The sequence below is a fragment of the Streptomyces angustmyceticus genome (assembly GCF_019933235.1).
In the GTDB taxonomy this organism is placed as follows: domain Bacteria; phylum Actinomycetota; class Actinomycetes; order Streptomycetales; family Streptomycetaceae; genus Streptomyces; species Streptomyces angustmyceticus.
Window position 1 is genome coordinate 3,021,587 of the sequence record NZ_CP082945.1, and the last position, 56,951, is coordinate 3,078,537.

Consider the following 56,951-nt stretch of genomic DNA (forward strand, 5'->3'; position numbering starts at 1 on the left):
CAGGTGGGTGAGGACCGCCTCCGCGGTGGCCTCGCGCCACTTCCGCATCTCCTCTGGCGGCAGCGGGCGGCCGTCGAAGCTGCTGACCCAACCCGTGACATTCCCCGTGGAAGCGGTGTACTCGGCCTCGTAGTAGTCGGCCCAACCTCTGACGTGCTGCTCGGCGGCCGCGTCGTCCCGCCCTTGCCGTGCGACCGCGGCCGGCCCGTCGCAGACGACGTACGAGACGAGACGCTTGTCGCCCGGCTGGTCCTCACGCACCACGGTGACCGCCTGGGTCACTTCCGGGTGCGCGAGAACAGCGGCGTCGATCTCGCCGAGCTCGACCCGGAATCCGCGGAGTTTCAGCTGGTGGTCCATCCGCCCGAGGAATTCGATGTTCCCGTCCGGGAGCCATCGGACGAGGTCGCCGGTGCGGTAGACGCGGGCGTCCGGGTCGTCGGAGAACGGGTGGGGCACGAAGCGTTCGGCGGTAAGTTCCGGGCGGTTGAGATAGCCGCGGGCGACGCCCGCTCCGCCGATCCACAGCTCTCCCGGCACGCCGACGGGAGCCGGGCGCCCGTGCCCGTCCATCACGTACAGCTGGGTGTTCGCCATCGGCCGACCGATGGGCAGGGTGGTACCGGACGCGGGCGCCTCGGGGCCGAATTCGAAGAGGGTTGCTCCCACGGTCGTCTCGGTGGGTCCGTATTCGTTGAGCACGACGGTGTACGAGGCGCAGCGCGCGGCCGCCGCCTTCGCGAGGTCTGCGGTGAACGGCTCACCCGCCACGACCAGGGTGCCCACGTCTAGGAGGGTGTCGCTCCCGTCGAGCGCCTCCAGGAGCAGCTCGAGGTGGGAGGGGGTGAGCTTGACCGTGCTGAAGTGCTCGCCCCGGGCGAAAGCCGCTGCGAGCATGCCGACGCCTGCAGGGCCCGACTCCTCCATGACGACCACCGACTCCCCCTGGACCAGGGGCAGAAAGAGCGAGGGGATCGGCAAGTCGAAGGCGATGGACGACAGCAGGACCGATCCTTGACCGCGTCCGGTGCGCGGGAACGCCGCGTCGGCGCTCATCAGGAAGTCCGCGAAGTTGCGGTGACCGACCTGGACGCCCTTGGGCGTTCCCGTAGATCCGGATGTGTAGATGACGTACGCGAGATCGTCAGGACCTGCGGCGAAAGGCACGTCGTCGGCGGGCAGCTCCGCGATGGCCGGCCCGTCGCTGTCCACGCACACGACCGCGGGCCCCGGGGAGGGCAGCCTGCCGCGAAGCGCCTCCTGGCTGACGACGACCGACGCCCCGGTGTCGTCGAGGAGGAACGCGAGTCGCTCCGCCGGGTGGTCCGGATCCAGGGGGACGTACGCGCCGCCGGACTTCAGTACGCCCAGCAGCGCCGGTACCAGCTCGATGCCGGGGCGCAGGCAGACCGCCACCAGGCTGCCGGGGCGCACACCCAAGTTCCTGAGGTGCCGGGCCAGCTGGTTCGCCCGGGCGTCCAGTTCCGCGTACGAGAGGGTCCGCTCGCCGGCGATCACGGCGGTCGCCTGCGGGGTGCGCGCCGCCTGCTGGGAGATCATCCGATGCGCCGACGCGGCAGCCGGGTGACACGTTTCGGTGTCGTTCCAATCGACCAGGATCTGCCGCCGCTCGGCTTCGGTCAGCAGGTCCAGTGCGCCGACGGGTGCCGTGGGGTCCGAGACGAGGGCGGCGAGCAATGTCCTGAAGTGGCCTGCCGCCCGGTCTGCGACCCGATCGAGGAGCTCGTAGGGTGCGGCGACGAGGCGGACAGAGCGGCCGTCGGCGGCCAGGGACGCAGGGGACGTGACGCCACCGCTCCCCACCGTGCCATACGTCGTCGGATCCAGCAGCCACTCACCGACGGGGGTGTCGGCTTCCGGAAGCGTGGGCGCCCCGTCGTCTTGGCCGCCGTATCGCGCCACGAGCAGGTGCCCGGTCTTCTCGACCACCACCTCCGGTGCCACGCCACTGTTCCTTGCCCACTCGCTTATGGAGTCGAGGAGTTGAGTGTCCAGGGGAAACACAGTCGATCCGGCGAAGTCGTCGCTGCCCACAGCCATCGCTCAGCAAGCCCTTTCTGCGCATAGATCAGCCCCCTCCCCGCTTGCGCGCACGGGTTTCACCGCAACGCCTCCACGGAGGGGCGCGGGGCCGCACAACGAGCAGGTTTCACTGAGGATGGAGCCAGCAAATTCAGAAATCGAAACTTGACGGGTCACACCCCGGGGAATATCCGCCGGGTAACTCACCTGACGCTTTTCAGCCCCTGGCGACGGCACCCTCGGGGTCCTCAGGAGCCGCGTCGTTCTCGTCCGACAAAGAGGGGAACTTGCGCATCCCACGCAAGGGCGACAGGAGAATCGGAAGGAAGGCCAAACACCCGGCGGCCGCGCACACGAGGAGTGCCTCCCGCGACCCGAGCCAGCCCGCTACCGCGCCGCCCAGCATGGAACCAGCCGGCATCACGCTCCATGTCAGGAATCGCATCGTCGCATTGACGCGCCCGAGATATTCATCGGGCGTGAGAGCCTGTGTGCAACTGACCTGAGTGACGTTGTAAACGACCGTCATGAATGCAGTGAAGCCATTCGCGCACGCCGCGACCCAAAGGGACCAGCCTGAATCGACGAACGGAAGAACAAGCGCGAAGGGGGACCCGATCAGCAGGATCAGCCACATGGCCGGGCCGGGCCCAAATTTCTCCGATATGCGCTTGGAGAAAAAAGAACCGAGGAGCCCGCCCACGCCGGACACGCTCAGAAAAAGGCCGATCAAAGCGGGTGAAAGGTCCAGTGTCCTCGCCAGGAAGAGCATGGTCACCGTGTAGACGGCATAGGACGTCACGTTCAGCCAGGCCGTCGAGCCCGCGATGGCGAGAATCCGGGCATTTCTCCACACTAGACGCAGTCCGGCCGCGACATCCTTGAGCATCCGGGACTCCGGCCTGCGGACGGGCGCCTTCTCTACGGTACGAATCCGGAAGATGGAGATCGAAGCCACGGCGAGACCCACACTGGTCACCACAAAGGAGACCGGAGCGGTGAGCAGCGCCACCACCTGACCGCCGAGCGATGGACCACCTACGGCGAACACCTGTTGGACGCCAACAAGCTTCGCGTTCCCTTCCAGAACCTTGTCCCGCCCTACGAGGCTCGGCAGATAACTCTGATATGCAACGTCAAAGAACACGTTGCAGGAACCGAAGAGAAGAACGGTGGCATAGAGCTGCCAGATCGAAAGGAGATCCGCCCACCAGCACAAAGGGATAGAGATCAAGATGACAGACCGAGCCAGCTGGCAGAATGCCAGGATTCTGCGGCGCCTCAGCCTGTCCACCCACACACCGGCCGGCAGGCCGATCAAGAGAAAGGGAAGGGTCAAAAAAGTGGATACAAGTCCGACCTCGAACTCGCCGACATCCAGTGCTAGAACCGCGACCAAAGGGATAGCAATCCTTGCGATGCTCACACTTGCGGCGCTAGCCGCTGTCGCAACGAATAGATTCCTAAATCCCTGATCCCCGAATAACCCCCGACACCCCGTCATGAGGTTCAACGTACCAGCCGCGTTCATCGACCCGCAAGCAAATTCGATCATGTACGGGAATTTTGCGTGTCGGTAAAGCGCACACAGAACATTGACCGCCAGGCGGGATATTAACGGACGCTCTCTCCCTAAGGGTCATGATTTCGATCATCTCGGATTCGAGCAGGTGGAGGGTGCTCGCGCGGGCAACGAGGCAGGGCCCTGGTCTACGCCGGAGACCTTGCGGATCTGTGGTGACCGGATCGACTGTCAGCCGACGGCTCCATCCCGTTCAGACTCTGAGCTTTTCCCGGCCTCGCCCAGCTCCGTGCTGGTGCTCCTCGGAAACATCCCAGGTCACAGCTACCTGGCTGGCTTCTTCTACCGGCACCAACGGCACCAACGGCACCAGCTGCAGCCCACGCCGAGCAGGACCGGCGCACCGCGCCGCAGCGCTTCCTCGAAGGCGTCGGACGACCACGGCCACCAGTCGACCGGGCTGTCGACGTGCTGGAGCAGATGGGGCGAAGTCTCATGGGCGGCTGGGCGGTTCGGCATGGGGTCATCCCCTCCCAGGGGGGAGCCGGGAGCCGAGGGAGTTGTCCACAGGCCTGACGGAATGTGCGCGGACGCGGAACACTGTGCGTGGGGCGGCGATCACCGCTGGACACTGCTGGAACTGCTGGAACTGCTGGAGGGGGATGGCATGCCGGGCTCACTGGCTGTGCTGCGCGACGGCCACCGGGCGGAAGCGGAAGCGCTGTTGACCAGGGCCGTCGAGGAGGAGGTGCGGCGCTCGGGCGGGCGGCTCGACGGAGAGGCGCTGCTCGGCCGTGCGCGGGCGGCGCTGGAGGAACTGGCGGGCAGCGCCGCCGAGGAGTACGGCGCGTACGTCCGTGCGCTGGACGAGGCCGCCGACGACCGGCCGTCGTTGTCCCGGCGGCTGCCGCGCAAGGAGCTGGGCACCCCCGCGGTGGCGACGGCCGTGGCGGCGGTGGCGGCGTTCGGCGTGGACCTCGCGTACGGCACGGGCGCGGGACCGGCGCTGGGTGCGGGGGCCGCCGTGGTGGTGGCGGGCGCGGCGGCCACGGTCCTGAAGCTGACCGCGGGGCACTGGCCGGCGGCGCACCGGGAGGCCGGGATGCGCGGCCGGCCCGGTGGCGCGCAGCAGTTGCGGCTGCAGTGGCTGACGGCGCTGGAGGTGCGCGGCATCCGCCCGTTCCTGGACCAGCAGCGGATGCTGACCGCGGCGGCCCGCGGGAGCGGCGCGGCGGCCAAGCCCGCCGCCAGGAGCGGCCGCGGACCGCAGTTGCGCGGCGCGGACCGCAGCGCGGCGGCCCGGCAGCGGTCCCTGCTGGAGCACTCCTTCTCCCAACTTCCGCAGCCGGAGGGCACGTTCGCCGGGCGCCGGTCGGAGCTGGCACAGATCGCGCAGTGGGTGCACGCGGCCCGCGCGAGCACGGAGACCAAGCCGACGGTGGTGGTGCTCCACGGCGAGCCGGGCTCGGGGCGTACGTCGCTGGCGGTGCGGGCCACCCATCAGCTGCGCGACCAGTTCCGCGGTGCGTGCGTGGTGGATCTGCGCAGTGACACCCCCGGCGAGGTGCCGTTGCCGACCCGGGACGCGCTGCTGCATCTGCTCAACCGGCTGGGCGCACCACGCGAGCAGCTGCTGTTCCGCGAGCGGCCCTCGCAAGAGCAGCACGTCAAGCGGCTCACCGACCTCTACCACCAGCATCTGGCGGGCCTTCCGGTGACGGTGCTGCTGGACGACGCCGCGGACCCGGAGCAGGTGCGCACCCTGGTGCCGGAGCGGTCCGACAGCCTGGTGCTGGTCACTTCCCGTACGCCGCTGGAGCTGCCCGAGGACGTCGACGCCTGGGTGCACCAGCTGCCGGTGGGCCCGCTGGACGCCGCGGGCACCGAGGAGCTGCTGCGCGCCTCCGCGGCGGGCGGCAGCGAGGCCCCGGCCGGGACGGGCCCGTACGACGCGCGGGCCCTCGACGAGATCTCCGGGCTGTGCGCGGGCCTGCCCCTGGCGCTGCGGGTGGCGGGCTCCGCGCTCGGCTCGCGCACCGCCACCGCGCTGGCCGCGGACCTGGCGGCGCGCGGCGAGGCGTCACCGGTGGAGCGTGCCCTGTGGCTGCGCTACGCCGACCAGTCGGAAACCGCCCGGCGGCTGCTGCGCCGGCTGGCGCTGGTGGGCCGGGCGAGCCTGGGGGCGGCGGCCTCGGCGGCGCTCCTGGGCGTCGAGCAGGCGGAGGCGGAGCGGGAGCTGACGACGCTGACCCGGGCGGGGCTGATCGAGCACGTCCGCGGCCGGCGCTACCGTCTGCACGCCCTGGTGCACCGCTTCGCGCACGACCGGCTGATGGACGAGGAGGAGCCGGCCGAGCGCGGCGCGGCCCAGGAACGCCTGATCCGCGGCTACGCGGAGCTGGCCGACTCGGTCATCCGGCTGGTCGACGGCCGGACGTCCACCCGCGCCGACCGCTTCGGGTCGCACGGTTTCACCTCCCTGGACGCGGCCCTGCAGTGGCTGGACGATGAGACCAGCTTCATCACCGCCGCGCTGCGCCACGCCGACCAGGGCGTGGACCAGGCCGCGGTCTCCCATCTGCTGGGCGCGCTGGCCGACTACTGCCTGCTGCGCGGCGACCTCTACCGCCTCGGCGAGCTGAGCGAGCTGACCCGGGCCGTGGGGCAGGGGCTGCTGGTGCGCTCGGTCCAGTGGCGCACGGGTGTGGCGGCCCGGCAGCTGGGCGAGCTGGACAAGGCGCGGACCACCCTGTCGTCGGTGGTCGACCTGTACTTCGAGGCGCAGCATCCGGCGGGCGCCGCCCGCGCGCTGCGCGACCTGGGCATCACGCTCCAGCAGCAGGGCAACCTCACGGAGGCCGCGGCCAAGCTGCGGGAGGCGCTGGAGCTGCAGTCCGGCGCGGACATGCACGGCGACCGGGCCTGGACGCTGCACGCCCTGGCGGCGGTGGAGCGGGACCGCGCGCAGCTCGCCGACGCCCTCGCCATGCTGCGGGAGGCGCTGGAGCTGCACGAGGAGAGCGAGAGCATCCACGGCCAGGCGTGGGCGCACTTCCAGCTCGGCCAGCTGCATCTGCGCCGGGGCGATGTGCCGGCCGCGGAGAGCGCGCTGCACGCGGCGATGGGGCTCTACGGCCGTACGCACGACGAGCGCGGCGAGGCGTGGGCGATGACGCAGCTGGCGCGGGCCCGGCTGGTGGACGGCGACCCGGGCCCCGCGGTGGACCAGCTCCGCCAGGCCCTGCCGCTGCACCACCAGCACGAGGACGCGCGCGGCGAGGCGTGGACGATGTACTACCTGGGCCAGGCGCTGGAGGAGCGCGGCGAGCAGGACGCGGCGCTGCGGCAGCTGGAGCGGTCGCGGACGATGTTCAGCCGGATGCAGGACGGCTACGGCCTGGCGTGCGCCCGCCACCACTCGGGGCGGGTCACCCGTGATCTGCGGGCGGAGCAGACCGGTTCGCTGCGCAACAGCGGCTTCGCCCGGCAGCTGCTGCAGGACGCCCGCAAGGACTTCCAGCGGATAGGGGTGCCGCACGGGGAGGCGTGGTCCTGCCTGGAGCTGCTGATCATCGACGCCGGCAACGGCAAGGCGGCGCAGGCGCTGGAGTTCGCCGACGAGGCGGCGCGCCTCTTCGCCGGCTACGGCGACCGGCGCGGCGAGGACTGGGCGCGGTTCCTGCGCTGCACGCTGCTGCCGCTGGCCTCGCCGGGCGGCAGCGTGGTGGGCGCGGCCGTCGCCCAGGAGGAGCTGGCACAGCTGATCCGCGAGAAGCATCCGACCCGCGATTCCCAGCTGGAGGACTGCGCGGAGGCGTTCGCCCTGCTGCTGGAGCGCGGGGTGGAGCCGGAGACGGGCTGGCAGGCATGGCGGCTCGGCATGGTGCCCAACCGCCATGCACGCGAGGTCATGGGCGTGCGGATCGCCCCGGCCGGCACGGAGTGACGATCGGGCCCGGCTCGCCGGCCGCTCGGGCCGACGAGCCGCCGGGCCGGTCAGCCGGCCGTGTCCATCGGCCGGCCGTCGACCGCCACCCGGTCCGAGGGGACCGGCCGGACCTGCCCGCGGCCGGTCCTCAGGCGCTCCTCAGCCGTGGGTCAGCTGGTCTTCGGCTCGGGCGCCTTCGCGGAGGCGGCGGCGGTGCTGCCCGCGTCGCCGTCCTCCGGCTGCTCCTCGAAGTCCACCTTCTTCATCTGCTTGTTCATGGACTTCATCAGCAGCCACACGGCGCCGCCGATGACCGCGAAGACGATGAAGCCGAGGACGCCGGGGGTCACCTTGTCCTTGTCGAAGCTGTCGGCAAGGGTGACGAAGTGCGTCAGGGCGAGGGTGCTGGTCGCGCTCATCATGGGCTCAATTGTTGCGGATGCCCGCGAAGAGGTCGTCCTCGGGGAGGGAAGTGTCCACGCGCGACTTCGCGAGCTCGTACTCCTCCGTCGGCCAGACCTCGCGCTGGAGGTCCATCGGCACCCGGAACCAGCCGCCGTCGGGGTCGATCTGGGTGGCGTGGGCGATCAGCGCCTTGTCGCGGATCTCGAAGAAGTCGGCGCACGGCACGTACGTGGTCAGCGTGCGCTCCCGCCGCTCGAACTGCTTCCAGCGCTCCAGCCACTCGCCGTAGGGCGACTCCATGCCGCGCTCCAGCAGCGCCTCGTGCAGCGCGACGGTGCGCGGCCGGTTGAAGCCCTGGTTGTAGTAGAGCTTCTGGGGCTGCCAAGGCTCGCCGGCCTCCGGGTACTTCTCCGGGTCGCCGGCCGCTTCGAAGGCCACCATCGTGATCTTGTGGGTCATGATGTGGTCCGGGTGCGGATAGCCGCCGTTCTCGTCGTAGGTCGTGATGACCTGCGGCTTGAAGTCGCGGATCAGCTTGACCAGCCGTCCGGCCGCCTCGTCGACGTCCTGCAGCGCGAAGCAGCCGTCGGGCAGCGGCGGCAGCGGGTCGCCCTCGGGCAGCCCGGAGTCGACGAAGCCGAGCCACTCCTGCCTGACGCCCAGGATCTCCCGGGCCTCGTCCATCTCCTTCTTCCGCACCTCGTGGATGTGCTCCTCGATGTACGGGTCTCCCTGGAGCTTGGGGTTGAGGATGGAACCTCGCTCACCGCCTGTGCAGGTGGCGACCAGCACGTCCACCCCCTCGGACACGTACTTGGCCATGGTGGCCGCACCCTTGCTCGACTCGTCGTCGGGGTGGGCGTGGACCGCCATCAATCGCAGCTGCTCAGTCAAGACTCGATCCTCAGTGAAGGGCCGGAGAAGATGCCTCCTATAGTGACCGAAGCGAGGGGGCGCTGTATTCCCTGGGGCGGGGACCCCCCGGGGGTTCGCAGCTCAGGTCCCGGTACCCAGGAGGATGGATCATGACCGCGGTGCGCGAGGGGCTCCCCGACGGACGCTACGGCCGCTCCGCGGACCAGCGCGCGGACCGCAAGCTCAAGATCATCGGCGCGGTGCTCGGCGCCGCCCTGCTGGGCGTCATCGGCTGGTCCGGCATCTCGTACATCTCGGGGCAGGAGCTCAGTGCCCGGGTGATCGCCTGGGACGCGGTCTCCGATCACGCGGTCAAGGTCCACCTCGAAGTGGTCAAGGACGCGGACGACAAGGGCGTGTGCACGCTGCGCTCACAGGCCGAGGACGGTTCCGAGGTCGGCCGCAAGGACGTCACCGTCGACCAGCGCTCGGGCCAGGTGGACACCGAGGTCACCCTGCGGACGACGAAGCGGGCCACCAATGCCGTCCTCGTCGGCTGCCGGGCCTCGGGCAACGGCTGACCTGCGCGTTCGGCGCGGGGCGGCGCCGGCGCACCGCCGCGGACCGCCCCCGTGCGGCCCGTACCGCGCCCGGCTCGCCCTCCGCACCGCCCGCACCACCGCGCGCCAGGGCACCGCTCACCGGCGGGGCGTGTCGTGACCGCCTCTGATCAGCGATGATGCGGTGCTGTGCGGCCGCTGTGAATTTCCTCTTCCCCGTTTTGTGCCGGAATTGTTAGGCTCGTGGTTTCGCCCACCTGTGAAGGCGCAAACCTTCCTGGTAGGGCGTTTGATTTATCCCCAGTACCGACGAGGAGCACCTGTGACCCAGACCAGCGAAAACGTCACCTGGCTTACCCAGGAGGCGTATGACCAGCTCAAGGCAGAGCTGGAGCACCTGTCTGGTCCCGCACGCGCCGAGATCACCGAGAAGATCGCGGCGGCCCGCGAGGAAGGTGACCTGAAGGAGAACGCCGGGTACCACGCGGCCAAGGAAGAGCAGGGCAAGCAGGAACTGCGTGTCCGCCAGCTCACCCAGCTGCTGCAGACGGCCAAGGTCGGCGAAGCGCCTGCCGCCACCGGCGTCGTCGCACCCGGCATGGTCGTCACCATCGCGTTCGACGGGGACCCGGACGACACGCTGACGTTCCTCCTGGCGTCCCGGGAGTACGCGAGCTCGGACATCGAGACCTACTCCCCCCAGTCGCCGCTGGGCACCGGCGTGAACGGCAAGAAGGTCGGCGCCGAGGCGGAGTACGAGCTCCCCAACGGCAAGAAGGCGGCCGTGAAGATCCTCGACGCGAAGCCGTACACCGGCTGACTCCCGAGGCACCCCAGCACGGCGAAGCGGCCCGGAGCACGATGCTCCGGGCCGCTTCCCTTGTCCGCGGCGTTGTCGGCGGGGTCCTGCGGCGTCCGGCGAGCGGCGCCCCGGGAGCTTCACCGGGGCGGACCCCCTCGGGCCCGCCCCGGGCCGCCCGCCTCCTCAGGCCGTGGCCGACCGGTACTTGCGGACCGCCAGCGTCCGGAAGACCGCGATGATCAGGACGGACCAGATCGCCGAGGCCAGCACCGGATGCTCCATCGGCCAGGCCCCGGTCACCGACTTGGGCATCGTGCCGATGGTGTTGCCGAACAGCTGCCGGGCCGCGGCCACCGTCGCGCTGAACGGGTTCCACTCCGCGACGTGCTGCAGGAACGTCGGCATGCCGTTGACCGGGACGAACGCGTTCGAGATGAAGGTCAGCGGGAAGAGCCAGATCAGCCCGCCGGAGGTGGCCGCCTCGGGCGTCCGCACCGTCAGCCCGATGAGCGCGCCGATCCAGGAGAAGGCGTAGCCCAGCAGGAGCAGCAGCGCGAACCCGGCCAGCACCTCGACGAGGCTCTCGTGCGCCCGCCAGCCGATCAGCAGCGCGACGACCGCCAGCACCACCAGCGTCAGCGCCGTCTGCACGAGGTCGGCGAGGGTGCGGCCGGTGAGCACCGCCCCGCGGGACATCGGCAGCGACCGGAACCGGTCGATGAGGCCCTTGTGCATGTCGTCGGCGATCCCCGCGCCGGCGCCCGCCGTGGCGAAGGTGACGGTCTGCGCGAAGATCCCGGCCATCAGGAACTCGCGGTACGCCTGGGCGTCGCCCACCGGGGCGCCGGGGACGTTGATGGAGCCGCCGAAGACGTAGGTGAACAGCACCACGAACATGATCGGCTGAATGAGCCCGAAGATCACCACTTCGGGGATCCGGAGCATCCTGATCAGATTGCGCTTCGCCACGACCAGGGAGTCGCGTACGGATCTGCTCAGCGTGCCGCGGGACGGCGGCGTACGGAGCGGGGCGTTGCCGGCCGTTTCGGTCACCGTGGTCACTTCACGCCCTCCTTGTCGGCCGTCGCGCCGGCGTCCGCGCCGACCGCGTCGGCCACCGCCCCCGGCCCGCCCGGACCCGTGGTCCCGGCGCCCCTGGCGCCCTTCTTCTGCCGCCCGACGGCGCCCTTGCCGCCCGTGCCGTTCTCCTCCGCCTCCGCGGCGTGCCCGGTCAGCGAGATGAACACATCGTCGAGGGTCGGGCGGCGCAGCCCGATGTCGTCGATCTCCACCCCGCGCGCGTCCAGTTCGCGGATGACCTCGGCGAGCAGCTTGGCGCCGCCCGACACGGGGACCGTGAGCTTGCGGGTGTGCGGTTCGACGGTGCCCTCGCCCTTGCCGAAGCCGCGCAGGACCTCGTCGGCGACGGTGAGGTGCTCGGCGGCGTGCACCACGACCTCGACGCGCTCCCCGCCGGTGCGGGCCTTGAGCTGGTCGGAGGTGCCGCGGGCGATGACCTTGCCGTGGTCGACGACGCAGATGTCGTGCGCCAGGCGGTCGGCCTCCTCCAGGTACTGCGTGGTGAGCAGCAGGGTCGTGCCGCCCGCGACCAGTTCCTGGATGACGTCCCAGAGGGCTTGGCGGTTACGGGGGTCCAGGCCGGTGGTCGGCTCGTCCATGAACATCACGGGCGGGCTGACGACCAGTGCGGCCGCCAGGTCGAGACGGCGGCGCATACCGCCGGAGTAGGTCTTGGCGGGGCGGTCGGCCGCGTCGCCGAGGTGGAAGCGCTCCAGGAGTTCGGCGGCCCGCCGCTTCGCGTCGCGGCCGCTCATCTGGTAGAGCTGGCCGACCATCGTCAGGTTCTCGCGGCCGGTCAAGTACTCGTCCACGGCGGCGAATTGGCCGGACAGACCTATCGAGCGCCGGACCTTGTCGGGTTGCGCGAGGACGTCGATCCCGGCGACCCGCGCCGTCCCGCGGTCGGGCTGGAGCAGGGTCGTGAGGACGCGTACCGCGGTGGTCTTGCCGGCACCGTTGGGGCCGAGCATTCCGAGGACGGTTCCTTTGGGAACGTCGAGGTCGACGCCGTCCAGTGCCCTCACGTCGCCGAACGTCTTCACCAGACCTTCGGCGTAAATGGCGCCTGGCATGTGGGTACTCCCATGGCTTGGGTGAAGTTCCAGGTCGAATATTACGAGTGGCGACCTATGCCTGCTCTGCGGCATATGTCCGCAACGGAGCGCCACGACTCCCCGGCCCCCCGTAACCACGATGCTAGGCCCAAACGCGATACATCGCGATACGAATTTCGATTTTCCGCGCACGCGGGGCAGGGGAACGCGCGTTCGTCGACGCGTGTGGGGAGGGCGCCACGCTATACCCGCGACGCCCCCGCGACCCATCCCTTTTATGGCAGTCCCTCGTACGGGATCCCCGTACGGCGGCCGCCCCCTCGGTCGTACCCGGCGCGCTCAGTCCGCGACGACGTACCCGGCCGCGTGCAGCGCCGCGCGCAACTCGTCGCAGTGCGCAGGACCCTGCGTCTCCAGATGCAGCTCCACCTCGACCTCGGTCAGCCCGAGGCTGGGATCGGTGCGCACATGGCCGACGTCGAGCACGTTCGCGTCGGCCGCCGACAGCACCCCGAGCAGCGTCGCCAGCGCCCCCGGCCGGTCCGTCAGCCGCAGCCGCAGCGAGAGGTAGCGCCCGCCGGCGGCCATGCCGTGCCGCAGGATGCGCTGGAGCAGCAGCGGGTCGACGTTGCCGCCGGACAGCACCGCCACCACCGGCCCCTCGAAGGACTCCGGATCGGCGAGCAGCGCCGCCACCGGGCTCGCCCCGGCCGGCTCCACCACCTGCTTCGCCCGCTCCAGGCACAGCAGCAGCGCGCTGGAGAGCTGGGCCTCGGTGACCGTGCGGACCTCGTCCACCAGCCGCTCGACCATCGCGAACGTCACCTCGCCGGGGCGCCCCACCTTGATGCCGTCCGCCATCGTCGACAGCCCCTCGATCGCCACCGGGCGACCGGCCGCCAGCGACGGCGGATAGCAGGCCGCCCCCGCCGCCTGCACCCCGACGACCTTCACGTCCGGCCGCAGCGCCTTGACCGCGAGCGCGACCCCGGCCGCGAGCCCGCCGCCGCCGATCCCGACGACGATGGTCCGCACCTCGGGGCACTGTTCGAGGATCTCCAGGCCGACGGTGCCCTGGCCGGCGATGATGTCGGGGTGGTCGAAGGGGTGGATGAAGACCGCGCCGGTCTCGCGCGCGTACTCCTGGGCGGCGGCCAGCGTCTCGTCCACGACCTGGCCGTGCAGCCGCACCTCGGCGCCGTATTCGCGGGTGGCGGCGACCTTCGGCAACGGGGCGCCGACCGGCATGAACACCGTCGAGCGCACCCCCAGCAGGGACGCCGCGAGCGCCACGCCCTGGGCGTGGTTGCCGGCGCTGGCGGCCACCACACCGGCCGTCCGCTCCTGCGCCGAGAGCCCGGCGATGCGGACGTAGGCGCCGCGGATCTTGAAGGAGCCGGTGCGCTGGAGGTTCTCGCACTTGAGGTGGACGGGCGAGCCGACGAGCCCGGACAGGTAGCGGCTGCCCTCCATGGTGGTGGCCCGGGAGACGCCGGAGAGCATCTTGTGCGCCGCGCGTACGTCATCGACCGTAATCGCCGTCATCGGGTCCTCGGCGGGGTGCGCGGATACGGAGGACCCGGGCGTCGTACGCGGCGTGTGGTCGGCCATGTCGCCAGTCTTGCAGTTCACCCGCGGTGGAGCCTTTTCTGCCCAAATGGTGATCAGGCGCGCCGCGGGCGCGGGGTGTCCCCGGCCCGGCGCGCCGCGCGTCCGCGGGGGTGTTACGGGGCGTTATCGGAATGGACAGCCCAGGTACGCCCCGCGCCCGGTCCGCGTACGCTGTCCTCCCATCCATACGCACTTCCATCGAAGCGAGCTCCCGGCCATGCCCACCTCTTCGGACATGACGACCCACACCGACTCCGCTCTCCTCGACGCGCTGCAGCACCAAGTGGCCGTCTTCGCCCGCCGCGCAGAACAGAGCCGGCTCGGCGGCGTCGGGCAGGCGCGCAACTCCATGGACCGCGCCGCCTACCTGCTGCTCAACCGCCTCGACCAGGAGGGCCCGATGGGCGTCAAGGCCCTGGCCGCCGGCATGGGCATCGACTCCTCGACGGTCACCCGGCAGGTCGCCCCGCTGGTCGACTCCGGACTGGTCAGCCGCGCCACCCACCCGGAGGACGGCCGGGCCGTGGTGCTCCAGCTGTCCGAGCGCGGCCGCACCCGCCTGGAGGAGGTGCGCACGTCCCGCCGTGCGCTGATGGCCCTGGTGACGGAGCAGTGGAGCGAGGAGGAGCGCACGGCGTTCACCACGCTCCTGACGCGCTTCAACGCCTCCCTCTCCGACATCACCGCGTCCTTGACGCCGATGGGCCCGACGTCCTGACGACCGGGCACCCCGCCGGGCCGTGAACACCCGGGGGCGACCGCCGGGGTCCCCCCCCCGGGATGACCGCCAGGAGTGAGAGCCGCCCCCCGACCGCCGCGCCCCGACCGCCCGCCCGCGGCCCGCGCGTCCGCGCGGCCTGCCGCGCCCGCCGCACCGTGACCACCCGCCGGCCCGCGGACTGCCGCCCCCGTCACGCCTCTTGACCGCACGGCCGCCCTGCCGTGCCATAGGAGCCCAGGGGCGGGTGTACGTCATCCGGGAGGCACGGTGCGAGAGCCGCGACCGGCGCAGGAGAGCCGCCGCGCCCGGGAGTTCACGCTGTTCGTGGCGGGCGCCGCGGGCCGGCTGCTGCACACCGCCGCGCTGCTGACCGGCGAGCCCGTCTCCCGGCCCGCCCCGGCCGCCGAGGAGTTGCTGACCTGCGCGCTCTCGCGCACGTACGCCGCCTGGGACCGGCTGCGCGGCGACGATCCGTACGAGCGGGCCCGCCGGGAGATGGCCCTCCGCTTCGCGCACACCGCCCGGCGGCACCGCCGGCCACGCGGCGGCCCCCTGGACCGGCTGTCGCCCCGGGAGCGTCTGGTCCTCGTCCTGCGGCTGTACGAGGGCATGCCCGAGGAACAGACCGCGGCCCAACTCGGGCTCCCCGCCGAGCGGGTGCACGCCCTGTGTCTGCACGCGGTCGCGGAGCTGCGCAGCCACCGCCCCCGGCCGGCGCCGTCACGCCGCCCGGGCGGGCCGCAGCACCCCTCGGCGGCACGGCAATCCGGCCCGCCCCAAGAACCCCCGGCGGCACCGGAACCCGGCCCGCCCCCGCACTCCGCCCCGACATCCCCGGCCCCATGAGCGGCCTCCCCGACCGCAAGGAGGCCGAGGTGCGGCGGATGCTGTCCGGGCCGCATCCGCTCGTGCCGCCCGACCTCGCCGACCGGGCCCTCGCCCGCGGCCGCCGCCTCCTGGCACGGCGCAGGCTGCTGCGCCGCCTCGGCCGGCTCTGCGCGCTGCTGGCGCTGGCGGCCCTGGCCTGGGCGGTCCTGGCCCACGGCGGACCGGCCCCGCCAGCCCGCACCACCCCTCCCGCGGAGGGGTGGTGAAGGGCCGGGCCGGAGCGTGGTGCGTCAGCCCAACGCCTGCGTGAGGTCGGCCAGCAGGTCGTCGACCGACTCGATACCGACCGAGAGGCGCACGAGGTCGTTGGGGACCTCCAGCAGCGAACCGGCCGTCGAGGCGTGCGTCATCAGACCCGGGTGCTCGATCAGCGACTCGACGCCGCCCAGCGACTCGCCGAGGGTGAACAGCTTGGCCCGGTTGCAGACCTCCACCGCCGCCTGCTCGCCGCCCGCGACCTGGAACGACACCATGCCGCCGAAGGACCGCATCTGCTTGGCGGCGATCTCGTGGCCCGGGTGCTCGGCCAGACCCGGGTAGAAGACGCGGGTCACCTTCTTGTGGGAGGCGAGCAGGTCCGCGACGCGTGCCGCGTTGGCGCTGTGCCGGTCCATGCGGACGGCCAGCGTCTTGATGCCGCGCATCACGAGCCAGGCGTCGAAGGGTCCGGCGACCGCGCCCATCGCGTTCTGGTGGTAGGCCAGCTCCTCGCCGAGGGCGTCGTCGTTGACGACGAGCGCGCCGCCGACCACGTCCGAGTGGCCGCCCATGTACTTGGTCGTGGAGTAGACCACCACGTCCGCGCCCAGGGCGAGCGGCTGCTGGAGGTAGGGGCTGGCGAAGGTGTTGTCGACGACGAGCTTGATCCCGGCGTCGTGGGCGACCGCGGCCAGCGCCGAGATGTCGCTGATGCCGAGCAGCGGGTTGCTGGGCGTCTCCACCCAGATCGCCTTCGTACGGGGCCGCAGGGCGTCGCGCACGGCCTTCGGGTCGGAGGTGTCGGCCACCGACCACTCGACGCCCCAGCGCTCGACGACCTTCGAGATGAGACGGAAGGTGCCGCCGTAGGCGTCGTTGGGGATGACGACGTGGTCGCCGGGCACGAGCAGGGTGCGCAGCAGGCAGTCCTCGGCGGCGAGGCCGGAGGCGAAGGCGAGGCCGCGGCGGCCGCCGTCGAGGGCCGCGAGGTTCTCCTCCAGGGCGGTACGGGTCGGGTTGGCGCTGCGGCTGTACTCGTAGCCGCCACGGAGCCCGCCGACCCCGTCCTGCTTGTACGTGGATACCTGGTAGATGGGCGGTACCACCGCGCCGGTCGCCTCGTCGGGCTCCTGACCTGCGTGGATGGCAACGGTTTCGAAATGCTGGTGGCGTGGTTCGCGCTGATCGCTCATGTCGCCGAGGGTAGTCGGCCCCGCGACCGAACTTTTCGGAACTTTCTGGTTGGCTGGATAGTGGATACATGTGGGGGACCGCACACCGGCCCCCTCCGCGCCACCCCGCCCGCCCGCCGTCGCCTCACCACCCCCACCGCTCCCGTCGCACCCCCGGGCCGCACCGCCCCGCCGGTGGCCGCCGCCTCCGCCCGCCGAGACAGGTACAGGACACACCCCCCATGGATGCTCTGCTGGTTCTCCTCGCCGCGCTCGCGCTCGGCGGCTTCGTCTTCCTGCCCTGGATGCGGCGCCGGCGGGCCGTGCAGCACACCCGGCAGGGCCTGGTGGTGGCCTCCGACCCGATGGCCGGCTACGGCTTCGTCCCGCTGGAGGAACTCGACGTACGGCTGCCCGGCCCTGACCGGGAACTGGCGGACGCGCTGGCCGAGATGCGCCGCACCCACGACTGGCGCCCGGCCGCCGCGCTATTGAAGGCCACCGGTGACGATTGGGAGCGCCGCTGGCAGCGGGTGCAGACCCTGGCCGGCGCCGCCGCGTTCGAGCTGGCCGCGGAGGAGGCGACGGAGCAGCAGCGGCGCGGCACCCCACCGGGGTACGGCGACGGCGGGCGCACCGGCGGCATCTGGCTGCGCACCTGGCGCGCGGAGGCCCCCAAGGACCCCGGCGGCGCCCAGACCCACGCCCAGTTCCTGGTCGTCCAGGCGCTGCGCGACCCGGGCTCGCCGGACTTCCGCATGATCCTCGAAGAGGCCCGAACGGTCTGCCGCGAGGCGGCGCTGCTGGCCCCCGGCAGCCCCATCCCGTACATCACGGAGCTGGCGGTCGCCCGCGGCCTGCACGACCGCCCCGCCGACTACGAAGAGCTCTGGTCCGAGGTCGCCCGGCGCGCCCCGCAGCACATGGGCGCCCACCTCGCCGCCCTCCCGTACTGGTCGCAGAAGTGGCACGGCTCACGCAAGGAGGCCGAGTCCTTCGCCGAGCGCACTGCGGCCGCCGCCCCCGCGGGCACCCTCCTCCCGGCCCTCCCGCTCTTCGCGGTGTACGAGCACCTCCCCGAGGCCAACATGGTCCGCAGCCTCTTCCAGAGCGCGGTCGTCGAGCGCGCCATCGAGGGCGCCCACTTCGCCCTTCGCGAGGCCCCCGACGACCACCCCATGGCCCCGCACGTCCGCCACCTCCTGGTCTGGTTCCTGGTCCGCGCCGAGCGCTGGCCCGAGGCCATGGAACAGCTCCGCCTCGTCGACGGCCACGTCGGCGCCGTCCCCTGGTCCTACGGCCACAGCCCCGCCGCCGAGTACGCCGCCTACCGCGCCCTGGCCATCGCCGGCTGGGAACAGCTGGGCGGCAACGGGGCGGGGTATCCGCCGGCGGGGGCGTAGCCGGGGCCGGGCGTGACCGGGCAGAGGCGGAGCCGGGCGTTGCCGGGCGGGCCTAGCCGGGGGGGCGTAGCCGGGGCGGGGCCATGCAGGGCCGGGCAGGGCAGGGCCGGGCGGCGGCATCGGAATACCCCCCACCCCCACAGCGTTCCCGCCAGTGCCAGGCCGACCGTCACCCCACCACCCGCGACCAGCAGCCCACGACCAGCAGCCCCGCAGCCCGGACCACCGAGCCCAGCCCGAGCGTCAGCCCCAGCCCAGGAGCCTGATCCCATGCTCTTCTCCCGCTTCAAGAACCACCTCCCCACGCCGGACGAAGCGCTCGAAGGGCGCCCCGAGCGGGCCTTCAGCGTCCCCGACCGGCACACCGTCCTCGGCAACCCCCTGCTCGGCCCGTACCCGGACGGCCTGGAGATCGCCGACTTCGGCCTGGGCTGCTTCTGGGGCGCCGAGCGGAAGTTCTGGCAGACCAAGGGCGTCTGGACCACCCTCGTCGGCTACCAGGGCGGCCACACCCCGAACCCCACCTACGAAGAGGTCTGCAGCGGCCACACCGGCCACACCGAGGCCGTCCGCGTCGTCTACGACCCCAAGACCGTCTCCTACGACCAGCTGCTGAAGCTCTTCTGGGAGTCCCACGACCCCACCCAGGGCTTCCGCCAGGGCAACGACGTCGGCACCCAGTACCGCTCCGCCATCTACACCCACTCCCCCGCCCAGCAACAGACCGCCGAAGCCTCCCGCGACGCCTATCGCACCACCCTCCGCAACGCCGGCTACACCGACATCACCACCGAAATCCTCCCCGCCGCCCCCACCCGCCCCTTCTACCCGGCAGAGGGCTACCACCAGCAGTACCTTTCAAGCAGCAAAAACCCGAACGGGTACTGCGGGATCGGTGGGACGGGCGTGTCCTGCCCGGTCGGTGTCGCGAAGACAGATGGCTGAGCCCCTCTCCGACGAGGTCACGATCACGCTTCAAGCCCTGCTGACCGGTGCACATCCAGTCAGCGGGGCTTTGCGCGCACAGATGCCGTACACGCGCGTGACGGGCAGGTGCGGCTGCGGCTGCGTGACAGTCGATCTCACGGTAGAACGCAACCAGGTGCCGCCGGCTCCGGCTCACGGCAACCCGGCGGCGGATGCCTGGTACGTCGTCCCGGAAGATGCCGGCGTCATGGTGTTCACGAAGGACGGATACCTCTCGCTCCTGGAGATCTACTCGGCCTCCAGCGAACCGATCACCAACTGGCCGGAACCACGCTTCGTCGAACGCTGAGCCCCTCCCCGGCGACCGGGCCCGACGACGTCAACGACTCGGTTCGCTCAGCACGCAGCCCATTGTCAGTACCACGCGTCACACTCATGCCCGTGAATGTGAGGTCTGACTTTGCGTTGCAGTTGCAGTTGCAGCACGTCGCCGCGCGTGCGGTGGATCCCCGGGTCAAAGACACCCTCGGAGCGGTGTTCAAACACATGGCCGGTGGCCGGAGCGGTCACCGCAGGGGCGGCAGAACACTCATCACTCTGCTGGAGAAAGTGCGTTCAACCGCAGGAACGGCGGATGAGTGGCAGGTCGTGCGACTGGTGCAAGACTCGCTGGACTATGCCGAGGGACGAATCCTCCGGCCGGACTTCGAGGAGCGGTACCAGCTGTTTCAGCGAACAACAGCGCCATTGAGTTCTCACCAGGACTACTTAGCACGGACGCTCTCCGCGAGTTTGAACTTCTTCGCGCAACTCGCCAACGACTACCTGGATCAGCATCCCGAGGCGAACCCGAGCGAGGTACTTGCTCATGTGGACTCCGTCGGCCGGGACGCCCGGTACATGCAGCAGTCGCAAGAGCGGCCTGGTCGCTATCGGATCCTTCGCGGCAGTGCCGAGGTAGCCGCGTGGCTTGAGCAAGTTTTCCACGAGCGGGTCGACGTGGAAGATCCGGAACGCACTGCTCGCCGCATCGTTATGTCCCCTGACTCGCTCGCAATTTTGGCAGCGGACAGGGAAGGGCAACTGCTTCTACGAGCCGCAGCGGTCCAGCGGCGCCGGCGAGGCCTCAAGGTACTACGCAAGACGGCAGAAGACCCCGAAGCGAGCGAGAGGGATCTACAGCGCGCCCTGGACGGTCAGCACTGGATCTTCGGCGGACAGTTCGTAAGCCAAGCAGTGCAGCGCAGACTGGTTCCGGGCGACGAGGTCGACATCCCACTGATACGTGGGGACGGTGCACTACACATTGTCGAGTTGAAGCGCTCCATGAGCCTCCACGGTTCCCTCGTCAAAAGACACCGAGGATGTTGGGTACCGACGGCTGAAGTACACGACGCGGTGAGCCAAGCGGTGAACTACCTCGTGGGCTTGGACGAACATCGGCTCCGGATTCGAGACGAACTGGGCATCGAAACTCGCCGGGCAAGCGCCCTCGTACTGATCGGACACCCATCCGTACAGCCGGACGTAGCCGAGGAAGACATCAATGAAGCCCTGCGCACGCTCAACACTCACATGAGCCGCGTCGAGGTCGTGACCTACAAGGAGTTGGTAGATAACGCAGAGCGTGCACTGAGCGGCTGGCAGTAGGGCATGTTGACCTCTGAATGCTCCCTAGAGCGGGAGCACCAGCAGTACCTGGACAAGAACCCGACGGGCTACTGCGGCATCGGCGGCACGGGCGTCAGCTGCCCGGTGGGGGTGGCTCCGGCACCGGAAGGGGACAAGTAGCTGCCCGACCGCCCCCAGTGCTCCAGTCACCTCTGTGGCCGTGGCTGCCCGCCCTGGCCACAGACGGTTGTCCGAATCAATCACCGGCCGCCTTCAGGCCCTTTTCGGTCAGGAAGCCAGGACGAGCCACGAGGTCGCGCACGTCTCGTCACCATGGAGACATGGTGACTTCGGGGGCGAGAAGCGGTCGGCTCGGCGGCTTGGGGCAATGGTGGGGCATCATCGCAGCGGCATTGCTGATCGCCGCGTGGATCAACAAGGCAGCGGGGCCGGCGATTGTTGCCACCCTGTCAGCTCTGGTCCTGATCTGGTCTCTCTTCCAAGCGCCAGTGACATGCGGCGCCCCCATCAGAGGGCGGGAAGATGGTTGCCGTAACAACGCAACCGGACTCCTTATGGGCTGCCACATCCGCCAGCATCGTTGGCAGAAACTCAAGATGCTGATCCTTCGGCGCCAGGTCCGCACCTTCTGCTCAGGGCTGTTCACGGACGGCAAGGCCACCCTCGTGACGCTGGCTGCGATCGGCAGCTTTCTCTCCGGCCTCGTGGCCTTCATCCCCGGCGTGGCTCTCAACTGACCACTCTTGTGGCCGCCCAACAACAACTGGCGCTGCACAGCGGGTCACATGGCACCACAGGCTCGCTGGGACGGGGGCCTGCCCGCTCCCCCCCTCGGCGTGGCGCCGGCCGAAGGCTGATCAGGTAGCCTGCGGTCCCGCGCCTGTACTGCGCGCCAGTTGATGCCACTCGTGCCCGCACCCTCCGGCGCAGTAGCGCTCACGTCGGCGGGTGTCGGCGGTGGCCAGCAGCGCGATCAACAGCCGAAACGCCCTGGGAAGGTCGTATGGCGGAAGTGCGGACATGTGGAGCCGCCATCGGGTCAGCATCACAGCCGGTGTGTACGTCGGGCGTATGCCGGAGCGCGCGATGGCCTCCTGGACGTCTTCCTCCGTCGCACGTGCCTGGATGCAGAAAAGCCCCAGCTCCCTGACAACCAGACGTTGCTCGGCCTCCGGACTACCGGCGAACCATGCCATGCCCTCCGCCATAGAACGAAGCCCTTGGGCAAGCTCGTTAACGACTACCGCACGCTCGTGCACGCCCCCGTCCCCTTCCGGCCAGGCAGCCGTCAACTCCCCGCTCCTGCAATTCAAGCAGGGCCAGTCCTAACACCTCAGCAATGACGAATTCCTCCAGGACCGCGATGCGAAGCCTGACGGTCTCCGGGGGGGGCTTCCCGCCACTACTTCGCTGAGTGATCCTGCGAGGTGCCGAGTCTCCTCTGGCGACGCACCAGCTCACCTCCACCATGCCTCAGCGTCCCCGCGGATCAACCAAGCAGCGAGGCGACGCAACGGCATCGCCCGGCAGAGGAACAAGCCACGGGCAGCCGCATCCAAGCTACATTCGTACCCATGAGCCCTTCCACAAGTGCACTGATCGTCGCTGTGGTCGGAGTCGCCGGCACTCTCTTGTCCGGTGTCTTGGCGCATCGCAGCACCCTGCGCTCCAAATCGATGGAACTCGGTCACGAGGAACAGCAGCGGTGCGAAGAGCGATTGGCGGAGGAGCGTCGTGAGGCCCTCAACGAACGGAGGGCCTCTTACGCGGCGCTCAACCAGCACTTGCGGCATTTTCACCAGGCGCTGTCACGCCACTTCCTCGTACTTGAGGCAGGACACGCCAGTGCCCAGCAGACACAGGCACGCGAGGAGTCTCGACGAAATCTGCGCGAGGTATACGCAGAAGCACAGATGACGGTTCCTGACGATGTGCTGACCAGTGGCGGCAACCTCGTGCATCAGCTCCATCGCATCCATGTCCTGCTCTCTCAGCATGAGCAGGAGGCAACTACCGACGAACCGCTGAGCGACATCAAGGAGCGGTTGGAACGCGCATCGGAGAGCCTGTACGAAGTGAGGCAGACGATGCGGCGGGATCTCGGTATCACCGAGCTGCCGATCCGCAGGCCTGACGGCTATGGCGCGACGTGACCCGTTCCAGTCCCATAGCGCCTCACTCCGCAGGTGATCAGATTCGGGGCATAAACCCGCCGTCCTTACGGCGGTACCAAGTCCATAGTTGACGGAGAGCCAATGAACACACGCCAATGGATCAGGTCCAGCTACTGCGATTCGGCTGGGCTCGACTGCATCGAAGTCGCCACGTGCGCCTACCCCTTGCCCTCTGTCTGGGTACGAGACAGCAAGATCCAGGCGGGTCCGCCGATCGTGGTGCCACCGAGCGCATGGTCCAGATTCATCGACGCCATCGAACACCTGGACCGGACCAGCTCAACATGATCGGCACCATCGCCCCAGACCGATGGGCGTGAATCAGCCTTCCCTCGGATCACGACAGAAGTCCGGGCGAGTGGGGTTCGCCTGGCATCACGCCCCCGGCCAGGACGGGAGGCACATTCGATCGCGACTCCCCTTACGTGCCCCATCTGCACCCCAGCGGGCACGACGCGTGGCCCTCTACGGGAATAGTCGATCGGCACACGGGATGGCCGGATAGGCTGCGGCAATAAACGAGAGGGGCTGGAACATGCCACACCAGACGAACATTCGATATCACGTCAGGGGCGCAAGACTCGGCCGCCCCGCCCTCGAGAGAATGTTAGCCATCGCCACAGCAGAGATGAACGAAGCCGCCGTCGAAATCAGAGCAAGTGTCGACGACGCAGAGTTCGGAGGTCACAGTCTCGATGAAGTGACACGAAACATCTCCCAACCACCCGCCGAGAAAAATCCGGACGATTGCAGCGATATAGACTTTCGCATTTCTGACGAAACTTCAGAAATTAAAATTTCCATCAGCCCGACCCATGCATCCGTGTACATCAGCAGCCCCGTCCCAAGCTGGGCACACGGTCACGCCACCCAAATTCTGACGGTTCTTGAGGCGGCAGGGGGATGCCGTTTCACCACCGTGACTTCAGACGAAACGTGGAAGCAGGTCACTCGCAGCGCCAAGATTTCGCTACTGGTACTCGGCACCTGGCTCTCATCCGCAATCATCACTGATAGAAGGTTTCAATTCAGTGACCTGCAAACCACCGTCATCGCTGCGGTTGTTGTGTACATCACCACATACGTGAAAACAATACTGTCCGAAATCCGGTCGCCGAAATTGAGTCTCACATCTGACATCAAGACGCATTCCTGGTGGGAAGATTCCTCCCTCGCGAACAAGATAGCAATGGGATCGCTGATCGCGGCACTGCTGTCTGCCGTGGCGGCATTTGCCGCACTGAAAGGCTGAGGTAGCGGGCCCGGCGATTGGCGCTGCGCGGCCAACCTCGTCCTGGTCTCACCCTCTTTCAAGACGCCAGTGGCATGCAACACCCTCATCAGAGGGCGGGAGGATGGTTGCCGTAACAACGCAACCGGGCTCCTCCTGAGTCGCCACATCCGCCAGCATCGTTGGCAGAAGCTCAACATGCTGATCCTGCGACGCCAGGTCCGTCCCTTCTGCTCAGGGCTGTTCACGGACGACAAGGTCGCCCTCGGGGCTCCGGCTGTGACCGGAGGTTTCTCTCCGGTCACAAAGGCCAGGTGGTGAGCGTCCCGGGACCCCGGATCCCGGCCTGCTCACGTCGGGAGCACAGGGGGCTCGTTGACCGGCATGGCCCTGGGCCGCTGTTGAACTCGCTGAAGCCGCGACCTCAAATCCATTGAACGAAACGGTACGTCTCGTCTAGCTTGTGGGCATGACGAAACCGGACTGTCGGGGGCGGGCGCATATCGCCATGTTCTCCATTGCTGCGCATGGGCATGTGAATCCGAGTCTTGAAGTGATGCGGGAGCTTGTGGCGCGTGGGCATCGCGTCACGTATGCGATCCCGGAGGTGTTTGCGGAGAAGGTGGCCGAGACCGGTGTGGAGCCGGTGCCGTACCGGACGACGTTGCCGTCGCCCGAGGACGACCCGTCGGCGTGGGGGACCACGCTCCTCGACAACGTCGAGCCCTTCCTGGACGACGCGATCCAGGTGTTGCCGCAGCTCATCGAGGCTTATGAAGGGGATGAGCCGGATCTGGTGCTGCACGACATCACCGCGTACCCGGCGCGGGTCCTCGCTCACCGCTGGGGTGTGCCGGCGATCTCCCTCTCGCCGAACCTCGTCGCGTGGGAGGGGTACGAGGAGGAGGTCGCCGAGCCGATGTGGGCGGAGGCCAAGGCGAGCGAGCGCGGCAGGGCGTACTACGAGAAGTTCACCGACTGGCTTGCCGGGAACGGGATCACTCAGCATCCCGACCCGTTCCTCGGGCGCCCCGCCCGTTCGATCGTGCTCATCCCGAGGGCGCTGCAGCCGAACGCCGACCGGGTCGACGAGACGGTGCACTCCTTCGTCGGCGCCTGCCAGGGCGACCGGGCCGCGCAGGGCGACTGGGAGCGGCCCGCGGGCGCCGAGCGGGTGCTGCTGGTCTCGCTCGGCTCGTCGTTCACCAAGCAGCCCGGGTTCTACCGCGAGTGCCTCAAGGCGTTCGGCGACCTGCCGGGCTGGCATGTCGTGCTCCAGGTGGGCAAGCATGTCACCGCCGACGACCTCGGGGAGATCCCAGGGAATGTGGAAGTGCGCGACTGGGTACCGCAGTTGGCGGTTCTGAAGAAGGCGGATGCGTTCATCACGCACGCCGGTGCGGGTGGCAGTCAGGAGGGGCTGGCCACGGCCACGCCGATGGTGGCCGTCCCGCAGGCCGCCGACCAGTTCGGCAACGCGGACGTGCTCCAGGGGCTCGGTGTCGCCCGGCACGTTCCGATGGAGGAGGCGGACGCGGCCGCTCTCCGCGCGGCGGTGCTCGCGCTCGTCGACGACCCGGAGGTGCGGCGCCGTCTCGCGGCCATCCAGCGGGAGATGGCCGCGGAGGGCGGCACCCGGCGCGCGGCCGATCTGATCGAGGCGGAGCTGCCCGGTGAGGGGGAACCGCCCGCTCGGTGAGGCCCCCGGCCCCTTGTTCGGTGAGGCCCCCGGCCCATTTGTTCGGTGATGCCCCGGCCCATTGTCTGGAGAGACTCGCCGAGGAAGGCGGCGTTGTCGGCGTCCTGTCCGGTATATCGCATACGTTTCCCGTGGTGCTGTTCCTCGGTCGATGGTGTTCTTTCCCGGTCGGCGCCGGTTCGGTTTCGGTTTCCTCCCGGGGGGCGCATTGGCCGCCCGGGGCGCTGCGTGGGTACCGGCGGATTCCCTGTCCGGAATTCCTCCGACGGACCGGCGCGGCATGACGACGGAGTGCGCATGAGTCGAGCCGGCATGGTCCGCCGCGGTGTTCGTGGTGTGCGGAGGGCGGTTCTCGGGTGGGCCGGGGTGCTGGTCGTGCCGGCCGTGGCCGTTGCGGCGTGTAGTGGACCGCCGAGGAGTGAGGTGCGGTCGGCCAGGGCGACGCCGGATGATTCGACGGCTTTCGGGCGGCTGGTCGATATCGGGCACGGGCGCACGATGTATCTGGAGTGTCAGGGCAGCGGGTCTCCGACGGTTGTTCTGGTGCCGGGGCTGATCGCGGCGGCGGATACCTGGAGTGCTGTGACCGGTCCCGGCGGCAGGATGAAGGCGAGCAGTTCTGCCGTATATCCCGGGGTGGGACGGTTCACCAGGGTCTGTTCCTACGACCGGCCGGGAACGGCGCGGGAGGGCGGGGAACTCACCACGTCGTCGAAGGTCGCGCAGCCCACGACGGCACGCGGTGACGCCGCGGATCTGCACACGTTGCTGAAAGCGGCGAAGGTGCCCGGCCCCTATGTGCTCGCGGGGTGGTCGGCGGGCGGGCCCATCGCCCGGATCTACGCCGGTGAGTATCCGCATGCCGTGGCGGGGCTCGTTCTCGTGGACGCGGAGTCGGAATTCCTGCAATCGCGGCTCACGCCGGAGCAGTTCGCCGTTTTCCTGGCGACGATCCGTAACGACGACAAGAAGCGCATCGCCCAGTGGAAGGACGTCGAGCGGCAGAATCCGGCGGTTGTCTTCGAGCAGGTGCGTGCCGCTCCGCCGGTGCCGAGGGTTCCGGTGGTGGTGCTGACCGGGGACGAATTCGACGCCGACGCGTTCCGGGCCCGGCTGCCGGCCGGCGCGCCGAAGGATTTCCCGCAGGTCTTCTGGCGGGCGCAACTCGCCTCGCAGCGGGACATGGCGCGGCAGTTCCCCGGTGCGCGGCACCTCACCAGGACGCGGAGTGATCACAACATCCACAACAATCAGCCGCAGTTGGTGATCGATGCGGTGCGTGGGGTGGTCGACGAGGCCCGTCGGCGGGCGGCGGGCACGCCTTCGTCTTCGCCCTAACCCACGGAACGGGGGCAGGTTTCCTGCGGAACGGGGCGCGCTTCCCGCGGAACGGGGCGGGCCTCCCCGCGGAACGGGGGCAGGATTCCCGCAGCCGCACCGGCGCCTAGAGTCGCTTGTCATGGACTGGGTGGAGCGGGTGGGGAATCTTCGGCAGTGGGCGCAGAACGGGGTGCGGGCGCCGCACAAGCCGCTGCTGATGCTCTACGCGTTGGGGTCGTTCCAGCGGGATCCGCTCGGGTCGATGCGCTACTCGGAGATCGAGCACGAGCTGAGCGAGCTGCTGGAGGACTACGGTCCGACGCGCCGGACGTCGCCCTCGTACCCGTTCCACCATCTCGTCAGCGACGGGGTGTGGGAGGTGCGTACCGACAGCGGGGCGGGCAGTCCGGGCACGGGGGTCCGGGTGCTGCGGGAGAGCGGGGCGCGGGGGCAGTTGGCCGGCGGGCTGCGGGCCGCGCTCTCGCACGATCCGGAGCTGCTCGGGCAGTTGGCGCAGATGCTGCTGGACCGGCACTTCCCGCCGTCGGTCCACCCTGACCTCACGGCTGCCGTCGGGCTCGACCTGGAGACCGTGGACGGCGCGAGGGGCGCGGCCGGGCCGGCGTCGCGCCGGCGGCGGGCCGCCGAGCTGCGCAGGGACGTGCTGGTCGCGTACGAGTACCGGTGCGCCTTCTGCGGCTTCGACGGGGCGATCGGCCGGGTGCCGGTCGGGCTGGAGGCGGCCCATGTGCGGTGGTGGGCCTTCCAGGGGCCGGACGATCTCGCCAACTGCCTGTGCCTGTGCTCCCTGCACCACAAGCTGTTCGACCGGGGGGTGCTGGGCCTGGACCCCGGCCGGCGGATCACGGTGTCCCGGGAGTTCGTCGGCCGGAGTCCGGCGGCCCGGCGGCAGGTGCTCGACCTCACCGGCCGGGAGCTGACCGGGCCGCAGCACGGCAGTGCGCGGGTCGCCCCGGCGCACATCACCTGGCACACGGCGCAGGTGTTCCGTGGCGAGCCCCGGATGGCGGAGGGGCGTGCCGCACCCGTACAGCGGAGCGGCACGCCCTGACCGAGCGCGTGGGAGCGCGCGGCGGCTACCGGGGGGATCCCGGCCCGGGGTGGGAGCCGAAGGCCGTGAGGAAGCGGTCGCGGAAGGAGTCCATCCGCCAGACCGGGGCCTGATGGCCGGGGTTGAGGCCGGGGGCCCAGTGCCAGTCGGAGATGCGCTTGAGGACGTCGGGGTCGTGGGCGACGATCGCGACCGGGACGTCCCTGCTGGCGTGGTCGCCGGAGACCTTGGCGACGGGCTGGTGGTCGCCGAGGAAGACGAGCACGGTGTTCTTGTTGCCGTACTTCTCGACGTACGAGATGAGGCTCTTCAGGGAGTACTGGATGGACTTGCCGTACTCGGTGCGCACCTGGTCCGTCTGCTGCCACACGTCCACGGGGTTCTTGCCGGCCTTCTCGATGGAGCGGTAGACGGAGCCGTCGCCGACCTTGTTCCAGGGGAGGGGCTTGGGGAGGGGCGCCCAGGGGTTGTGGCTGGAGGTCAGGATGATCTCCGACATCAGCGGCTTGTCGTGCGGCCTGCCGTGCTCCAGGCGCTCGAAGGCGGCGAGGCTGTACTGGTCGGGCATGGTCGACCAGCTGAACTTGGGGCCCTTGTAGCCGAGTTCCCTGGAGTCGTAGACGTGGTCGAGGCCGTAGTACGTGGCCTCCGGCCAGCCCTTGGTGACGCCGGGCATGATGCCGACGGTGCGCCAGGCGCCGGTGCGCTTGAAGGCGCCGGTGAGGGTCAGGTGGTCGCCCGCGGTCACGGTGCGGTAGCGCTGCTGGTTGTCGATCCACAGGCCGGACAGGAAAGTGGAGTGGCCCAGCCAGCTGCTGCCGCCGTACGTCGCCGAGGTGAGCCAGCCGCTGCGGGACGCGTAGCCGGCCTTGCGCAGCTGCTCGGTGCCCTTCGCCAGCACCGCGTCGACGCCCGGTGCCATCAGCCGGTCCTGGACCGCGCTGCGGCCGTAGCTCTCGATGAAGGTGAAGATGACGTCCTTGCCGCGCAGTCCGGTCAGCAGCCGGTTTCCCGGGGTGTGGTGGTAGGGGTCGCTCGCGGCTTCCTTGGCGAACGCCCGCTCGTCCTTCAGGGTCGCGCTCACGCCGTCCATCCGGGCCTGGACGAGGTCGGAGGTGCTGCGGGAGGCGAGCGGCGCGCCGGCGATCTGCAGGCCGAGGGCCGAGGCGAGGACCCAGGCGGTGCCGAGGACGAGGGTGGTGCCGGCCGCCCGCGCGGCGTGGCGGGCCATGAGGTTGCTGAGCCGGACGAGCGCCAGGGCGGGGAGGACCAGCAGGGCGACGACGAGGAGGGCGGCCGCGATCTCGACGCCTATGGTGCCCGCACGGCCTATGGAGTCCTGGAGGAAGGACGCGCCGTCGCCGAGCAGGACCCAGTCGAAGACGACGTTGAAGCCCCGGCCGAGCACCTCGTTGAAGCCGATGTCGAGGAGGTCCAGGGCGGTCAGGACGCCGAGCGCCACTCCGCCGAGCACCGCGGCCACCCGTCGCGCCGTGGGCGGCAGGAGGAGCAGCAGGGCGGCGCCGGCTATCCCCTCCACCGGGATACGGACGAACTCGGCGGCCGTGAGGCGTTGGGCGTCGTTCGGCAGGAGGAGGGTGACGAGGACGAGCGCGCCGGCCAGGACGGTGGTGGTCCAGGCCGCCGCCCGCGCCGCGACGGGGTGGCGGTCGCGCCAGCCGGTGGACGGGGCGTCGGGGGCGTCGGGGGCGGGGGGATGCGCTTCAGCGTCGGCGGGGGCATGGGGCTGCTCGTCGGCTGGGGCGTCGGTGGGGGCGTCGGTGAGATCGTCGCCGGGCGGGAGGCCGGCCGTGGGCCCGTCTGCGGGCCCGGCCGTGGGCACGGCGGTGGCGTCCGTGGGCCCGGCCGGGAGGTCCTCCGCGGGACCGTCCGGTGGCAGGCTCTCGATCTCGGGTGCCTGCTGCTGGGGCAGCTGGTGAGGGCGCGTGAAGTGCGACAACCCGAAGGTCCTTCCGTGCGAGGCCCGGTGGTGGCGCGGCGGACCGGACTCGGGAGGTCGGCGCCGTCGATATCTGTACGGCCGACTTGTGGCTTGCGTTCAACGGAAAGCTCGTGTTTCGCGAAACGCTCGTCTGCCACGGCGAGTAGTCCGTGCACTGGGGCGGACCGGCCCCCCGACCGGCCCGCCCCGCCTCGCCCCTCCCTCTCCCCCGCGTGGGTCTCAGACGGCGGCCGGCTGTTCCGTGCCCGCCGGCGCTGCGGCCGCACGGCGGATGCGGCGGCGCTTGGTCACCAGGACCGCGGTGCGGGTGAGGACCATGGCAAGGGACATGAAGACAAAGGCATTTGCATAGACGTCGGGTCCGCTGAGTTCGTTTTCGATGCTGAAGCGGATCAGCCCTTGGGTGAACCAGTGCTCGGCACCGTAGGCGAAAAGGACGCGGGCGGAGGAGAGGACGATCCAGACGAGGGCGTATCCCCATCCGCCGAGGGTGTAGATCTGGCCGTCGGGGCCGCGGTGGGCGGGCAGCAGTACGCCGGCGATCAGGCCGCAGATGACGCCCACGCCGAGGCCGATGAGCTGGAACGAGGGCGCGTTTCCCGAGGTCGGGAAGGAGTGCACAAAGATCGCGATGATGATGGCGACCGCGATCACGGAACGCAGCATGCGCATGTTGGTGAGGCGGCGACGGCCCAGATCGGTCGCCAGGATGATGGTGAGGATGGTGGCACTGGCGATGAGTGCAGTGGCGAACTGACTCAGGTGGTCCATGGAATTCGGGGCCTTTCTGCGGTGCTGGGAATTCTTTTTCCGGGGCTTTTTGCGATGCCGCGAGGTGTTCGTCAACGACGTTATGGCGCGGGGGTGTTGCCGCGGGACGACCGACCGGTGGATCCGGCTGTCCACCGGTCGGTGGACAGCGCGGCGCCGGTGGGGAGGGAGGGTGATAGGACTGGGCGCGGCGGCACCGGCTTCTCGGTGCCGCCGCCATGTCCGGGCAGGGGACGTGGCGGTGTCCGGAGGGGCAGGGAGATGTCCGGAGGGACGCAGTGATCCAGGGGGACGTGGTGACATCCAGGGGGACGTGGTGACATCCGGGGGCACTCGGTGACGGCTGGAGCGCGGCGTGGGTCCGAGGGCCGGCGGACATCCGAGGCGCGGGTGCGGTGGTTCGGGCTGTGGGACAGCTACTTCGTGGTGTGTTATCTGGTCACCACGGGGCTGGTGTTCACCTCCGAGGTCCCGCAGGGCGGCCGGGTGACCGCCATCGGCGCGCTGACGCTGGTCGTGCCCTGGTACGCGGGGATCGGGCGGCCGTTGATGTTGCGTCATGGGAGCGGCCGGCGGAACGTCGTGTTCCCCGTCGGCCTCTTCGTGCTGTTCGGCGTCGCCACGGCCGTCGATCTGATGAGCTCGTTCGCACTGTTCGCCCTGGTTCCGATGGTGATGATGAGCCTGGCGACCAGGCCCGCCGTGGTGGTCGGCGTCCTCGGCAACCTCGTTCCCGTGACGATGCTGTGGTTGCGCGGCGGCGCCGAAGGGCCGGCCGTGCTGTTCGTGCTGCTGGCGTCGCTGCTCGGGATCGCCCTGTCCGTGCTGCTCGGGCTGTGGATCAAGCGGGTGGTACGGCAGAACAGGGAGCACGCCGAACTGATCGAGGAGCTGCGGCAGAACCGCGAACAGGTGGCCCGGCTGTCGCACCAGGCCGGAATCTCCGCCGAGCGCGAGCGGCTCGCGCGGGAGATCCATGACACCCTCGCGCAGAGCCTGACCAGCATCATCAGCCTGGTGCAGGCCGCGGATTCGGAGGTGGAGGACGCCCCCGCCCTCGCTCGTCAGCACCTCGCACTGGTCGGGCGGGCGGCCAAGGACAGCCTGGCCGAGGCGCGCGCCTTCGTGGCCGACCGGACGCCCGCCTCCTTGCAGGAGAGTTCGTTGGCGCAGGCACTGCGGCGGCAGGCGGACGGGCTGACCGCACGGACGGGGCTGCTGGTGCGGTTCGCCGTCGAGGGGGAGGAACGGCCGCTGCCGATGGCGGTCAACGTCGTCCTGCTGCGCGCCGCGCAGGAGGCGGGGGCGAATGTGCACAAGCATGCCGGGGCCCGTGCGGTGGACCTGGTGCTCCGGTACGGCGCGGGGCAGGTCGGGCTCCGGGTCGCCGACGACGGCAGGGGGTTCGACGCGTCGGCGTCAGTGGCGGCATCTGCGTCAGCGGCGGCGTCCGCGGCCGGGGAGGACGAGCGGCGCGGTGCGGCGGGGCACGGCCAGGGGGACGGCGGGGGCTTCGGGCTGCGGGGCATGGCGGCGCGGGTGGCGGAGATCGGCGGGGTGATCAGCGTGCTGAGCGAGCCGGGGGCGGGCACCACCGTCGAGGTGAAGGTGCCCTTGGCGGAGACGGCCGAGGCGGCGGAGTCGGTGGAGGCGGCGGATGACGAGCGTTGAGGAGACAGGCGTGGTGCGGGTGCTGCTCGCCGACGATCATCCCGTGGTGCGCGAGGGGTTGTGCGCGATGCTGGAATCCGATCCGGGCATCGACGTCGTGGGGCAGGCGGGCTCCGGCGAGGAGGCCGTGACGCTGGCGGCCCGGCTGACGCCGGACGTCGTACTGCTCGATCTGAGGATGGGCGGGATGGACGGCGTCGCCGCCACGGGGCACGTCCTGCGGCAGTCGCCGGGCAGCAGGGTGGTCATCGTCACCACCTACGAGGACGACGCCGACATTCTGCGCGCCGTGGAGGCGGGCGCGGCGGGGTACCTCCTGAAGGGCAGTTCCCGGGCCGAGCTGATCGGCGCCGTGTACGGGGCGGCGCGCGGCGCGACCGTGCTGACCCCGTCGCTGGCGCCCAAGCTGTTCCGGGCACGGGCGGTGGAGCAGCCGCTGCTGTCCGCCCGGGAATGCGAGGTGCTGCGGCTGGTCGGTCAGGGGCTGACCAATGCCGGGATCGGCCGGGAGCTGTTCATCGGCGAGGCCACCGTGAAGACCCATCTCCTGCGCGCGTTCAAGAAGCTGGACGTATCGGACCGTACGGCGGCCGTGATGGCGGCACTGGAGCGCGGGCTGCTGTCGTAGCCGCCGCGCCCGCCCGTTTCCCCCGCGCCCGCCCCGGGGTCACCCGCGCCGCGGCGTCACTCCTCCCCCAGCCTCGCCCGGTCCGCCGCCGCCCGGCCCTGGTGCCAGCCCTCCGCGTCGCGGACGCCGCGCAGGCGGACCGGGGCGGTGTCGGGGAAGAGGGCGCCGGTGGTCTCCTCCACGGCGAGGGCGCGGGCGGCGAGGACCGGGAGGAGGTCGGGGGCCGCCTCGGCGGACTCGGCGGTGGCGGCGGCCGTGGCGGCCTCGGTGGCCGCGCCGAGCCGGTCGCGGATGCGGTCGGCGTAGGCGACGAGGAAGGTCTGGCGGAAGTCCTTGGTGCGGCGGGAGCGGCCCCGGGGGACGGGGGTGCCGCCGTGCTCCTTGAGCGCTCGGTGGTGGTCGTCACCGGCGCGGTGCATCGCGGCCGTGGCCTGGAGCAGCAGCGAGGTGTAGAGCATTTCGGCCGCCTCCAGGTCGGGGGCGAAGCCGACGAGGGTGGAGAAGCCGACGTCGGCGGCCCAGACGGCCTGGCAGCGGTTGGCGGCCGCCACCGCGTCGAGCAGCAGCGCCTTGGCCTGCTCGTACGGTCCCTCGATGCCGATACGGACCGCGGACGGGCCGCCGCCCTGCCCGCCCGGCGCGGTGTGCGCGCGGTCCAGCAGCGCCTCGTCGATGCTGTGCCGGGCCATCAGCTCCTGCGCCTTGGCGGACAGCGCCTCCGCCTCCTCGGCGTAGTCGGTCGCCTCGGCCTTGGCGAGCAGCCCGCGGATACGGCCGAGGGCGCGTGCCGCGGCGGCGCCGGCCGGGCCGCTCCTGGTCCGGTCGGGCTCCGGCGGGGACGGGAGCGGGGTGATCCGGGGCAGCCGGGCGAGTGCGCGCAGCGCCGCCAGCACGCCGTACGCGGTCTCGAAGCGGGAGGCACGGCGGCGCTCGGCCAGTGCGTCGAGGTAGCCGGTGTCGGAGGGCCACCAGACGTCGGCGCCGAGGGTCCGCAGCTGGTCGGCCCAGCGGGTGTCGCGGGCGTGCCGGTCGGCCGGTGGCCGGGCCGCTTCGGCCGCGACGGCGTCGACGACCACGGCCACCAGGGACGCGTCGGACACCTCGCGCCGGACGATCCGTTCCAGGTCGGCGGGCTGCCAGCCGCCCGCCCAGCACTGCCGCACCGCGGCCGCGGCGGCCGCGACCACCGCCGCGCTCACCGCCTCCCAGCCGGCCTCGGCCGCCGCCAGCATCGAGGCGCCCGCCTCGATGGCGTCCTCGGCCCGCGCCCCGTCCGGCGCGTAGCGGACGCTGCCGAGCACCTGCCCGACCAGCTCACTCGCCGACGGCGACGCTCCGCCGCGGCCCGCGCCGCCCCGCCCGTCGCCGCCGCCCCGCCCGTCGCCGCCGCCCCGCCCGTCGCCGCCGCCGCGGCCCGCGCTTCCCCGGCCGTCGCCGCCGCGTCCGCCGCCTTCGCGGCCCTTGCCTCCGCGGCCCGTGTTTCCGCGCTTCGCCCGCTCACTCACCCGCTCACTGTACGGAGGGCGCCCCTGGACACGGCGGGCTCCCCGGGCCCGATACGGGGAGCAACGACGACGACGCCCGGTGGCCCCCGATTCGGGGCCACCGGGCGTCGGTCACGTCCTGAGGCGAGCGGTCACCCAGCCTGCGCCGGGCTCTCGGCTCTCGGCAGAACGGCGCACAGTCCTCCGTGCGCCGTACCGCCGTCAGCTGCCGCGTGGTGTCACTGCACCGCGCTGCCGGCCACCCACTGCGACCAGCTCATGTTCCAGCCGTTCAGGCCGTTGTCCGGCTTGACGGTCTGGTCGGGGGAATTGACGACCTCGACCACATCGCCGATCTGCGAGTTGTCGAAGAACCAGGCGGCCGGCGTGTTCGGGTCCTTGGCGCCCTTGACGTCCTCCAGACCGATGCAGCCGTGGCTGGTGTTGGCCGCGCCGAAGACACCCTTGCCCCAGTAGTTGCCGTGGATGAAGGTGCCGGAGTCCGACAGGCGCTGGGCGTGCGGGACATCGGGGATGTCGTACTCGCCCTTGCCGTCCTTCTTCTTGAAGCCGACCGTCGAGCCGTCCATACGGGTCTGCTTGAACCGCTCGGAGATGACCATCGCACCGTTGTAGGTCGCGTGGTCGTCACTGCCCGCCGACACCGGGATGGTGTTGACCAGCTGGCCGTCGCGCTCCACGAACATCATGTGCTGCTGGGTGTCGACGGTGCTGACCTGCGAGTGACCGACGTTGAAGCTGACGGTCTTGTTCTGGATGCCCTTGACGCCCGGCGACGCCTCGACGCCGTCCAGGCCGAGCTTCATGGTGACCTTGGAATGGGCCTTCCAGTACTCCTGGGGCCGGAAGTCCAGCCGCTTGTCGCCGAACCAGTGGCCGACGACCCGCTGGTTGCTGCTCGACGACACCTGGATCGCCGACTCGACGGCCGCCTTGTCCTTGACCGGCTTGTCGAAGTTGATCGACACCGGCATGCCGACGCCGACGGTCGAGCCGTTCTCGGGCGTGAAGTTCCCGACGAAGCTGTTCTCGGGGGAGACGGTGGTGAAGCTGGAGTTCTCCACCGCCGCGCGTCCCCTGGAGTCCTCCGCACGCGCGGTGACCTTGTACTTCGTCCCGCGGTCCAGCGGCTTGTCCGGCCGCCAGGAGGTGCCGTCGGCGGACAGGGTCCCCTCGACCTGCTTCTTGGACTCGGCCGCGGTCATGGTGACCCCGGTGAGCTTTCCGCGGCTGACCGTGACCGAGGAGTCACTGTTGAGGCCCGCGCCGCTCGCGCCGTCCTCCGGCAAGATCTTGATCTTGGCCTGGGACACATCCTTCGCGGCCGCCTCGTCCACCTGCTGGGTGTTCTCGTGCCGGGTGCCGTCGCCACCGCCATCGCCATGGTCAGCTGCTGTGCTGCCATTACACGCCGCAAGTGTGAGTACGCCGCCGAGCAGCGTTGCGCTGGCTATAAGCCCCTTCCGGCGCTTGCTGTCCGTTATCACACGCATCTCCATTGCTACCGATTTCGCAGACTTCCCCGAGCGAGCTGCCAACTGAACGCAGGCATATCTGGACGCAGGCATTCCGGCCGACGCCATATGAACGCCTTTTCCGTTTCGCCCGTTCCATGCGTCGAGGAAGTGTGGGGAAGGCCACTTATCCCGCTACGTCGGTTAGGAGGTGCTCACACCCTGTTCATCCCTTTCGCCGGGACCGGGATCTTATCGGCGGCATCGGCGGCTCCCGCCCGCCGCGCCACCGTCACGTAACGGACCCCCCTACAGCGCGTAGCCGTACGGGGGTCCTGGTCGTCGGTGCGGGGTGTCGGTTCCGGTCAGCCCACCCCGTCCGCGTCGTCCGCGAGGTCCCACTCCGCCGCGTTCCACTCGGCGTCCGGGTCGTAGTCGGTCAGCTCCTCACTGCTCCACGAGGCCTGGGCGAGTTCGGTGCCCGGCACCGAGGTGACCAGGTCGAACGGGTCGATCAGGTGGGCCAGCGCCTCCGCCGGGTCCTCCTTGACCGTCTCCACGGACTGTCTGCGCTCCTCGTCCGGCAGCGACGGGTCGCCGCCGATGCGATCGAGGGCGGCGCCGGTCAGCTGCCCGGCGTCGGTGACCTCCATGATCAATTCGACATGAAGGCGCACAAAACGTGATGTCTCACCATTGCTCATAGCACGGAGGTTAGGCATGGACGGGTCCTGACTTCCCCGCGACCCGCGGCGGTCACTAACATCTGAGGTCAACGGCCAATTCGCCGAACCCACAAGGGGGATCGCTTTCGTGACCGCACGACGACCACTGCTGACCGCCGCGGCCGCGGGATCGGTACTGTTCGCCCTGTGGTTCGTCCCCTCCGCGAACGCGAGTGCGGGGGCTGACGGAGTGACAGATTCCGGCCTGCGGGCGGCATCCGCCGCGGCCGGTCCCGGTCTGGCCGACCGGGTGAACGGCGGGGCGCAGGAGACCGGCAGCGGTTCCACGACGACCGCCCCGCAACACCGCGCCACGGGCCCCGGCTCCGGCTCCGGCACGGCCACCGGCACCGAGAGCCGCTCCGCCGTCGCCCGGCCGCACCTCCTCGCCGACACCGGCAGCCCGGACACCACGCCGTACGTGATCGGCGGCGTCGCCTGTCTCGCGCTCGGCGCCGGGCTGGTCAGCTACTCCGTCGGCCGCACCCGCGACGGCCTCCTCTGAACCCACGCGGCGGCACGGGGAACCCGGAGGGCGGGGAACCCAGGAGCCCGGAGCGCGAGGGCGGGGGAAGCGCCGGCGGGGAAGCCCACGGCCCGGCAGGACGGGACGGGCCGTCGCCCCGCCCCTGCCGTGGCGCCCCGGGCCGGCGCGCTACGCCAGCTCGCCCGTGACCGACTCCACCGCCGCCACCAGCTTTCCGGCCCGTACGAACGCGTACGCGCCCTCCAGGTCCGGCGCCAGGAAGCGGTCCCCGCCCGGTCCCTGGACGCCGGCCGCGCGGACCGCGTCCAGGACGGCGCGGGTGGCGGGCGCCGGCGTGAGGCCCTCGCGCATCTCGATGGCGCGGGTCGCGGCGTAGAGCTCGACGGCGATGATCCGGGTCAGGTTGTCGACCGCGGTGCGCAGCTTGCGCGCCGCCGACCAGCCCATCGAGACATGGTCCTCCTGCATCGCGGAGGACGGGATGGAGTCCACCGAGGCGGGTGCGGCGAGCCGCTTCAGCTCGCTGACCAGGGCGGCCTGGGTGTACTGGGCGATCATCAGCCCGGAGTCGACGCCCGGGTCGCCGGCCAGGAAGGCGGGCAGCCCGTGCGAGCGGTTCTTGTCCAGGAGGCGGTCGGTGCGGCGCTCGGCGATCGAGCCGAGGTCGGCCGCGGCGATGGCCAGGAAGTCCAGGACGTAGGCGACCGGGGCGCCGTGGAAGTTGCCGTTCGACTCGACCCGGCCGTCCGGGAGGACCACGGGGTTGTCGACGGCCGCGGCGAGCTCGCGCTCGGCGACCAGGCGGGCGTGGTCGAGGGTGTCCCGGCCGGCGCCGGCGACCTGCGGGGCGCAGCGGATGGAGTAGGCGTCCTGGACGCGCGGGGCGTCGTCCTGGTGGTGGCCGGTGAAACCGGAACCCGCCAGCACCTTGGCCATGTTGGCCGCGGCGGCGGCCTGCCCGGGGTGCGGGCGGATGGCGTGCAGCTCGGGCGCGAGGACCTTGTCCGTGCCGAGCAGCGCCTCCAGGGAGAGGGCGGCGGTGATGTCCGCGGAGGTGAACAGCCGGGCGAGGTCGGCGCAGGCCATCACGAGCATGCCGAGCATGCCGTCGGTGCCGTTGAGGAGGGCCAGGCCCTCCTTCTCGCGCAGTTCGACGGGCTCGATGCCGTGCGCCGCCAGCAGCTCGCCGGCCGGCCGTACGACGCCGTCGGGGCCCTCCGCGTCCCCCTCGCCCATCAGCGCCAGCGCGCAGTGCGAGAGCGGCGCCAGGTCGCCGGAGCAGCCGAGCGAGCCGTATTCGTGCACGACGGGCGTGATGCCGGCGTTGAGTATGGCGGCCATCGTCTCGACGACGAGGGGGCGGACGCCGGTGTGCCCGGAGGCGAGCGTCTTCAGCCGCAGGAACATCAGCGCGCGGACCACCTCGCGCTCGACCCGCGGCCCCATGCCGGCCGCGTGCGAGCGCACGATGTTGCGCTGGAGCTGCACGCGGAGTTCGGGGCTGATGTGGCGGACGGCCAGGGCCCCGAAGCCGGTGGAGACGCCGTAGACGGGGTCGGGCTTGGCGGCGAGTTCGTCGATGAAGGCGCGGGAGGTGGCGACGGCCGCGAGGGCCTCCTCGGACAGCTCGATCCGGGCCGCTCCGCGGGCCACCGCGATGACGTCCTGTGCGGTCGTGCCGGACGTCCCCAGCACCACAGTGTGCATATCCATATTCAGGAACCCTAGAGACTGAATCGCCGGATGTCACCACCGGATTTCGGGAGCACTCCTTACGGTGCGTGCACCGGCACCCGGGGTCCGTGCGGGGACACCATGCCTCACCGCCGGAAGCGGCGGCGCTCCGGCCCCGACCGCCGGTCCGGGGCGTCCGCGAGGCGGACGACCGGGTCCTCCTTGCCGCCGTGCCGCCCGGCGACCACCGGCTCGCCCGACCGCGCCGCCTTCGCCTTGTACTGCGCCGCGTCCGCGAGCCGGAAGAGCCGGCGGGCGCTGCGCACCGGACCGATCGGATCGCCGGTCGAGGCGACCCCGACCGCGACCCCCTCGCCGAGGTCCAGCTCCCCCGCCCGGTCGCACAGCTCGCCGGCCACCTTGACCACCTCGTCGGCCGGCGGACCCACGGCGAGCAGGCAGAACTCGTCGCCGCCGAGCCGCGCGGCCAGCACCCCCGGCAGCATCGCCCCGCACAGGGACAGCACCGAGCCGAAGCGCTCCAGCAGCCGGTCCCCGACCGCATGGCCGCGCGAGTCGTTCACCCGCTTCAGGCCGTTCAGGTCGCACACCACCAGACTGACCACCACCTCGTCCCTGCGGTGCAGCTCCAGCGCCTCGTCCAGCCGCATGTCGACGGCGCGACGGTTGGCCAGGCCCGTCAGGGAGTCGGTGAAGGCGAGCCGGCGGACCTCCGCCAGCCGCTCGGTCTGGGCGATCCCGGCGGCCGTCACCGCGGCCAGCACGCTCGCGAAGTCGGCGTCCGGCCGGCCGAAGACCGGCTCCCCGGCGCGCCGGGCGACATACAGCTCGCCCCACGCCCTGCCGTGCAGCACGATCGGCGCGACCACGCAGCAGCCCCGGCCGCGGCGGCGCAGCGCGGCCACCCGCTGCGGGTTCGCGCCGCCGGCCTCGTCCGCGACCTCGTCCCGCCGCTGGGCCGCGGCCGCGGACACCGGGCCGTCGTGCGGTTCCTCGGCGGTCTCCACCCAGGCGCTGGGCTCGCCGCCGCCCGCCCACTGCTCGTGCAGGAAGCCGACGATCTCCGGGAACTCGTGGACGGGGTAACTCTCGTCGTCCGGAAACTCCTCCTCGTCGGCGGCGAGTTCGCCGACGTTGACCAGCACCCGCAGCTTGCCCAGCTCGCGCTCCCACTTCGAGATCGCCGCGAAGGATCCCCCCAGGGCCTGGCGCACGCCCTGCGCCGCGGCGTGCGCCGAGTCGCGCGGTGTATGCGCGGCCGCCATCGCCTGCGCCAGCTCCACCACGGCTCGCAGCCGCGCATCGCCCTCGCCCGTCACCGGATCCTCGCATTCCGTCACCGTGAGCACGCTCTGTTTACAGCGTAGGAATGTTTAACCCCTTTCGCCCCTTCCGGGGGAGATTGACACCTGGGCGTTATTCGCGTCGTTATCGGCGGCCGGCCTTGGGGCGTTCGCGGGGTCGTCGCTGGTCGGGGGTGGACGGGGTGGGAACCGGGGCGGGGCGATCGCGGGGGTGGGGGTGAGCGGGCAGAGGGGAGCGGTGGCTGTTACGGTGCGTCACCGCTCACCTCGGGAGGTACGGCCCTTCCGTCGTTCACCGCGGGACGTGCGGCCCCTCCGTCGTCCACCGCGGGGCGGCCGCTCCCGGTCCGGTTACTCCCCCGGCCAGTCCGGGTCCCGCTTCTCGTTGAAGGCCGCGACGCCCTCCGCGCGGTCCCCGGAGAAGGCCACGCTGCGCCAGGCGCCGTCCTCCAGCTCCAGGCCGGCGCGCAGGTCCAGCCCGTGGCCCAGGCGCATGGCGCGCTTGGCGGCGCGCAGGCCGACCGGCGAGTTGCGGGCGATCGTGGCCGCCAGCTCCAGCGCCGCGTCCCGGTCCTGCCCGTCCGCCACCAGCCGGTCGACCAGCCCCAGCTGCGCGGCCTCCGCGGCCCGCACCCGGCGCGCGGTGAAGACCAGCTCGGCCGCCCGCGCCGCGCCCACCCGGCGCGGCAGCAGCTGGGTGCCGCCGCCCCCGGGGATGACGCCCACCGACACCTCCGGCAGGCCGACCTCCGCCGTGCCGTCCGCGACGATCAGGTCGCAGGCCAGCGCCAGCTCGAAGCCGCCGCCGAGGGCGAAGCCGTGCACCGCGGCGATGGTGGGCACCGGCAGCTCCAGTACGCCGGTGTACGCGGCGCGGGTGTGCGGGCGCTGGCGCATCAGGTCCGCGTCCGTGAAGGAGTTGCGCTCCTTGAGGTCCGCGCCCACGCAGAACGCCCGCTCGTGGGTGGAGGTGAGGACCACCGCCCGCACGGAGCGGTCCGCGGCCAGCTCGGCGCAGGCCCGCGACAGGCTGTCGGCCATGGCCGTCGAGACGGCGTTCATGGCCTTCGGGCGGTCCAGGACCAGTTCCGCCACGAAGCCGTGGCGCTCGACGGCCACCCAGCCGTCCGCGCCGAACCGTTGCCGTTGTCCCTGCCGTTCCATGGAACCCTCCCTGTTAACGGTCGTTGACCTGACGAGGGGATCATGCCAGGCGGGCGGGGCCGGGGACAGGGATGGGGCGGGTGGGGTGGAGCGGGGGCGACGGGACGCGGGGGCGACGGGGAGCGGGAACCGGGCGTAGGCCGGGGGCCGGTCGGGTGGGCGTACGGGTCGGGTGGCCGTTCAGTGGTCGTTGCGGCGCCCCGGAGGGTGCGGCCTCAGCCGCTGGTGCCCTGGTTGGCGCGGCGGCTCAGCAGCCAGGGCTCGACCACGCCCAGGCCGCGTACGGGGCGCTGCCACATCGGCTGGAGCGCGAAGCGGTACGACGGCGGCGGGGCGCCGGTGCCCTCCTCGGCCGCCTTCTCCGCGGCCGCGGCCTCGGCCTCGGAGACCGGCGCGTCACCGATACGGCCCAGTTCCTCGGCGAACGCCTCGTCCACCAGCACGGTGTCCTTGGGCGCTATCGACGTGAGGCGGCTGGCGAGGTTGACGGTCGTGCCGAAGACATCGCCCATCCGGGTCGTGACCGTGCCGAAGGCGATGCCGACCCGCAGCTCCGGCATCGTCTCGTCGTGGGTCATCGTCTCAATCAGCCGCAGGCCGATCTCGGCGGCGATGCCGGCGTCGTCGGCGGAGAAGAGGACCTCGTCGCCGAGGGTCTTGATGAGCCGGCCGCCGTGCGCGGCCACCAGGTCGGAGCAGGTGGTCTCGAACGCCTCCACCAGCTCGCCCAGCTCCTCCTCCTCCAGGCGGCGGGTCAGCCGGGTGAACCCGACCAGGTCGGCGAAGCCGACGGCGAGCCGGCGGTCGACCATCTCCGCGTCGTCCTGGGCCCGGACGACCCGGCCGGTGGCGGCGGCGAGCTGGCGCCGCCAGACGTAGACGAGGAACTCCTCCAGCTCGGGCAGGAGCAGCTCGACCAGCGGGTACGTGATCTCCGTACGGGTCAGGCCGGAGTCCAGGGGCTCGGTGAGGCCCTCCAGGAACGAGTCGATCTGCCAGTCGGCGAGGCGGGCGGTGGTCTGGCCCGTGGAGCGGGCGACCTGGACGGCCATGGCCTCACTCAGCAGGCCGGCCTCGACGAGGCCGGCGAGGCGGCGCAGGGCCAGCACGTCGGCCTCGGTGAGGGCCTTGACCTGGCCGATGTCGGCGAAGCCCATGGCCCGCCAGAAGCGGGCCGCCAGGTCCATGGAGACGCCGGCGGCGCGGGCGGCCTGGAACGGCGTGTAGCGGCGGTCGGCGCCCAGGATGAGCTGTTCGAGGCGGACGGCGATGTTGTTCTCGTCGCTGTCGGCGGTGGCGTCGGCCCGGCCGGTGGTGCCCTCGCCGCGGGCCCGCGGGGGGTCGTCGGCGGGGACGTCGCGTACGGCGTCGTCGTCGATTGCCCTGTCGCGCGAGGCGGCGCCCGAGTCGTCGGCGGTCACCGGCCGCTCCCTGTCCGATCCGTGCGCACTGCCCTTCCGATCACTGCTCGCCGGTGGTCCGCTCCCTGGCGGACCGCCTCAACGATACGGCAGGTGTGCTCTGGCTCACTCTCACATGTCGGCTGTGGACAAGGAAGTGGTGGGGGTGTGTCGGTGGGGGGTGTGGGCCGAGTGGGTCTGATATCGGGCGGTGGGGGCCGGTGGGGTGCCGCGGGGGCGGCGGCCGGCGGGGCTGGCCTGCCAGTGGGGGCCGAGCGGGATGGCCTCGGCCGGTGGGGGCGGGCGTTTGCGCCCGTTCGCCGTGGGTGGGGGGCCGGAGGGGACGCCCGGTACCCCTCCCCCAGCCTTCGGCCGGGAGGTGCCCCCACGGCGCGGGCGCATCTGGTACGTGCAGAAGTCGACCCGGCGTTCGCTCCGGTCCTGCGGGCGGGGCACCGGACATCCCCTCCGGCCTACGACGTGGGCGGCCGTCCCGCCGTACCCGTAGCCGTCACGGACATGAACATCGGCCGCCTCCTCGCCACGCCGCCGCCACGGACACGGCATCGGCGGCCCTCCCGCTGTACCCGTCACCGTCACGGACAGGACCTCGGTGGGCGCCCGTCCCCCCTACGCCTCCTGGGCCGGCCGCAGATGGACGATGTCGCCGGCGGCTACTGGCTGCTGTACGCCGTTCGGGGTGGCCAGGACGAGGCGGCCGTCGGCGTCGATGGCCACGGCTTCGCCGGTGAGGGCGGTGTCGCCGGGGAGTTCGGCGCGTACGGTGCGGCCGAGGGTGGCGCAGCCCGCGGCGTATGCCTCCTGGAGGCGGCTGGTGGTGGGGTCGCCGTCGGCGGACTGCCATTCGCCGTACCACTGCTCCAGGGAGCGGAGGACGGCGCGCAGGAGCGGGTCGCGGTCGGTGGTGGTGGCGCCTGCCAGGGCCAGGGAGCCCGCGGTGGGTACGGGGAGTTCGGCGGCGGTCAGGGAGACGTTGAGGCCGATGCCGATGACGACGCCGGGGCCCGCGCGTTCGGCGAGGATGCCGCCGACCTTGCGTTCGGTGAGGGTGCCGCCCGGGCGGAGGGCGTCGGAGTCGTCGGAAGTTACCAGCAGGTCGTTGGGCCACTTGAGGGCCGTGTCGACGCCGGCGGTGCGGGAGAGGGCGCCGGCGGCGGCGACTCCGGCGAGCAGGGGGAGCCAGCCCCAGCGCTCCGCGGGGGCGCGCGGGGTGAGGTAGACGGAGAAGAAGAGGCCGGAGCGCGGGGGCGCCGACCAGGTGCGGTCGAGGCGGCCGCGGCCGGCGGACTGTTCCTCGGCCACCAGAACGGCGCCCTCGGTCTCCCCCTTTGCCGCACGGGCCGCCAGGTCGCTGTTGGTGGAGCCGGTGGCGGCGACGACGTCGAGCGAGGTCCAGAGCGAGCCGGGCCGTACGAGGGCGCGGCGCAGGGCCGTGGCGTTCAGCGGGGGGCGGCCCAGGTCGCTCCAGGGACCGGCGTCTTTGTCCCGGTTTTCCGGTGGTTGAGGCGTCATGGGACCAGCCTAGGTGTGGTCAACGACGCAGTGCCGCTGAGCAGTCCCGCCGATACGCTACGAATCAGTAGCCCAACCCTCAGCACGAGCACCAGTCCAGGACGAGCAGGAGCCGCATCCCGATGTCCGAGCCGGAAGCAAACATCCACACCACCGCGGGCAAATTGGCGGATCTGCAGCGGCGGGTCGAAGAGGCCACGCACGCCGGTTCCGCCCGCGCAGTGGAAAAGCAGCACGCGAAGGGCAAGTTGACGGCGCGTGAGCGCATCGATCTGCTGCTGGACGAGGGCTCGTTCGTCGAGCTGGACGAGTTCGCGCGGCACCGGTCGACCAATTTCGGGCTGGAGCAGAACCGCCCGTACGGCGACGGCGTGGTGTCCGGCTACGGCACGGTCGACGGCCGTCCGGTGGCCGTCTTCTCCCAGGACTTCACGGTCTTCGGCGGGGCGCTGGGCGAGGTCTTCGGCGAGAAGATCGTCAAGGTGATGGACTTCGCCCTGAAGACCGGCTGCCCGGTCATCGGCATCAACGACTCCGGCGGCGCGCGCATCCAGGAGGGCGTGGTCTCGCTGGGCATGTACGGCGAGATCTTCCGCCGCAACACCCACGCCTCCGGCGTGATTCCGCAGATCAGCCTGGTCGTCGGCCCGTGCGCGGGCGGTGCGGTCTACTCCCCCGCCATCACCGACTTCACGGTCATGGTGGACCAGACCTCGCACATGTTCATCACCGGTCCGGACGTCATCAAGACGGTGACCGGCGAGGACGTCGGCTTCGAGGAGCTGGGCGGCGCCCGTACGCACAACGCCACCTCGGGCGTGGCGCACCACATGGCGGGTGACGAGAAGGACGCCATCGAGTACGTCAAGGGGCTGCTGTCCTACCTGCCGTCCAACAACCTCTCCGAGCCGCCGGCCTTCCCGGAGGAGGCGGACCTGGAGACCTCGGACACCGACCGTGAGCTGGACGCGCTGATCCCGGATTCGGCCAATCAGCCGTACGACATGCGCACCGCGATCGAGCACGTCCTGGACGACAACGAGTTCCTGGAGACCCAGGCGCTGTTCGCGCCGAACATCCTGACCGGCTTCGGGCGGGTCGAGGGCCATGCGGTCGGCGTGGTCGCCAACCAGCCGATGCAGTTCGCGGGCATCCTGGACATCAAGGCGTCGGAGAAGGCCGCGCGGTTCGTGCGGACCTGCGACGCGTTCAACGTCCCGGTGCTCACCTTCGTGGACGTGCCCGGCTTCCTGCCCGGCACCGACCAGGAGTGGGACGGGATCATCCGGCGCGGCGCCAAGCTGATCTACGCGTACGCGGAGGCGACGGTCCCGCTGATCACGGTCATCACGCGCAAGGCGTTCGGCGGCGCGTACGACGTCATGGGCTCCAAGCACCTGGGCGCGGACCTCAACCTGGCCTGGCCGACCGCGCAGATCGCCGTCATGGGCGCGCAGGGCGCGGTCAACATCCTGCACCGCCGCACGCTGGCCTCGATCGAGGAGCCCGGCGCGCAGGAGGAGCGGCGCCAGGAGCTGATCCAGGAGTACGAGGACACCCTGCTCAACCCGTACGTCGCGGCCGAGCGCGGCTACGTCGACGCGGTGATCATGCCGTCCGAGACGCGCCGGCACATCGTCCGCGGGCTGCGCACGCTGCGCAACAAGCGCGAGGCGCTGCCGCCGAAGAAGCACGGCAACATCCCGCTCTGACCGGCAGACCAGCGAAGGAGGGCCGTTCTCGATGATCAAGGTCGTACGGGGCAATCCCACACCCGAGGAGCTGGCCGCCGCGGTGGCGGTGGTGCAGGTCCGCGCGGCGGCGGCCGCCGCCGTCGAGCCCGGGGAGCCCGATCACGGCACGGAGTGGTCGGACCCGGCGTCCACGGTCCCGGCGCGGGCACGGATGCCGCATCCGGGCCCGCGGGCCTGGCGCACGAGCTTCTGGCCGCACTGACCGGCCGGTCCCGTGCGGTGACCTCCGGGCCGAGTCGGTGCATAGTGCACCGACTAGTCCATTGCGCCCGTGGCGCCTGAGTACGCGTACTCAGGCGCCACGGGCGTATCGGGCTCAGGATCGTTACATGCTGTGGTCCGATCCGCCCGATGAACCTCCTGAGGAGCTGCGCGACGTGCAGGCCAAGCTCCGCCGGATGGGCATCGTGCTGGCCGTGGTCGCGGTGGTGATGATGCTCCTGCTCACCGGGCGGTAACAGTTCCCGCCCGCCGCGAGGCGACGCTCACAGTTCCCTTCCGCAACCATCCTGGCCGAAAACGCCTCTTTTCCTCTCGACAGAGCAATTCGGGCGTCCGGCCGCCGCTGGCGTCCGGCCGGGAGTGGGAGAGCGATGAACAGGCCGCTGAGGCATATAGCCGTCTTCTGCGGGGTGCTGGTGCTGGCCCTGCTCGCCCGCGTGACCTGGGTCCAGTTCTTCCAGAGCGACGAACTCGCCAACGACCCGCACAACCGGCGCGTCAAGATCGAGGCGTTCTCCTACCCGCGCGGCAACATCATCGTCGGCGGCAAGCCGATCACCGGCTCGGTGGCGACCTCCGGCGACTTCAAGTACAAGCGGACCTACAAGGACGGCGCGATGTACGCGCCGGTCACCGGCTTCGCCTCGCAGGCCCAGGGCACCACGTTCCTGGAGGGCATCTACAACGACGTGCTCAGCGGCAAGGACGACCGGCTCGCCCTCAAGCGCGCCCAGGACATCCTGACCGGCGAGAAGCCGCGCGGCGGCGACGTCGTCACCACCATCGACCCCAAGGCGCAGAAAGCCGCGTACAAGGGGCTGACCGACCTCGACGCCAAGGGCGCGGTGGTCGCCCTCGACCCGCGCGACGGCCGCGTCCTCGCGCTCGCCTCCACCCCCTCCTACGACCCGTCGGCGTTCACCGGCATCTCCAACGCGGAGGGCCGGAAGTTCAAGGCCATGGACGCCGACAAGAGCAAGCCGCTGAGCAACCGGGCGCTGCGCGAGACCTACGCCCCCGGCTCCACCTTCAAGATCCTCACCGCGGCGGCGGCCCTGGAGAACGGCGTGATCTCGGACATCGACGCCCCCACCGGCGCGGCCACCCCCTACCGGCTGCCGCAGAGCACCACCACCGTCGGCAACGACGTCCCGGGCGCGCCCTGCGACAAGGCCTCGCTGAAGACGGGCATGCAGTGGTCGTGCAACAACGTCTTCCTCGACACCGCGCTGAAGGTCGGCAAGGACAAGATGCGCGAGACCGCGGAGAAGTTCGGCTTCAACTCCACCGTCTACGACGAGGACCTCGGGGACCTGCTGGCCAGCAAGAGCCTCTACCCGGACAAGCTCGACAAGCCGCAGACCGCGCTGACCGGCATGGGCCAGGGCAGCCTGACCAGCACCCCGATGCAGATGGCGATGGTCGCCGCCGGCCTCGCCAACGACGGCAAGGTGATGATGCCGCACATCGTCGACGAGCTGCGCGGCCCCGACCTGTCCACGCTGCAGAAGATCGAGCCGAAGATGATGTCCCGGGCCGTCTCCGCGGACACCGCGAAGAAGGTGCAGCAGATGATGGAGTACACGGTCAACGAGGGCACCGCCGACAAGGCCAAGATCGACGGCGTGACGGTCGGCGGCAAGACCGGCACCGCCCAGCACGGCGCGAACGTCAACGACGAGCGCCCCTACGCCTGGTTCGTCTCCTACGCCAAGCAGAGCGACGGCAGCTCCCCGGTCGCGGTCGCCGTCTTCGTCGACCCCAAGGACATGGACATCCCCCGGTCGGAGATCGCCGGCGGCAAGCTGGGCGGCCCGATCGCGAAGTCCGTGATGGAGGCCGTCCTCAACAAGTAGCGGGGCCGTTTCTCGGCAAGTGGCGGGGCCGTTCTCGACGGGCGGTCCGGGCGTCGCCGCGGCGCCCCGGCTCCGTACGATGGCGGGCATGACCGAAGAGTCCCGCACCCGCCGTCTCGTCCTCGCCTCCCAGTCCCCCGCCCGGCTGGGCCTGCTGCGGCAGGCCGGGCTCGCGCCCGAGGTGATCGTCAGCGGCGTCGACGAGGACGCGCTCACCGCCGCCACGCCCGCCGAGCTGGCCCGCGTGCTGGCCGAGGCGAAGGCCGCCGCCGTCGCCGCCCGGCCGCAGGCCGCCGGCGCGCTGGTCATCGGCTGCGACTCGGTCCTGGAGCTGGACGGGCGGGCGCTGGGCAAGCCCGCCGACGCCGAGGACGCCACCGCCCGCTGGAAGTCCATGCGCGGCCGCTCCGGCGTCCTGCAGACCGGCCACTGCGTCATCGACACCGCACACGGCCGTCAGGTGTCGGCCACCGCCTCGACCACGGTCCGCTTCGGCGAGCCCACCGACGAGGAGATCGCCGCCTACGTCGCGAGCGGCGAGCCGCTGCACGTCGCCGGCGCCTTCACCCTCGACGGCCGCTCCGCCCCCTTCATCGACGGCATCGACGGCGACCCCGGCAACGTCATCGGCCTCTCCCTGCCCCTGCTCCGCCGGCTGCTGGCCGATCTGGACGTCGCGATCACGGAGCTGTGGGCCTGAGCCGGCTCCGGCAAGGCGTTCGTACGGGGTGGGTGGCTGTCCGGCGTCCTGCTCGGGCGCCGGGGAATGAGCCAGGGGCGGTAAAGGCCGGTGCCCGGCGGCCGGCCGGTCCTACGCTGCCGCCATGGCCACTGTCATCGGATTGACCAGCTACCCCGTCAAAGGCTGCGCCGGCGTCCCTGCGACCGAGGCGGAACTCACGCCCGCGGGGCTCCCGCACGACCGCAGCTTCCTCGTCGTCGGCCCCGGCGGCGTCTTCCGGAGCCAGCGCAGGGACCCCCGGCTGGCGGTGATCCGGCCCGAAGTCGGCGCGGGCGGGGCGGTCCTCGCCCTGAGCGCGCCGGGGATGGAGACCCTGCGCCTGGACGTCGACCTCGGCCACGGGTCGTTATCCCGGGCCGAGGTGGAGATGTTCGGGACGCCGTACCGCGCGGTCGACCAGGGGGACCGGGCCGCCGAGTGGCTGTCCCGGGCGCTCGGCGCGGCCAGCCGGCTGGTGCGCGCAGCGCCGGAGCACGACCGGGTGACCGACGGCCTCACCCCCGGCACCTCCGGCTTCGCCGACAGCAGCCCCGTGCACGTGCTCTCCCGGGCCACCTTCGACGACCTCACCCGCCGCCTCGCCGCCGCCGGCCGCCCGGCGGTCCCGATGGACCGCTTCCGGCCCAACATCGTCGTGGAAGGGTGGGACGCGCCGCACCAGGAGGACCGGGCCCGGCGGGTCACGGTCGGCGGCGGGGAGCTGGGCTTCGCCAAGCTCGCCATCCGCTGCGCCGTCACGCTCGTCGACCAGCGCACCGGCGGCAAGGCGGGGCCCGAGCCGCTGCGCACGCTCGCCACCTACCGGCGGGTGCCCGGGGGCGGGGTGGCGTTCGGGTCGAAGTTCTCGGTGCTGGGGACGGGAAAGGTGGCGGTGGGCGACGCATTCGAGGTCACCGAGTGGGGAACCGATGGATCCGATACGGCCTGACCGGCCGGACCGGCCCGGTCCCGTTCCCCGTGAGGAGTCCGCACCATGCCCAAGATCCTGATCATCGCCGGTGACGCCACCGAGGACCTGGAGTTCTTCTACCCCTACCAGCGGATGCTGGAGGAGGGGTACGAGACACGGGTCGCCGCCCCCTCGCGGAAGAAACTCCGGTTCGTGGTGCACGACTTCGTCGAGAACTTCGACACCTACATCGAACGCGAGGGCCACTCCTGGCCGTCCGACCTCGCGCTGTCCGAGGTCGCCCCCGAGGAGTACGCCGCGCTGGTGCTGCCGGGCGGCCGGGCGCCGGAGTACCTGCGCAACGACTCCGACTACCGCCGGGTGGTCACCCACTTCTTCGACGAGGACAAGCCCGTCGCCCACATCTGCCACGCGGCCGTCACCCTGGCCCCGCTCGGCGTCCTCAAGGGCCGCCGCACCGCCGCCTACCCGGCCTGCGCGCCGGACGTGGCGATGGGCGGCGGGATCTTCGTCGACGGCGCGGCGGTGGTGGACGGCAAGGTTGTGTCGGCCCGCGCCTGGAACGACCACCCCGAGTGGATGCGGGCCTTCCTGGAGGTGCTGCGGGAGCATGCGCCGGTGAAGGGCTGAGCGGCCGCCGCGGTCCGGCGGCGGGCCGGTCGCCCGGCGGCGGACCGCGGCCCCCGGCCTGTGTCCCCGGCACGCCGGCTCCGGGTCACCGGCCGCGGCATGACCGGTCCTCAGGGCACCGGCAGCGCGTAGAGCGACGTGCCGTGGAGGACGAACACCCGGTTGCCGTCCGCCACCAGCCAGGAGCGGTCGGCCGCGGGGAGCTGGTACGTCAGGACGGGGACGCCGGTCGACAGGTCCGCGGCGAACACCTTGTACCAGGGCTCGCCCTCGACGGACCACAGGGCACGCCCGTGGATGAACACCGGCAGGCCGCGGACCGTCGTGCCGTTCCCGCCCTGGATCTCGCCGCCGTCGCTGGTCTTCCTGATGCTGGGCCACTCGTCGTGCGCGGCGCAGACGGTGTCGTCGTCGAAGACCGTCGCCGGGCCCCAGTCCTCGTGCTTGCCCCAGGGGTCCCGCTTGTCGAGCGACCACAGCTTCCCGCCGTCGCGGAGCCGACGGGCGGTGAGCGTGGTGCCGTTGAGGTAGACGGTGGTGCCGTGGACCGCGGGGCGGACCAGCCCGTCCCACTGGTCCGGCAGGTCCCACACCTGGTGGCCGTCGGCCGTGTCGACGGCGAACACATTGCCGTCGCTCGTGGCCAGGACCAGGCGGCCGTGGGCGGCGACGGCCGGCGGCTCGACCTTGGCGCGGTAGCGGGCGTCGATCGTCGCCGTCCAGCGGACCGTGGCATCGGAGCGGCCGACGGCGCGGAGCCGGTGGTCCTCGGTCAGGACGTAGACCGCCTCGTCGTCGGCGGCCAGCAGGGCGCTCGCCCCGGCGTCGGCGGTCCACCGGGGCTCGCCCGTCGAGGCGACGAAGGTACGGACCGTGCCCTGGCTGTCGACGGCGGCGATCAGCCGGTCGGAAAGCGAGAGGTAGCGGCCGCTCGCGCGCACGCCGCGGGCGGTCCAACGGCGCTTGCCGTCCACCACGTTGTGCGCGGCGATCCCGCCGTCGCGGGCGCCGAAGACGAGGACGTCCCGTACGGGCAGCGGCGCGGGCGTGTCGTCGGCGAGGACGTCGACCGGCCCCCACAGCGGTTTCACCGTGCCGCCGCTGATGTAGTCGCCGTTGTCGGCGTCGAGCACATGCGCCTTCGGCGTCCTGGCGGCGGGCGGGAAGGCGAAGAGGTCGACCTTCTTCCCGGGCTCCCCCGGCGACCGCGGCCACCAGGCGGCCGCCGCCCCGCCGCCCGCCGCGAGCACCACCCCGCCCGCGGCCAGGCCGGTGAGCAGCCGGCGGCGGGAGACCTGCCCGGCGGCCGGGTCCGCGGTGAGCGTGGTGGTGAGTTCGTGGAGGCCGCTCTCCCGCTCCTTGATGGCCTGGCTCACCGGGCCGCGCCGCCAGGCCCGTTCGGCGCCGCGCGGCGGTGCGAAGGCGGCGGCGATCCGGTCGGGGGCGGGGCGGGCGGCCGGGTCTTTGGCCAGGAGGGGGGCGATGAGCGGGCGCAGGGCGTCCGGGACGCCGGTCAGGTCGGGCTCGTCGTGCACGACCTTGTACTGGAGGGCGGCGATGTGGCTGCCGTCGAACGCCCGCCGCCCCGCGGCCGCGTGGACCAGGACGGCGCCCAGCGAGAAGACGTCGGCGGGCGCCCCGACCCGGCGGCCCAGGACCTGTTCGGGGGCGCCGTAGCCGGGGGTGACCGGGACCTGTCCGGTGGTGGTCAGGGTCAGGCCGTGCTCGGGGCGGGCGATGCCGAAGTCGATGACGCGCGGGCCGCGCGAGGTCAGCACGATGTTCGGGGGCTTGAGGTCGCGGTGGATCAGGCCGCTGGCGTGGATGTCCGCGAGGGTGTGCGCGAGCGAGGCGGCGAGGGCGCGTACGGCGGGTTCGTCGAAGGGACCGTACGCCTCGACGGCCTCGTCGAGGGTCGGGCCGGCCAGGAACTCGGTGGCGATCCACGGGCGGCCGCCCTCCGTGTCCGTGCCCAGCACCCGGGCCACGCCCTTGCCGGTCACGGCCGTCGCCGCCTGCGCCTCGCGGACGAAGCGGCGGGCGAGGTGCTCCTCGCCGGTGAGTTCGGGCCGCAGGACCTTGACCGCGGCGACGGTGCCCGCGGGGTCCTGGCCGACGTAGACCTTGCCCATACCGCCCTCGCCGAGCACGCCGAGCAGGCGGTACGGGCCGAGGCGGAGCGGGTCGCCGGTGCCGAGCGGTTTCATGGGCGGTGTCCTTCGGGCGGGTTCGGGCGGGGCCTGCGGCGGCGACGGCCCGGCGGGCCGGACGCGTTCAGCGGAGGGGGAAGCCGGCGAGGAAGGCGGGACCGGACGCGATGATCATCCGGCTCTTCTCGTGCGGCGTGAACTTGTTGCCGCTGGTCCGGTACAGCTGCTCGGTGGTGCGCGAGGTGAGGCCGACGGCCCGGAGGACCCCGTCGGCGCGGCTGTACGTGTAGCCGAACTCCGGGCCGATCACGGGGCGTACGACGTGGTCGGCCCGCCGGCCCTCGGCGCTCCGCTCCGTCCACCGCGGCTTCCCGCCGCCGGCCTCGAACGCGGCCAGGCCGCTGCCCTTCTCCACGGCGTACAGCACACCGTCCTTGAGGACCGGCGGTCCGTACGTCTTCCCGGGGCGGGCGGCGGTCGTGTCCCACGCCTGCCCGCCGTCGCTCAGCCGCAGCGCCCGCAACGGGCCGTAGCCCAGGTAGAGATGCCGGCCGTCGGCCGTCAGCGGGTCCCGTACGAAGCGCGGGTCGGCGCCCTTCCACGGCTTGTCCCAGACGACGTTGCCCTTGCGGAGGTCGCGGGCGACGATGCGGACCGTGCCGTCGTTCCTCTGCTGCAGGAGCACCAGGAGGCGGCCGGCGATCGTCGCGGACAGGAAGTGGTTGTCGTCGCTCTTGGCGGAGTGGAACGGCAGCGGGTCCGTCCACTTCCGGCTCCCGTCGGTCAGCCGGGTGGCCACCACGGACCAGGGGAGCTGGCGTTCGTACCGCTTGACCTTCCCGTGCGAGATCGCCAGGTAGGCCGTGTCGTCGGCGACGGCCAGCAGCCGGCTGATGAGGCCGTTGTCCCGGTCGTCCGACACCGGGGCGAGGTGCCTGCCGGCCTTGCCCGAGGAGAGGTCCAGGCGGGCGAGGAACCACGAGACGTCCTGCAGGTAGCCGGCGGCGTCGTGGACCTCGTCCCTGGTGATCCCGTAGACGTGGGTGCCGTCCGACGCGATCTGCCAGGAGTCGTCGGCGTACAGCGAGTACGTCCAGCGGGAGTCGCCGGACGCCGCGTCCACCCCGCGCGCCCCGGCGTTGGCCACCAGGACGACCTGGTCGCCGGCGAGCAGGGGCACGTCGGGGTTCTGGTCGTCGTCGGGGCCGCCGTACTGCTTCTGCCAGACCGAGTCCAGCTTTTTCTTCTTCACCGCGCCGACGCTCGGCCCCGGCTTCGGCGCGGTGTACCCCGGCCCGGTGGCGGGCCCCGGCGCCGACGCGTCCCGCCCCAGCCAGGCCCACACCCCCGCGCCGGCCCCGCCGACGCCGAGCACCGAGCCCGCGCCCGCCAGCAGCAGCCCCCGGCGGGACGCGCCGCGGGCGGCGGGGGGCTCGGCCTCCGGCCCGGTCGCCGGTCCGCCGGGCGGTGCGGGCAGCCGCTGCGGCACGAACTGCCAGACCTCGCTCGCCCGCCGTCCGATCTCGGCGAGCACCGCGTCCGGCAGGTGGTCGGTGAACTCCCCGCCGCCGTCGTGGAGCAGGGCCGCCAGCTCGGTGGTGGCCGGGCGCGCGGCGGGGTCCTTGGCCAGCGCGCGGGAGAGGACCGGGACGAGGGCGGCCGGCAGGCCGGTGAGGTCGGGCTCGGCGTAGCGCACGCGGTAGAGGAGGTCGGCGGGCTGCCCGTCGCCGAACGGGCCGCGGCCGGTGGCGGCGAAGACCAGGACCCCGGCGAGCGCGAAGACGTCGCCGGCCGGGGTGTGCTCCTGCCCGGTGGCCTGCTCCGGCGACATGAACGCCGGGGTGCCGACCGCGGCGCCGGTGTGCGTGAGCCGGGCGTCGCCGAGGGCGCGGGCGATACCGAAGTCGATGACCTTCGGGCCGTGCGCGGTGACCATGATGTTCGACGGCTTGAGGTCACGGTGCACGACGTCGGAGCGGTGGAGCTGGCCGAGCGCCGCGCACAGCGCCGCCCCCAGGGCGCGCACCGCCCGCTCGGGCAGCGGTCCGGCCAGCCGCACCGCGTCGTCGAGGGGCGGGCCGAGGACGTACTCGGTGGCCATCCAGGGGGTTTCGGCGAGCGGGTCGGCGTCGACGACCTGGGCGCCGTACCGGCCGCCGATGACCCGGGCGGCGTCCGCCTCCAGCCGGAAGCGGGTGCGGAACTCGGTGGTGGTGGCGATCCGGGCGTGCATCGTCTTCAGCGCCAGGGTCCGGCCGCCCGGGGAGCGGGCCAGGTAGACGGTGCCCATACCGCCGCTGCCCAGCCGGGCGAGGAGGCGGTACGTGCCCAGGCCGGCCGGGTCGTCATGGGTGAGGGGGAAGGGCATGGCGGTCAGTCCTGTGGGGCGGGGGAAGCCGGAAGGCCGGCGGCGAGCAGCTCGGCCGACTGGCGGGCGAGGGCCGCGATGATCCGGCCGGGCAGCCAGCCGGAGCCGAGCAGGGCGGCGGCGCGGCCTGCCGGGGTCCCGGCGGCGTCGGGCAGCGTGACGGGGCGCGGCGGTCCGGCCGCCCCGGCACCGGTGTCCGGCGGGGGCGGCCCGGCGGCCGGGCACAGCGCGTCGAGCAGTTCGGCCGGGCGCGGACGGGCCGCCGGGTCACGGGACAGGCAGGCCGTGACGACGGCCCGCAGGGCGGCCGGGAGTTCCTCGCGCTCCGGCACGGTGTGGCCGGTCGCGGCGTAGGCGAGGACCGCGCCGAGCGCGTGGACGTCGCCCGCCGGCTGCGGCCGCCCGCCGGCCGCCTGTTCCGGCGGCAGGCTGCCCGACTCCAGGCCCGGCAGCCCGGAGCGCGCGGTGCCGTCCTCGGCCGCGGCGCGTACCGCCCCGAAGCACGTCAGCCGGGGCCCGTCGGCCGCCAGCAGCACCGCGGCGGGCGACACCCCGGCGTGGGCCAGTCCCTGCCCGTGCCCGATGACCAGGGTCTCGACGAGGGCCGCGCCCAGGGCCCGTACGGTGCGCTCGGGCAGCGGCCCGCCGTGCACGGTGAGCGCGGCGGGCAGCGGGAGCACGGGCACGTACGGGCGGGCGTGCCAGGGGGCGTCGCCGGGCGCGGCGACCTCGGCCGCGGGGGCGGACCAGGGCCCGAGCAGATAGCGCGAGGTCTCCGCCTCGGCCAGGAACCGCCCGGGGTCGACGCCGGGCAACGGCACGCCGATCAGGACCGTCCGGTCGCCGTCCGCGCTCCGCCCGATGAACCGCCGTTCCGGTACGGGTATGCCGGACGCTTCGTCATCCAGCTCCCGCAACACCGCGTACGGGCCCGTGGCGCCCCGCGCCCGGCCCCCGGCACCCGCAACCGATGCAGGCATGCGCACCATCCCCCGTGATCTGTGCCCTGGCGCGACGAGCCTACCCGGGCGTGTCGCGCGGCCCCGGGGGGAGTCGATCCGCCCCGGGCCGCGGGGAGTTCGGGGCCGGCCGGGGCGGGGGCGACGAGGGGGTCAGGCGGAGGTGGGGGCCACCGGCGGTGCGCCGTTCGGGCGGTTTTCGGCGTTTCCGTGCGCTTCCCCCGTAAGGCCCTCTCCGTACGCCACCAGGGTCAGCACCAGCAGCCCCAGGACGACCGTCATCGCGAGGAAGGCGACCCAGCCGACCAGGCCGACGGCGAAGGCGCCCAGGACGCCGTGCACCACCGCGCAGCTGATGAGGGCGATCCGGGTGAAGCCGGCGGGGGCGCGGTCGCGTATCGCGCTGCGGAGCAGCACGGCGGCGCAGAACAGCAGGTAGAGGCCGAAGACGATGCCGCCGATCCAGGAACCGGCGGACATCGCGCGGGGCTGCAGCCCGGCCAGGGACATCTGCTGCCTGTCCACGACGATGCTCAGAATCCAGTTGAGCAGCACGATCCCGAACGCCTCCAGGACCAGTACCACCGCCGCGGCCAAGGCCACCGGCCGTCGCGCCACTCTCACGCCGTCCACCCACTTCCGCCGTTCGCCGGGCCCGGCGCGTCCCGCGGACGCCCGGTGCCGCCGATACCCCTGTTACCGCGGGGTACAGGACATCGGGCACGCTACATGGATGTCCCCCCTGCTCGGGAAGAGCTGTGC

50 protein-coding genes and 2 pseudogenes (1 of these 52 cut by a window edge) are annotated in these 56,951 nt (G+C 71.6%); 28 read left to right on the plus strand and 24 right to left on the minus strand.

Features of this window, described 5'->3' with window-relative positions; translation table 11 throughout:
* The 3 genes and pseudogenes from K7396_RS13495 to K7396_RS13505 all read right to left on the minus strand — a co-directional run.
* Positions 1-1,965, minus strand: partial view of a non-ribosomal peptide synthetase gene (locus tag K7396_RS13495; RefSeq protein ID WP_158101113.1) — the beginning only. Its footprint begins 8,967 nt before the window's first position; 1,965 of the gene's 10,932 nt are visible here — the first part of the coding sequence; it begins with the start codon at positions 1,963-1,965; its stop codon lies beyond the left edge, outside the window.
* A gap of 295 nt (positions 1,966-2,260) precedes the next feature.
* A complete protein-coding gene (locus tag K7396_RS13500; RefSeq protein ID WP_086717343.1) occupies positions 2,261-3,598 on the minus strand; it encodes an MFS transporter in 1,338 nt (445 codons plus the stop codon).
* A 324-nt stretch (positions 3,599-3,922) separates the two neighbouring features.
* Positions 3,923-4,084: pseudogene (locus tag K7396_RS13505) on the minus strand (DUF255 domain-containing protein); the annotation flags it as partial.
* A 148-nt stretch (positions 4,085-4,232) separates the two neighbouring features.
* Between K7396_RS13505 and K7396_RS13510 the strand changes: the two are divergent.
* The gene (locus K7396_RS13510) at positions 4,233-7,511 is read left to right on the plus strand and encodes a tetratricopeptide repeat protein (protein ID WP_086717346.1); all 3,279 of its coding nucleotides are present in this window, start codon (positions 4,233-4,235) and stop codon (positions 7,509-7,511) included.
* Positions 7,512-7,663: 152 nt separating this feature from the next.
* On the opposite strand, the gene K7396_RS13515 is transcribed toward K7396_RS13510, so the two are convergent.
* Both K7396_RS13515 and mca read right to left on the minus strand, forming a co-directional pair.
* The gene (locus K7396_RS13515) at positions 7,664-7,915 is read right to left on the minus strand and encodes an RAMP4 family protein (protein WP_086717341.1); all 252 of its coding nucleotides are present in this window, start codon (positions 7,913-7,915) and stop codon (positions 7,664-7,666) included.
* A gap of 4 nt (positions 7,916-7,919) precedes the next feature.
* Positions 7,920-8,792 carry a mycothiol conjugate amidase Mca gene (mca, locus tag K7396_RS13520; RefSeq protein ID WP_086717340.1) on the minus strand — a complete coding sequence of 291 codons (873 nt, stop codon included), beginning with the start codon at positions 8,790-8,792 and terminating at the stop codon, positions 7,920-7,922.
* Between the two features lie 131 nt (positions 8,793-8,923).
* On the opposite strand from mca, the gene K7396_RS13525 reads away from it, so the two are divergent.
* Both K7396_RS13525 and greA read left to right on the plus strand, forming a co-directional pair.
* On the plus strand, positions 8,924-9,334 hold the full coding sequence (locus K7396_RS13525) for a DUF4307 domain-containing protein (protein WP_086717339.1): 411 nt from the start codon (positions 8,924-8,926) through the stop codon (positions 9,332-9,334).
* 301 nt (positions 9,335-9,635) lie between these two features.
* The gene (gene greA / locus K7396_RS13530) at positions 9,636-10,133 is read left to right on the plus strand and encodes a transcription elongation factor GreA (RefSeq protein ID WP_086717338.1); all 498 of its coding nucleotides are present in this window, start codon (positions 9,636-9,638) and stop codon (positions 10,131-10,133) included.
* Between the two features lie 165 nt (positions 10,134-10,298).
* Here the strand turns inward: greA and K7396_RS13535 are convergent, their stop codons facing one another.
* The 3 genes from K7396_RS13535 to ilvA all read right to left on the minus strand — a co-directional run bounded on the left by K7396_RS13535 (position 10,299) and on the right by ilvA (position 13,861).
* Entirely contained in the window at positions 10,299-11,114 is an 816-nt protein-coding gene (locus tag K7396_RS13535; RefSeq protein WP_373866937.1) for an ABC transporter permease, read from the minus strand.
* Between the two features lie 59 nt (positions 11,115-11,173).
* A complete protein-coding gene (locus tag K7396_RS13540) occupies positions 11,174-12,268 on the minus strand; it encodes an ATP-binding cassette domain-containing protein (RefSeq protein WP_086717337.1) in 1,095 nt (364 codons plus the stop codon).
* Positions 12,269-12,589: 321 nt separating this feature from the next.
* The gene (gene ilvA / locus K7396_RS13545; protein ID WP_086717336.1) at positions 12,590-13,861 is read right to left on the minus strand and encodes a threonine ammonia-lyase; all 1,272 of its coding nucleotides are present in this window, start codon (positions 13,859-13,861) and stop codon (positions 12,590-12,592) included.
* Between the two features lie 217 nt (positions 13,862-14,078).
* On the opposite strand from ilvA, the gene K7396_RS13550 reads away from it, so the two are divergent.
* The 3 genes from K7396_RS13550 (at position 14,079) to K7396_RS13560 (ending at position 15,676) form a co-directional block, all read left to right on the plus strand.
* Positions 14,079-14,579 (plus strand): MarR family winged helix-turn-helix transcriptional regulator, encoded by a 501-nt coding sequence (locus tag K7396_RS13550; RefSeq protein ID WP_086717335.1) that lies wholly within the window; start codon positions 14,079-14,081, stop codon positions 14,577-14,579.
* A 270-nt stretch (positions 14,580-14,849) separates the two neighbouring features.
* Positions 14,850-15,428, plus strand: a complete 579-nt coding sequence (locus K7396_RS13555; protein WP_152104671.1) for a sigma factor-like helix-turn-helix DNA-binding protein — start codon at positions 14,850-14,852, stop codon at positions 15,426-15,428.
* Complete coding sequence (locus tag K7396_RS13560) at positions 15,425-15,676, plus strand: hypothetical protein (protein WP_152104672.1); 252 nt, start codon at positions 15,425-15,427, stop codon at positions 15,674-15,676. Before K7396_RS13555 ends, K7396_RS13560 begins: the two co-directional genes overlap by 4 nt.
* A 24-nt stretch (positions 15,677-15,700) precedes the next feature.
* Here K7396_RS13560 and K7396_RS13565 read toward each other — a convergent pair whose 3' ends face one another.
* Positions 15,701-16,861: a cystathionine gamma-synthase gene (locus K7396_RS13565; RefSeq protein ID WP_086721080.1), complete on the minus strand. Its 1,161-nt coding sequence runs from the start codon at positions 16,859-16,861 to the stop codon at positions 15,701-15,703.
* 221 nt (positions 16,862-17,082) lie between these two features.
* Between K7396_RS13565 and K7396_RS13570 the strand changes: the two genes are divergently transcribed.
* The 6 genes and pseudogenes from K7396_RS13570 (at position 17,083) to K7396_RS13595 (ending at position 21,539) form a co-directional block, all read left to right on the plus strand.
* Positions 17,083-18,243, plus strand: coding sequence for a hypothetical protein (locus K7396_RS13570; RefSeq protein ID WP_086719207.1), 1,161 nt, complete (start codon positions 17,083-17,085; stop codon positions 18,241-18,243).
* Between the two features lie 270 nt (positions 18,244-18,513).
* Positions 18,514-19,188 (plus strand): peptide-methionine (S)-S-oxide reductase MsrA, encoded by a 675-nt coding sequence (gene msrA, locus K7396_RS13575; RefSeq protein WP_086720389.1) that lies wholly within the window; start codon positions 18,514-18,516, stop codon positions 19,186-19,188.
* A complete protein-coding gene (locus K7396_RS13580; RefSeq protein ID WP_143589207.1) occupies positions 19,181-19,519 on the plus strand; it encodes a hypothetical protein in 339 nt (112 codons plus the stop codon). The genes msrA and K7396_RS13580 overlap by 8 nt, the downstream gene beginning before the upstream one ends.
* Before the next feature lie 92 nt (positions 19,520-19,611).
* Entirely contained in the window at positions 19,612-20,820 is a 1,209-nt protein-coding gene (locus K7396_RS13585; protein ID WP_223659926.1) for a Shedu anti-phage system protein SduA domain-containing protein, read from the plus strand.
* A 27-nt stretch (positions 20,821-20,847) separates the two neighbouring features.
* A pseudogene (locus tag K7396_RS13590) lies at positions 20,848-20,961 on the plus strand (peptide-methionine (S)-S-oxide reductase MsrA); the annotation flags it as partial.
* 161 nt (positions 20,962-21,122) lie between these two features.
* Positions 21,123-21,539, plus strand: a complete 417-nt coding sequence (locus tag K7396_RS13595; RefSeq protein WP_174886940.1) for a hypothetical protein — start codon at positions 21,123-21,125, stop codon at positions 21,537-21,539.
* Between the two features lie 120 nt (positions 21,540-21,659).
* On the opposite strand, the gene K7396_RS13600 is transcribed toward K7396_RS13595, so the two are convergent.
* Complete coding sequence (locus K7396_RS13600) at positions 21,660-22,061, minus strand: DUF5958 family protein (protein WP_167392817.1); 402 nt, start codon at positions 22,059-22,061, stop codon at positions 21,660-21,662.
* A 315-nt stretch (positions 22,062-22,376) separates the two neighbouring features.
* Between K7396_RS13600 and K7396_RS13605 the strand changes: the two genes are divergently transcribed.
* The 6 genes from K7396_RS13605 to K7396_RS13630 all read left to right on the plus strand — a co-directional run bounded on the left by K7396_RS13605 (position 22,377) and on the right by K7396_RS13630 (position 28,298).
* Entirely contained in the window at positions 22,377-22,955 is a 579-nt protein-coding gene (locus tag K7396_RS13605) for a hypothetical protein (RefSeq protein ID WP_086720394.1), read from the plus strand.
* 102 nt (positions 22,956-23,057) lie between these two features.
* Positions 23,058-23,264 carry a DUF397 domain-containing protein gene (locus K7396_RS13610; RefSeq protein WP_086720395.1) on the plus strand — a complete coding sequence of 69 codons (207 nt, stop codon included), beginning with the start codon at positions 23,058-23,060 and terminating at the stop codon, positions 23,262-23,264.
* Positions 23,265-23,580: 316 nt separating this feature from the next.
* On the plus strand, positions 23,581-24,228 hold the full coding sequence (locus tag K7396_RS13615) for a hypothetical protein (RefSeq protein WP_143589208.1): 648 nt from the start codon (positions 23,581-23,583) through the stop codon (positions 24,226-24,228).
* A gap of 448 nt (positions 24,229-24,676) precedes the next feature.
* On the plus strand, positions 24,677-25,906 hold the full coding sequence (gene mgt / locus K7396_RS13620; protein ID WP_107421230.1) for a macrolide-inactivating glycosyltransferase: 1,230 nt from the start codon (positions 24,677-24,679) through the stop codon (positions 25,904-25,906).
* A 423-nt stretch (positions 25,907-26,329) separates the two neighbouring features.
* Positions 26,330-27,244, plus strand: coding sequence for an alpha/beta fold hydrolase (locus K7396_RS13625; RefSeq protein WP_086720398.1), 915 nt, complete (start codon positions 26,330-26,332; stop codon positions 27,242-27,244).
* Positions 27,245-27,365: 121 nt separating this feature from the next.
* Entirely contained in the window at positions 27,366-28,298 is a 933-nt protein-coding gene (locus K7396_RS13630) for a phosphorothioated DNA-binding restriction endonuclease (protein ID WP_152104673.1), read from the plus strand.
* A 25-nt stretch (positions 28,299-28,323) separates the two neighbouring features.
* Here K7396_RS13630 and K7396_RS13635 read toward each other — a convergent pair whose 3' ends face one another.
* Entirely contained in the window at positions 28,324-30,258 is a 1,935-nt protein-coding gene (locus K7396_RS13635; protein ID WP_152104674.1) for an alkaline phosphatase family protein, read from the minus strand.
* A gap of 222 nt (positions 30,259-30,480) precedes the next feature.
* On the minus strand, positions 30,481-31,032 hold the full coding sequence (locus tag K7396_RS13640) for a hypothetical protein (protein ID WP_152104675.1): 552 nt from the start codon (positions 31,030-31,032) through the stop codon (positions 30,481-30,483).
* A gap of 336 nt (positions 31,033-31,368) precedes the next feature.
* Between K7396_RS13640 and K7396_RS13645 the strand changes: the two genes are divergently transcribed.
* Both K7396_RS13645 and K7396_RS13650 read left to right on the plus strand, forming a co-directional pair.
* Complete coding sequence (locus K7396_RS13645; protein ID WP_223659928.1) at positions 31,369-32,703, plus strand: sensor histidine kinase; 1,335 nt, start codon at positions 31,369-31,371, stop codon at positions 32,701-32,703.
* Positions 32,690-33,331: a response regulator gene (locus K7396_RS13650; protein WP_086721857.1), complete on the plus strand. Its 642-nt coding sequence runs from the start codon at positions 32,690-32,692 to the stop codon at positions 33,329-33,331. Before K7396_RS13645 ends, K7396_RS13650 begins: the two co-directional genes overlap by 14 nt.
* A 56-nt stretch (positions 33,332-33,387) precedes the next feature.
* Here K7396_RS13650 and K7396_RS13655 read toward each other — a convergent pair whose 3' ends face one another.
* The 3 genes from K7396_RS13655 to K7396_RS13665 form a co-directional block, all read right to left on the minus strand.
* Positions 33,388-34,632, minus strand: coding sequence for a DUF2786 domain-containing protein (locus K7396_RS13655; RefSeq protein WP_152104748.1), 1,245 nt, complete (start codon positions 34,630-34,632; stop codon positions 33,388-33,390).
* Between the two features lie 422 nt (positions 34,633-35,054).
* On the minus strand, positions 35,055-36,335 hold the full coding sequence (locus K7396_RS13660; RefSeq protein WP_086719229.1) for a L,D-transpeptidase: 1,281 nt from the start codon (positions 36,333-36,335) through the stop codon (positions 35,055-35,057).
* A gap of 320 nt (positions 36,336-36,655) precedes the next feature.
* Positions 36,656-36,994, minus strand: coding sequence for a hypothetical protein (locus tag K7396_RS13665; protein ID WP_223659931.1), 339 nt, complete (start codon positions 36,992-36,994; stop codon positions 36,656-36,658).
* A gap of 109 nt (positions 36,995-37,103) precedes the next feature.
* On the opposite strand from K7396_RS13665, the gene K7396_RS13670 reads away from it, so the two are divergent.
* The gene (locus K7396_RS13670) at positions 37,104-37,520 is read left to right on the plus strand and encodes a hypothetical protein (protein WP_086719231.1); all 417 of its coding nucleotides are present in this window, start codon (positions 37,104-37,106) and stop codon (positions 37,518-37,520) included.
* Positions 37,521-37,670: 150 nt separating this feature from the next.
* Here K7396_RS13670 and hutH read toward each other — a convergent pair whose 3' ends face one another.
* From hutH to K7396_RS13695, 5 genes are all read right to left on the minus strand, one after another.
* Complete coding sequence (gene hutH / locus K7396_RS13675; protein WP_086719232.1) at positions 37,671-39,215, minus strand: histidine ammonia-lyase; 1,545 nt, start codon at positions 39,213-39,215, stop codon at positions 37,671-37,673.
* A gap of 107 nt (positions 39,216-39,322) precedes the next feature.
* On the minus strand, positions 39,323-40,462 hold the full coding sequence (locus K7396_RS13680) for a GGDEF domain-containing protein (RefSeq protein ID WP_152104749.1): 1,140 nt from the start codon (positions 40,460-40,462) through the stop codon (positions 39,323-39,325).
* Positions 40,463-40,852: 390 nt separating this feature from the next.
* Positions 40,853-41,665, minus strand: a complete 813-nt coding sequence (locus K7396_RS13685) for an enoyl-CoA hydratase/isomerase family protein (RefSeq protein ID WP_152104677.1) — start codon at positions 41,663-41,665, stop codon at positions 40,853-40,855.
* 215 nt (positions 41,666-41,880) lie between these two features.
* Positions 41,881-43,086 carry an adenylate/guanylate cyclase domain-containing protein gene (locus K7396_RS13690; RefSeq protein WP_086720570.1) on the minus strand — a complete coding sequence of 402 codons (1,206 nt, stop codon included), beginning with the start codon at positions 43,084-43,086 and terminating at the stop codon, positions 41,881-41,883.
* Positions 43,087-43,695: 609 nt separating this feature from the next.
* Entirely contained in the window at positions 43,696-44,598 is a 903-nt protein-coding gene (locus K7396_RS13695; RefSeq protein ID WP_086720245.1) for a biotin--[acetyl-CoA-carboxylase] ligase, read from the minus strand.
* A gap of 122 nt (positions 44,599-44,720) precedes the next feature.
* On the opposite strand from K7396_RS13695, the gene K7396_RS13700 reads away from it, so the two are divergent.
* The 7 genes from K7396_RS13700 to K7396_RS13725 all read left to right on the plus strand — a co-directional run bounded on the left by K7396_RS13700 (position 44,721) and on the right by K7396_RS13725 (position 50,712).
* A complete protein-coding gene (locus K7396_RS13700) occupies positions 44,721-46,310 on the plus strand; it encodes an acyl-CoA carboxylase subunit beta (RefSeq protein ID WP_086720244.1) in 1,590 nt (529 codons plus the stop codon).
* A gap of 31 nt (positions 46,311-46,341) precedes the next feature.
* The gene (locus K7396_RS13705; RefSeq protein ID WP_086720243.1) at positions 46,342-46,554 is read left to right on the plus strand and encodes an acyl-CoA carboxylase epsilon subunit; all 213 of its coding nucleotides are present in this window, start codon (positions 46,342-46,344) and stop codon (positions 46,552-46,554) included.
* Positions 46,555-46,681: 127 nt separating this feature from the next.
* Positions 46,682-46,810: a morphogenic membrane protein MmpB gene (gene mmpB / locus K7396_RS35675; protein ID WP_263295880.1), complete on the plus strand. Its 129-nt coding sequence runs from the start codon at positions 46,682-46,684 to the stop codon at positions 46,808-46,810.
* Positions 46,811-46,945: 135 nt separating this feature from the next.
* On the plus strand, positions 46,946-48,430 hold the full coding sequence (locus K7396_RS13710) for a peptidoglycan D,D-transpeptidase FtsI family protein (RefSeq protein WP_086720242.1): 1,485 nt from the start codon (positions 46,946-46,948) through the stop codon (positions 48,428-48,430).
* An 88-nt stretch (positions 48,431-48,518) separates the two neighbouring features.
* A complete protein-coding gene (locus K7396_RS13715; RefSeq protein WP_086720246.1) occupies positions 48,519-49,130 on the plus strand; it encodes a Maf family protein in 612 nt (203 codons plus the stop codon).
* 124 nt (positions 49,131-49,254) lie between these two features.
* Positions 49,255-50,100: an MOSC domain-containing protein gene (locus K7396_RS13720; protein ID WP_086720241.1), complete on the plus strand. Its 846-nt coding sequence runs from the start codon at positions 49,255-49,257 to the stop codon at positions 50,098-50,100.
* 45 nt (positions 50,101-50,145) lie between these two features.
* Positions 50,146-50,712, plus strand: a complete 567-nt coding sequence (locus K7396_RS13725) for a DJ-1/PfpI family protein (RefSeq protein WP_086720240.1) — start codon at positions 50,146-50,148, stop codon at positions 50,710-50,712.
* Between the two features lie 110 nt (positions 50,713-50,822).
* On the opposite strand, the gene K7396_RS13730 is transcribed toward K7396_RS13725, so the two are convergent.
* The 4 genes from K7396_RS13730 to K7396_RS13745 form a co-directional block, all read right to left on the minus strand.
* A complete protein-coding gene (locus K7396_RS13730; RefSeq protein ID WP_086720239.1) occupies positions 50,823-52,919 on the minus strand; it encodes a protein kinase domain-containing protein in 2,097 nt (698 codons plus the stop codon).
* 67 nt (positions 52,920-52,986) lie between these two features.
* The gene (locus K7396_RS13735) at positions 52,987-55,230 is read right to left on the minus strand and encodes a protein kinase domain-containing protein (RefSeq protein ID WP_152104678.1); all 2,244 of its coding nucleotides are present in this window, start codon (positions 55,228-55,230) and stop codon (positions 52,987-52,989) included.
* A gap of 5 nt (positions 55,231-55,235) precedes the next feature.
* Entirely contained in the window at positions 55,236-56,210 is a 975-nt protein-coding gene (locus K7396_RS13740; RefSeq protein ID WP_223659933.1) for a protein kinase family protein, read from the minus strand.
* Positions 56,211-56,342: 132 nt separating this feature from the next.
* Positions 56,343-56,792 carry a hypothetical protein gene (locus K7396_RS13745; RefSeq protein ID WP_086717857.1) on the minus strand — a complete coding sequence of 150 codons (450 nt, stop codon included), beginning with the start codon at positions 56,790-56,792 and terminating at the stop codon, positions 56,343-56,345.
* Positions 56,793-56,951 lie beyond the last annotated feature (159 nt).

Coding starts and splice junctions, on each gene's coding strand:
- K7396_RS13500 (WP_086717343.1), bottom strand. CDS start 3,598: ATGATCGAATTTGCTTGCGGGTCGATGAACGCGGCTGGTACGTTGAAC.
- K7396_RS13510 (WP_086717346.1), top strand. CDS start 4,233: ATGCCGGGCTCACTGGCTGTGCTGCGCGACGGCCACCGGGCGGAAGCG.
- K7396_RS13515 (WP_086717341.1), bottom strand. CDS start 7,915: ATGATGAGCGCGACCAGCACCCTCGCCCTGACGCACTTCGTCACCCTT.
- K7396_RS13525 (WP_086717339.1), top strand. CDS start 8,924: ATGACCGCGGTGCGCGAGGGGCTCCCCGACGGACGCTACGGCCGCTCC.
- K7396_RS13540 (WP_086717337.1), bottom strand. CDS start 12,268: ATGCCAGGCGCCATTTACGCCGAAGGTCTGGTGAAGACGTTCGGCGAC.
- ilvA (WP_086717336.1), bottom strand. CDS start 13,861: ATGGCCGACCACACGCCGCGTACGACGCCCGGGTCCTCCGTATCCGCG.
- K7396_RS13550 (WP_086717335.1), top strand. CDS start 14,079: ATGCCCACCTCTTCGGACATGACGACCCACACCGACTCCGCTCTCCTC.
- K7396_RS13560 (WP_152104672.1), top strand. CDS start 15,425: ATGAGCGGCCTCCCCGACCGCAAGGAGGCCGAGGTGCGGCGGATGCTG.
- K7396_RS13565 (WP_086721080.1), bottom strand. CDS start 16,861: ATGAGCGATCAGCGCGAACCACGCCACCAGCATTTCGAAACCGTTGCC.
- K7396_RS13570 (WP_086719207.1), top strand. CDS start 17,083: ATGGATGCTCTGCTGGTTCTCCTCGCCGCGCTCGCGCTCGGCGGCTTC.
- msrA (WP_086720389.1), top strand. CDS start 18,514: ATGCTCTTCTCCCGCTTCAAGAACCACCTCCCCACGCCGGACGAAGCG.
- K7396_RS13580 (WP_143589207.1), top strand. CDS start 19,181: ATGGCTGAGCCCCTCTCCGACGAGGTCACGATCACGCTTCAAGCCCTG.
- K7396_RS13595 (WP_174886940.1), top strand. CDS start 21,123: ATGGTGACTTCGGGGGCGAGAAGCGGTCGGCTCGGCGGCTTGGGGCAA.
- K7396_RS13605 (WP_086720394.1), top strand. CDS start 22,377: ATGAGCCCTTCCACAAGTGCACTGATCGTCGCTGTGGTCGGAGTCGCC.
- K7396_RS13610 (WP_086720395.1), top strand. CDS start 23,058: ATGAACACACGCCAATGGATCAGGTCCAGCTACTGCGATTCGGCTGGG.
- K7396_RS13615 (WP_143589208.1), top strand. CDS start 23,581: ATGTTAGCCATCGCCACAGCAGAGATGAACGAAGCCGCCGTCGAAATC.
- mgt (WP_107421230.1), top strand. CDS start 24,677: ATGACGAAACCGGACTGTCGGGGGCGGGCGCATATCGCCATGTTCTCC.
- K7396_RS13630 (WP_152104673.1), top strand. CDS start 27,366: ATGGACTGGGTGGAGCGGGTGGGGAATCTTCGGCAGTGGGCGCAGAAC.
- K7396_RS13640 (WP_152104675.1), bottom strand. CDS start 31,032: ATGGACCACCTGAGTCAGTTCGCCACTGCACTCATCGCCAGTGCCACC.
- K7396_RS13650 (WP_086721857.1), top strand. CDS start 32,690: ATGACGAGCGTTGAGGAGACAGGCGTGGTGCGGGTGCTGCTCGCCGAC.
- K7396_RS13660 (WP_086719229.1), bottom strand. CDS start 36,335: ATGGAGATGCGTGTGATAACGGACAGCAAGCGCCGGAAGGGGCTTATA.
- K7396_RS13665 (WP_223659931.1), bottom strand. CDS start 36,994: ATGAGCAATGGTGAGACATCACGTTTTGTGCGCCTTCATGTCGAATTG.
- hutH (WP_086719232.1), bottom strand. CDS start 39,215: ATGGATATGCACACTGTGGTGCTGGGGACGTCCGGCACGACCGCACAG.
- K7396_RS13680 (WP_152104749.1), bottom strand. CDS start 40,462: ATGGCGGCCGCGCATACACCGCGCGACTCGGCGCACGCCGCGGCGCAG.
- K7396_RS13685 (WP_152104677.1), bottom strand. CDS start 41,665: ATGGAACGGCAGGGACAACGGCAACGGTTCGGCGCGGACGGCTGGGTG.
- K7396_RS13695 (WP_086720245.1), bottom strand. CDS start 44,598: ATGACGCCTCAACCACCGGAAAACCGGGACAAAGACGCCGGTCCCTGG.
- K7396_RS13700 (WP_086720244.1), top strand. CDS start 44,721: ATGTCCGAGCCGGAAGCAAACATCCACACCACCGCGGGCAAATTGGCG.
- K7396_RS13705 (WP_086720243.1), top strand. CDS start 46,342: ATGATCAAGGTCGTACGGGGCAATCCCACACCCGAGGAGCTGGCCGCC.
- mmpB (WP_263295880.1), top strand. CDS start 46,682: ATGCTGTGGTCCGATCCGCCCGATGAACCTCCTGAGGAGCTGCGCGAC.
- K7396_RS13710 (WP_086720242.1), top strand. CDS start 46,946: ATGAACAGGCCGCTGAGGCATATAGCCGTCTTCTGCGGGGTGCTGGTG.
- K7396_RS13715 (WP_086720246.1), top strand. CDS start 48,519: ATGACCGAAGAGTCCCGCACCCGCCGTCTCGTCCTCGCCTCCCAGTCC.
- K7396_RS13720 (WP_086720241.1), top strand. CDS start 49,255: ATGGCCACTGTCATCGGATTGACCAGCTACCCCGTCAAAGGCTGCGCC.
- K7396_RS13725 (WP_086720240.1), top strand. CDS start 50,146: ATGCCCAAGATCCTGATCATCGCCGGTGACGCCACCGAGGACCTGGAG.
- K7396_RS13730 (WP_086720239.1), bottom strand. CDS start 52,919: ATGAAACCGCTCGGCACCGGCGACCCGCTCCGCCTCGGCCCGTACCGC.
- K7396_RS13735 (WP_152104678.1), bottom strand. CDS start 55,230: ATGCCCTTCCCCCTCACCCATGACGACCCGGCCGGCCTGGGCACGTAC.
- K7396_RS13740 (WP_223659933.1), bottom strand. CDS start 56,210: ATGCCTGCATCGGTTGCGGGTGCCGGGGGCCGGGCGCGGGGCGCCACG.